49 protein-coding genes (1 of these 49 running past the window's edge) are annotated in these 57,671 nt (G+C 43.1%); 38 read left to right on the top strand and 11 right to left on the bottom strand.

What is annotated here, in order from left to right:
* From ACSX1H_RS12865 to ACSX1H_RS12805, 13 genes are all read left to right on the top strand, one after another.
* Window positions 1–307 carry the end of a sensor histidine kinase gene (locus ACSX1H_RS12865; protein ID WP_439184480.1) on the top strand. 1,364 nt of this gene lie to the left of the window's left edge, so the window shows 307 of its 1,671 coding nt (coding positions 1,365–1,671); its start codon lies beyond the left edge, outside the window; the stop codon is at window positions 305–307.
* Window positions 308–319: 12 nt separating this feature from the next.
* Window positions 320–1,660, top strand: coding sequence for a sigma-54-dependent transcriptional regulator (locus ACSX1H_RS12860; protein WP_439184479.1), 1,341 nt, complete (start codon window positions 320–322; stop codon window positions 1,658–1,660).
* A gap of 76 nt (window positions 1,661–1,736) precedes the next feature.
* Complete coding sequence (locus tag ACSX1H_RS12855; protein ID WP_439184477.1) at window positions 1,737–2,291, top strand: archaemetzincin family Zn-dependent metalloprotease; 555 nt, start codon at window positions 1,737–1,739, stop codon at window positions 2,289–2,291.
* Between the two features lie 152 nt (window positions 2,292–2,443).
* Window positions 2,444–2,812 carry a hypothetical protein gene (locus ACSX1H_RS12850; RefSeq protein WP_439184475.1) on the top strand — a complete coding sequence of 123 codons (369 nt, stop codon included), beginning with the start codon at window positions 2,444–2,446 and terminating at the stop codon, window positions 2,810–2,812.
* Window positions 2,809–4,056: a M48 family metallopeptidase gene (locus ACSX1H_RS12845; RefSeq protein WP_439184473.1), complete on the top strand. Its 1,248-nt coding sequence runs from the start codon at window positions 2,809–2,811 to the stop codon at window positions 4,054–4,056. The genes ACSX1H_RS12850 and ACSX1H_RS12845 overlap by 4 nt, the downstream gene beginning before the upstream one ends.
* An 8-nt stretch (window positions 4,057–4,064) precedes the next feature.
* Window positions 4,065–5,309: a competence/damage-inducible protein A gene (locus ACSX1H_RS12840; protein ID WP_439184472.1), complete on the top strand. Its 1,245-nt coding sequence runs from the start codon at window positions 4,065–4,067 to the stop codon at window positions 5,307–5,309.
* 168 nt (window positions 5,310–5,477) lie between these two features.
* Window positions 5,478–5,720, top strand: a complete 243-nt coding sequence (gene rpmB, locus ACSX1H_RS12835; RefSeq protein WP_212191071.1) for a 50S ribosomal protein L28 — start codon at window positions 5,478–5,480, stop codon at window positions 5,718–5,720.
* 12 nt (window positions 5,721–5,732) lie between these two features.
* Window positions 5,733–5,921, top strand: coding sequence for a 50S ribosomal protein L33 (rpmG, locus tag ACSX1H_RS12830; RefSeq protein ID WP_200465062.1), 189 nt, complete (start codon window positions 5,733–5,735; stop codon window positions 5,919–5,921).
* 12 nt (window positions 5,922–5,933) lie between these two features.
* A complete protein-coding gene (locus ACSX1H_RS12825) occupies window positions 5,934–6,086 on the top strand; it encodes a DUF4295 domain-containing protein (RefSeq protein ID WP_430810915.1) in 153 nt (50 codons plus the stop codon).
* 149 nt (window positions 6,087–6,235) lie between these two features.
* A complete protein-coding gene (gene ftsY / locus ACSX1H_RS12820; protein ID WP_439184470.1) occupies window positions 6,236–7,186 on the top strand; it encodes a signal recognition particle-docking protein FtsY in 951 nt (316 codons plus the stop codon).
* An 82-nt stretch (window positions 7,187–7,268) separates the two neighbouring features.
* Window positions 7,269–8,582 (top strand): 30S ribosomal protein S12 methylthiotransferase RimO, encoded by a 1,314-nt coding sequence (gene rimO, locus ACSX1H_RS12815; RefSeq protein WP_439184467.1) that lies wholly within the window; start codon window positions 7,269–7,271, stop codon window positions 8,580–8,582.
* A 237-nt stretch (window positions 8,583–8,819) separates the two neighbouring features.
* Window positions 8,820–9,236: a PAS domain S-box protein gene (locus ACSX1H_RS12810; protein WP_439184466.1), complete on the top strand. Its 417-nt coding sequence runs from the start codon at window positions 8,820–8,822 to the stop codon at window positions 9,234–9,236.
* A 259-nt stretch (window positions 9,237–9,495) separates the two neighbouring features.
* The gene (locus tag ACSX1H_RS12805; RefSeq protein WP_439184464.1) at window positions 9,496–10,995 is read left to right on the top strand and encodes a methyl-accepting chemotaxis protein; all 1,500 of its coding nucleotides are present in this window, start codon (window positions 9,496–9,498) and stop codon (window positions 10,993–10,995) included.
* Between the two features lie 65 nt (window positions 10,996–11,060).
* Here the strand turns inward: ACSX1H_RS12805 and ACSX1H_RS12800 are convergent, their stop codons facing one another.
* The 4 genes from ACSX1H_RS12800 to gldB all read right to left on the bottom strand — a co-directional run bounded on the left by ACSX1H_RS12800 (window position 11,061) and on the right by gldB (window position 14,377).
* Complete coding sequence (locus ACSX1H_RS12800) at window positions 11,061–11,825, bottom strand: hypothetical protein (protein WP_439184462.1); 765 nt, start codon at window positions 11,823–11,825, stop codon at window positions 11,061–11,063.
* 215 nt (window positions 11,826–12,040) lie between these two features.
* Window positions 12,041–12,577 carry a 5-formyltetrahydrofolate cyclo-ligase gene (locus ACSX1H_RS12795; RefSeq protein ID WP_439184460.1) on the bottom strand — a complete coding sequence of 179 codons (537 nt, stop codon included), beginning with the start codon at window positions 12,575–12,577 and terminating at the stop codon, window positions 12,041–12,043.
* A complete protein-coding gene (locus tag ACSX1H_RS12790; RefSeq protein ID WP_439184458.1) occupies window positions 12,567–13,361 on the bottom strand; it encodes a nitrilase-related carbon-nitrogen hydrolase in 795 nt (264 codons plus the stop codon). The genes ACSX1H_RS12795 and ACSX1H_RS12790 overlap by 11 nt, the downstream gene beginning before the upstream one ends.
* A gap of 11 nt (window positions 13,362–13,372) precedes the next feature.
* The gene (gene gldB, locus ACSX1H_RS12785) at window positions 13,373–14,377 is read right to left on the bottom strand and encodes a gliding motility lipoprotein GldB (protein WP_439184457.1); all 1,005 of its coding nucleotides are present in this window, start codon (window positions 14,375–14,377) and stop codon (window positions 13,373–13,375) included.
* A gap of 132 nt (window positions 14,378–14,509) precedes the next feature.
* Here gldB and ACSX1H_RS12780 point away from each other — a divergent pair, with 132 nt between their 5' ends.
* From ACSX1H_RS12780 to ACSX1H_RS12770, 3 genes are all read left to right on the top strand, one after another.
* Entirely contained in the window at window positions 14,510–15,151 is a 642-nt protein-coding gene (locus ACSX1H_RS12780; protein WP_439184456.1) for a porin family protein, read from the top strand.
* A gap of 51 nt (window positions 15,152–15,202) precedes the next feature.
* A complete protein-coding gene (locus tag ACSX1H_RS12775) occupies window positions 15,203–16,852 on the top strand; it encodes an NAD+ synthase (RefSeq protein WP_439184454.1) in 1,650 nt (549 codons plus the stop codon).
* A 97-nt stretch (window positions 16,853–16,949) separates the two neighbouring features.
* Window positions 16,950–17,657: a Crp/Fnr family transcriptional regulator gene (locus ACSX1H_RS12770; RefSeq protein WP_439184452.1), complete on the top strand. Its 708-nt coding sequence runs from the start codon at window positions 16,950–16,952 to the stop codon at window positions 17,655–17,657.
* 81 nt (window positions 17,658–17,738) lie between these two features.
* Here the strand turns inward: ACSX1H_RS12770 and fdxA are convergent, their stop codons facing one another.
* From fdxA to ACSX1H_RS12755, 3 genes are all read right to left on the bottom strand, one after another.
* Entirely contained in the window at window positions 17,739–17,906 is a 168-nt protein-coding gene (fdxA, locus tag ACSX1H_RS12765) for a 4Fe-4S ferredoxin (RefSeq protein ID WP_439184450.1), read from the bottom strand.
* 176 nt (window positions 17,907–18,082) lie between these two features.
* The gene (locus ACSX1H_RS12760; protein ID WP_439184448.1) at window positions 18,083–19,267 is read right to left on the bottom strand and encodes a M20 metallopeptidase family protein; all 1,185 of its coding nucleotides are present in this window, start codon (window positions 19,265–19,267) and stop codon (window positions 18,083–18,085) included.
* Window positions 19,268–19,391: 124 nt separating this feature from the next.
* Window positions 19,392–21,710 (bottom strand): family 20 glycosylhydrolase, encoded by a 2,319-nt coding sequence (locus tag ACSX1H_RS12755; RefSeq protein ID WP_439184446.1) that lies wholly within the window; start codon window positions 21,708–21,710, stop codon window positions 19,392–19,394.
* Between the two features lie 208 nt (window positions 21,711–21,918).
* Here ACSX1H_RS12755 and ACSX1H_RS12750 point away from each other — a divergent pair, with 208 nt between their 5' ends.
* From ACSX1H_RS12750 to lpdA, 6 genes are all read left to right on the top strand, one after another.
* Window positions 21,919–22,830 (top strand): cation diffusion facilitator family transporter, encoded by a 912-nt coding sequence (locus tag ACSX1H_RS12750; RefSeq protein WP_439184445.1) that lies wholly within the window; start codon window positions 21,919–21,921, stop codon window positions 22,828–22,830.
* A gap of 182 nt (window positions 22,831–23,012) precedes the next feature.
* Window positions 23,013–24,098, top strand: a complete 1,086-nt coding sequence (locus ACSX1H_RS12745; RefSeq protein WP_439184444.1) for a DUF1573 domain-containing protein — start codon at window positions 23,013–23,015, stop codon at window positions 24,096–24,098.
* Between the two features lie 74 nt (window positions 24,099–24,172).
* Complete coding sequence (gene meaB, locus ACSX1H_RS12740; protein ID WP_439184443.1) at window positions 24,173–25,285, top strand: methylmalonyl Co-A mutase-associated GTPase MeaB; 1,113 nt, start codon at window positions 24,173–24,175, stop codon at window positions 25,283–25,285.
* Between the two features lie 173 nt (window positions 25,286–25,458).
* A complete protein-coding gene (locus ACSX1H_RS12735; protein ID WP_439184442.1) occupies window positions 25,459–26,559 on the top strand; it encodes a redoxin domain-containing protein in 1,101 nt (366 codons plus the stop codon).
* Between the two features lie 153 nt (window positions 26,560–26,712).
* The gene (locus tag ACSX1H_RS12730; RefSeq protein WP_439184440.1) at window positions 26,713–27,810 is read left to right on the top strand and encodes a redoxin domain-containing protein; all 1,098 of its coding nucleotides are present in this window, start codon (window positions 26,713–26,715) and stop codon (window positions 27,808–27,810) included.
* Window positions 27,811–28,003: 193 nt separating this feature from the next.
* The gene (gene lpdA / locus ACSX1H_RS12725; RefSeq protein ID WP_439184439.1) at window positions 28,004–29,395 is read left to right on the top strand and encodes a dihydrolipoyl dehydrogenase; all 1,392 of its coding nucleotides are present in this window, start codon (window positions 28,004–28,006) and stop codon (window positions 29,393–29,395) included.
* 93 nt (window positions 29,396–29,488) lie between these two features.
* Here lpdA and ACSX1H_RS12720 read toward each other — a convergent pair whose 3' ends face one another.
* Entirely contained in the window at window positions 29,489–30,970 is a 1,482-nt protein-coding gene (locus ACSX1H_RS12720; RefSeq protein ID WP_439184438.1) for a sensor histidine kinase, read from the bottom strand.
* 191 nt (window positions 30,971–31,161) lie between these two features.
* On the opposite strand from ACSX1H_RS12720, the gene ACSX1H_RS12715 reads away from it, so the two are divergent.
* The 9 genes from ACSX1H_RS12715 to ACSX1H_RS12675 all read left to right on the top strand — a co-directional run bounded on the left by ACSX1H_RS12715 (window position 31,162) and on the right by ACSX1H_RS12675 (window position 46,168).
* On the top strand, window positions 31,162–32,937 hold the full coding sequence (locus ACSX1H_RS12715) for an alanine/glycine:cation symporter family protein (protein WP_439184437.1): 1,776 nt from the start codon (window positions 31,162–31,164) through the stop codon (window positions 32,935–32,937).
* 5 nt (window positions 32,938–32,942) lie between these two features.
* A complete protein-coding gene (locus ACSX1H_RS12710) occupies window positions 32,943–33,473 on the top strand; it encodes an RNA polymerase sigma-70 factor (RefSeq protein ID WP_439184436.1) in 531 nt (176 codons plus the stop codon).
* Between the two features lie 73 nt (window positions 33,474–33,546).
* Entirely contained in the window at window positions 33,547–34,533 is a 987-nt protein-coding gene (locus tag ACSX1H_RS12705; protein ID WP_439184435.1) for a FecR family protein, read from the top strand.
* Between the two features lie 172 nt (window positions 34,534–34,705).
* A complete protein-coding gene (locus ACSX1H_RS12700) occupies window positions 34,706–38,062 on the top strand; it encodes a TonB-dependent receptor (protein ID WP_439184434.1) in 3,357 nt (1,118 codons plus the stop codon).
* Between the two features lie 19 nt (window positions 38,063–38,081).
* The gene (locus ACSX1H_RS12695) at window positions 38,082–39,671 is read left to right on the top strand and encodes a RagB/SusD family nutrient uptake outer membrane protein (RefSeq protein WP_439184433.1); all 1,590 of its coding nucleotides are present in this window, start codon (window positions 38,082–38,084) and stop codon (window positions 39,669–39,671) included.
* A 94-nt stretch (window positions 39,672–39,765) separates the two neighbouring features.
* Window positions 39,766–40,053 carry a LysO family transporter gene (locus ACSX1H_RS12690; RefSeq protein ID WP_439184432.1) on the top strand — a complete coding sequence of 96 codons (288 nt, stop codon included), beginning with the start codon at window positions 39,766–39,768 and terminating at the stop codon, window positions 40,051–40,053.
* Window positions 40,054–40,055: 2 nt separating this feature from the next.
* A complete protein-coding gene (locus ACSX1H_RS12685) occupies window positions 40,056–40,661 on the top strand; it encodes a LysO family transporter (RefSeq protein ID WP_439184431.1) in 606 nt (201 codons plus the stop codon).
* Between the two features lie 146 nt (window positions 40,662–40,807).
* Window positions 40,808–43,924 (top strand): beta-galactosidase, LacZ type, encoded by a 3,117-nt coding sequence (gene lacZ, locus ACSX1H_RS12680; protein WP_439184430.1) that lies wholly within the window; start codon window positions 40,808–40,810, stop codon window positions 43,922–43,924.
* A gap of 72 nt (window positions 43,925–43,996) precedes the next feature.
* A complete protein-coding gene (locus ACSX1H_RS12675) occupies window positions 43,997–46,168 on the top strand; it encodes an MGH1-like glycoside hydrolase domain-containing protein (protein WP_439184429.1) in 2,172 nt (723 codons plus the stop codon).
* Between the two features lie 162 nt (window positions 46,169–46,330).
* Here the strand turns inward: ACSX1H_RS12675 and ACSX1H_RS12670 are convergent, their stop codons facing one another.
* Entirely contained in the window at window positions 46,331–46,789 is a 459-nt protein-coding gene (locus ACSX1H_RS12670) for an META domain-containing protein (RefSeq protein WP_439184428.1), read from the bottom strand.
* Window positions 46,790–46,871: 82 nt separating this feature from the next.
* On the opposite strand from ACSX1H_RS12670, the gene ACSX1H_RS12665 reads away from it, so the two are divergent.
* The 5 genes from ACSX1H_RS12665 to ACSX1H_RS12645 all read left to right on the top strand — a co-directional run bounded on the left by ACSX1H_RS12665 (window position 46,872) and on the right by ACSX1H_RS12645 (window position 52,555).
* Window positions 46,872–47,411, top strand: a complete 540-nt coding sequence (locus ACSX1H_RS12665; RefSeq protein WP_439184427.1) for a DUF8685 domain-containing protein — start codon at window positions 46,872–46,874, stop codon at window positions 47,409–47,411.
* Window positions 47,412–47,709: 298 nt separating this feature from the next.
* Window positions 47,710–48,813, top strand: coding sequence for a DNA polymerase III subunit gamma/tau (locus ACSX1H_RS12660; RefSeq protein ID WP_439184426.1), 1,104 nt, complete (start codon window positions 47,710–47,712; stop codon window positions 48,811–48,813).
* Window positions 48,814–48,974: 161 nt separating this feature from the next.
* The gene (locus tag ACSX1H_RS12655; protein WP_439184425.1) at window positions 48,975–49,439 is read left to right on the top strand and encodes a DUF8439 domain-containing protein; all 465 of its coding nucleotides are present in this window, start codon (window positions 48,975–48,977) and stop codon (window positions 49,437–49,439) included.
* Window positions 49,440–49,645: 206 nt separating this feature from the next.
* The gene (locus ACSX1H_RS12650; RefSeq protein WP_439184424.1) at window positions 49,646–51,874 is read left to right on the top strand and encodes an NADP-dependent isocitrate dehydrogenase; all 2,229 of its coding nucleotides are present in this window, start codon (window positions 49,646–49,648) and stop codon (window positions 51,872–51,874) included.
* A 210-nt stretch (window positions 51,875–52,084) separates the two neighbouring features.
* Window positions 52,085–52,555, top strand: coding sequence for a DUF4199 domain-containing protein (locus ACSX1H_RS12645; RefSeq protein WP_439184423.1), 471 nt, complete (start codon window positions 52,085–52,087; stop codon window positions 52,553–52,555).
* Between the two features lie 186 nt (window positions 52,556–52,741).
* Here ACSX1H_RS12645 and ACSX1H_RS12640 read toward each other — a convergent pair whose 3' ends face one another.
* Together ACSX1H_RS12640 and ACSX1H_RS12635 are read right to left on the bottom strand one after the other, a co-directional pair.
* On the bottom strand, window positions 52,742–53,149 hold the full coding sequence (locus ACSX1H_RS12640) for a hypothetical protein (protein ID WP_439184421.1): 408 nt from the start codon (window positions 53,147–53,149) through the stop codon (window positions 52,742–52,744).
* 478 nt (window positions 53,150–53,627) lie between these two features.
* A complete protein-coding gene (locus ACSX1H_RS12635) occupies window positions 53,628–54,593 on the bottom strand; it encodes a metallophosphoesterase (RefSeq protein ID WP_439184419.1) in 966 nt (321 codons plus the stop codon).
* A gap of 95 nt (window positions 54,594–54,688) precedes the next feature.
* Between ACSX1H_RS12635 and ACSX1H_RS12630 the strand changes: the two genes are divergently transcribed.
* Both ACSX1H_RS12630 and ACSX1H_RS12625 read left to right on the top strand, forming a co-directional pair.
* Window positions 54,689–55,669, top strand: coding sequence for a glycosylasparaginase (locus ACSX1H_RS12630; RefSeq protein ID WP_439184418.1), 981 nt, complete (start codon window positions 54,689–54,691; stop codon window positions 55,667–55,669).
* A 338-nt stretch (window positions 55,670–56,007) separates the two neighbouring features.
* Window positions 56,008–56,997: a Gfo/Idh/MocA family protein gene (locus ACSX1H_RS12625; RefSeq protein WP_439184416.1), complete on the top strand. Its 990-nt coding sequence runs from the start codon at window positions 56,008–56,010 to the stop codon at window positions 56,995–56,997.
* Window positions 56,998–57,671 lie beyond the last annotated feature (674 nt).

Here is a 57,671-nt window from a genome sequence, read left to right as displayed (position 1 = left end):
TATTGCTGTGTTGGTGAATGCGTCGGAAGCCGTTTCTGAAAATGGGGAAATCATCTTCCGAACCTCTAATCCCAACGATGAAAGCATCCGCATTGAGGTGATTGATAACGGAGTTGGAATTCCGGAGGCGAATATTCAGCGTGTTTTTGAGCCATTTTTCTCAACCAAAGAAAAGACCAGTGGCATTGGTTTGGGGTTGGCCATTGTGCACGGCATCGTTCAAAATCATAACGGTAAAACTGATATTGTTTCAGACAAAGGGAAAGGCACATCTATAATTATAACCTTACCTTTAGCTAACACATAATGACAAATGACTATGGCTACTAAAATATCAATATTAATTGTTGACGATGAAGCATCGGTGAGAGATTCGCTGTATCAATGGTTTATTGAAGACGGGTACCGGGTTGAGTGTGCTGTAAGTGCTAAAGAGGCCTTGGCTAAACTGGAGGCCGAAGTTTTTGATATTGTGTTGGCCGATATCAAAATGCCAGGCATGGATGGGCTGGAAATGCTCCGCCGCATTAAATCAATGGAAACGAGCCCCATCGTTATTGTTATGACTGCTTTTGCTACCGTTGATACGGCTGTTCAGGCGCTTAAAGATGGTGCTTACGACTATATTACCAAACCATTCGATCCGGATGAACTTTCTCATTTAATCAGGAATGCCTGTAAGCAGATTACTTTGGAGGCCGAAAATGAAATGCTTAAAGAAAAGGTGGTTTCGCTGGAAAATGTGGAGGATCTGATTGGCGATAGCGAAGCAATGCGTCAGCTGATGCAGGAAATTGGCAGCGTTGCACAGTCTAATGCTTCAGTGATTATAACGGGCGAAAGTGGTACGGGCAAAGAGCTGATCGCTCGCGCCATTCACGCCAATTCACCGCGTAAATATTTTCCTTTGGTTATCGTCCATTGTGGAGCCCTGACAGAGAGCTTGCTTGAAAGCGAACTGTTTGGGCATGAAAAGGGTGCATTTACCGGGGCCGTGTATAATCGCAAAGGCCGTTTTGAAATGGCCGATTGCGGAACGATTTTTTTAGATGAAATAGCCACCATACCGCCTAAAATGCAAATTGAACTGCTGCGGGTGTTGGAAACCAAGAGCTTCGTTAGGGTAGGAGGTAATAAGGATATTAGTTCAGATTTCAGAGTGATTTGTGCCACCAACAGGGATTTGAAAAGCATGGTGGATAAGGGTTTGTTTCGCGAGGATTTATATTACCGGCTGAATGTGATCAACATTAATGTGCCTCCGTTGCGCGAACGAACAGAGGATATTCCTTTGCTGGTTGATTACTTTATTAAGAAATACTGTCTATCAATGAATAAGCCGCTTATCAGTGTGGAGCCATCTGCACTTAAACGACTGGAAGAGTTTCCTTTCCCCGGGAATATTCGTGAATTGGAAAACATGATTGAGCGGGCCATTGTTATTGGCGACGGAAAAAAAATACGCCTCAAAGACTTGCCTATTGGTAAAGAGTCGGTCAATAGTACATTCGAAAGTCTGGAAGACATCGAAAAGGATCACGTTCTCGCAATTTTGAATAAGTATAACTGGAATATTACAGCTGCCGCCAAAGCCCTGAAGGTAGACAGAGTAACGCTTTATAATAAAATCAAAAAATACCAGTTAAGCCCCGATAAGTAGGCGAACGGCTGACAATAAAGTACTGGTGAGGTTGTTAAAGATTAAGCAGATGCCTCGAATACAAAGCTCCTGAGTAATGAATCCTGACAAAATCATTTTAATAGCTTTTGGACAAATAGAGAAAGGTTTTCTTGAATCGATTGCCAGAGATGTGGAGCAGGAATTTCTGATGGAGGTGGAGTTAACAGACGGCTATTTGGATTTAAGTCATTACTTTGACTCGGCACGGAGGCAGTATAATGCTAATCGCTTAATTGAAACCATTGAAAAGGATTTTGCTTCCGATACCTGTAAAACGATTGGCTTGTTTACAGTAGATTTGTATATCGATATTCTCACATTCATCTACGGACAGGCTTATTTGAACGGTCGCTCTGGCATTGCATCAATGTTTCGCCTGCGTAACGAACGTTATGGGCTGAGCCGTAACGATGAATTGATGTTGCAACGTTTTAGAACAGAAATTATTCATGAGCTCGGACATACCTTTGGCTTAATTCACTGCCATGTTCCGGGCTGTGTGATGCAGGCCAGCACCTATGTGGAGGATATTGATCAAAAAGAACATCAGTTTTGCCATCATTGTAAAAGTCAGTTAGAGCATCGGCTTAAGAGCCGCCTGTCATCCTAAAAATTGCAGACTCCTTTCGATTAAGTCAGTCTTGAACCTTAATTTTGCTCGAATTGCTATTTTTGAGCACAGCAGAACTGATCAGAAAAGGGCGGGAAATAGTTTAACAAAGCTATCTTTGTTTTTATTTTAATGCTTTTATGTAAGCTGCAATGATTACACTCAATAAGAAATCGCTGATACGCTGGAAAATATACATCGATAGAGCCAGGATGTATGTTGGTTATATTCAGTTTCTGATGATTGGGTTCGTATTTCTCGAATCGTACAAGGAAACCAACTGGGGGAGGCTCGTTTTCGAAAATCTAAGCTACTCAATCCCGGTTTTGTTTGGGCTGTTTATTGTGCTGCACCTTGTTTTGGGGCGCGTAGATACGCTTTTGGGCTTGAGAGAAGAGGAGATGAGGAATGCAGCAACCTCCAATCCGGTGATGAGAGAGCTTTTGGCGAAGGTTAATGAACTGAGTAAAGAAGTAAAAGAACTTAATAAAAAACTAAGCGAGGATAACACTACATCATGAATTCAGAACAGATTTTTTACATCATAATTGCCATTGTTAGTGGCCAGTTTATTTTTGAGCAATGGTTAGATTTTCTAAACCATAAACATGTGTCTTCCGTCATACCGAAAGAGCTGGAAGGCATTTACGATGAGCAGCAGTACAAAAAGCAGCAGGATTACAAAAAAGCCAATTATAGTTTTGGTTTGCTGAGCGATTTAATAAGTTTCCTGATAATGTTGGCTATGCTGGCTTTAGGCGGTTTTGACTTGATTCATCAATGGGTAATTGCATTAAGCGGCAGTGTGATTGTTCAGTCGCTGCTATTTTTTGGGATAATTGGATTAGGCTCATCCATCATCAGTTTACCATTTAGTATCTACGGAACTTTTGTGATTGAAGAGCGCTTTGGCTTTAATACCACCACACCCAAAATATTTATCATGGACATGCTTAAGTCCATGTTGCTTTCCGTAATAATTGGCGGACCAATTATGGCATTGGTTATCTGGCTGTACACCATTGCAGGAGGCTATTTTTGGTTGTATGCCTGGCTGGTCATCAGTGGGTTTACCATATTTATGACCATGTTTTACACCTCTGTTATCCTGCCTATGTTCAATAAGCAAACGCCTTTGGAAGAGGGTGATTTACGCTCTGCAATCGAGGCTTTTTCGGATGAGGCGGGTTTTCAGCTGGATAATGTCTATGTGATGGATGGTTCCAAGCGCAGTACTAAAGCCAATGCGTTTTTCAGTGGCTTGGGTAATCGAAAGCGCATTGTGTTGTACGATACCCTGATAAAAGACTTGAGTACCGAAGAGATAGTGGCGGTTTTGGCGCATGAAATTGGTCATTACAAATTAAAGCACACCTTGTGGGGTACCATTATTGGTGTAGTGCAAATGGGTATTATCCTGTTTATTTTTGGTTTGGTAGTTGGGAATCCACTGCTTTCCCAGGCTTTAGGTGTGGCAGAGCCCAGTTTCCATATCGGGCTTTTGGTTTTTGGCATTTTATATTCGCCGGTGTCTTTTGTAACGGGTTTGTTTATGACGGTTTTGTCACGTAAGAATGAATATGCTGCCGATGCATATGCCACCCGTTTTGGTTTGGGTAAAGCACTAATTGGTGGCTTAAAAACTATATCATCCAATGCTTTAAGCAACCTCACGCCACACCCTTTGTATGTCTTTTTTCATTATTCACATCCGCCTCTGTTACAGCGCATCAGAGCCATTAATGCATTTGTAAATAAAAAGTAAATATAACGATGAAGGTTGAGATAATAACCATTGGCAATGAGTTGCTAATAGGGCAGGTGGTGGATACCAATTCGGCCTGGATAGGGCAGCAGCTCAATGAGGCTGGGTTTGATGTTAGTCGTATCACCTCTATTCAGGATACGGCTGATGAAATATCGAATGCGTTAAGTGAATCGGTGTCGCGGGTTGATGTCGTGCTACTCACCGGCGGTTTAGGGCCCACAAAAGATGATATTACAAAAGAAACACTGGCTGCTTTTTTTAACTCAAAGCTGGTGTTTAACCAGGCGGCGTATGATAATGTGGTGCAATTTTTAAAAGGGAGGGTATCGGGAATTAATAAGCTCAACGAAGCTCAAGCTTATGTGCCGGATGGCTGTGAGGTCATTCAAAACCCGGTTGGTACAGCGCCGGTAATGTGGTTCAAACATGGACAAAAAATTATTGTGTCGATGCCGGGCGTGCCTATCGAAATGCAAACCGCAATGACTAATGAAGTGATTCCGCGCCTTAAACAACGCTTTACGACAGGTTATATTATACATAAAACTATTCAGGTGTTTAATATTCCAGAGGCTGTTCTGGCTGAACAGCTGGAACCCTGGGAAGCTTTATTGCCTGATTATATTTCACTGGCATACCTGCCAGCACCAGGGAAAATACGCTTGCGTTTAACAGCCAAAACAGCAGATGAACAACTGGCAAACCGTGAAATCGATGCGCTGGTAACTGAACTGGAAAAAATTGTTGGCAGCAACATTTATGCCTACGAGGATAAGCCTATCTGGGAGCTGCTGGGGGCGGCGCTCAAAGCACGTCAACACTCGGTGGCTACCGCCGAAAGCTGCACAGGAGGTAATATTGGGAAATTACTAACCAGTATACCCGGAAGCTCCGCGTATTTTAAGGGGGGAGTAATTGCTTATGATAATCAGGTTAAATTCAATTTATTGGGAGTAGACCCGCAGACACTGGAAAAAGATGGTGCCGTGAGCCAGGCTGTGGTTGAACAAATGGCGCTTGGGGTGCGCAAGGTGATGCACACGAAATACGCTATTGCAACATCAGGCATTGCAGGTCCCGATGGGGGAACTGAGGATAAGCCGGTCGGAACGGTATGGGTTGCTGTGGCCGGAGATTTTGGAGTTGTTAGTAAGGTCTTCAATTTTGGATCGATACGGGCACGCAATATTCAACGCGCATCAGAGGCTGGTCTAATCATGCTATTAAAGCAATTAAATTCGCCGACCTGATGAACGAAATATGAACACAAAAAGTGGATGTTTTTGGGTGAAAAGCCAAAAACATAGAAAAAAAGAAAAAAATAGGTGAATTTAAAGAGCAAGTATTTGTATAATCCAATAAAAATACCGTATTTTGCGCTCTGTTTGAAAAATGTATCCGAAAAAAACTGTTGAGCGATGTCAAGAGTATGTCAAATAACTGGTAAATCATTCATGGTGGGAAATAATGTTTCTCACTCAAAGAGAAGAACCAAGAGAAGATTCGATATCAATCTTTTCAAAAAGAAATTCTATTTACCTGAAGAAGATCGTTGGGTAAATATCAGAGTATCTGCCGCTGGCTTGCGAATGATCAATAAAGTTGGTTTATTAGCTGCCCTTAAGCAGGCGAAGGAAAAAGGATTTATTGCTAACTATTAATAAGGAGTAGAAATGGCAAAGAAAGCAAAAGGTAATCGCGTTCAGGTGATTTTGGAGTGTACTGAGCACAAAGAAAGCGGACAACCTGGAACAAGCCGATACATTACCGTAAAAAACAGAAAAAATACTCCTGATCGCATGGAGTTGAAAAAGTATAATCCGATTTTGAAGCGTGTTACTTTACACCGCGAAATCAAATAAAACTGATTAACCATGGCAAAGAAAGCAGTAGCATCATTGCAAAAAGGTGAAGGTAAAGGTCACACCAAAGTAATTAAAATGGTAAAATCTCCTAAAACAGGCGCTTATAGCTTCCGTGAAGAGATTGTGACAAACGATATGACAAAAGAATTTTTCAAAAAGTAATTTTTGAATAAAATGATATCTGTAAAGCTCCCTTGTAATAGGGAGCTTTTTTGTTGTGTATAAGTGAAATGCTACGCAAAAAACTAGTGCCTACACCCTGATTACTTACTAACTATTTTATATCTTTAGGCCTTTAAAATTTGAAATTCATGGGGTTATTCGGAAGCTTTACAAAAGCGAAGAAAGAAAGTCTGGATAAAGGACTGGCCAAAACAAAAGAGAGCGTATTAAAGAAGCTGACTCGTGCTGTTGTTGGTAAAACAAAAGTGGACGATGATGTGCTGGATGAATTGGAGGAAGTATTAATTACTTCGGATGTAGGAGTCGATACTACTCTAAAAATTATTGGGCGAATAGAGGAACGTGTTGCAAAAGATAAATTCCTGAGCACTTCAGAGCTGAACTCCATTCTTCGCGAAGAAATTGCTCAATTATTAGCCGAGAACAAAAGTGGCGACATTAGTGAGTTTGAACTGCCTAAAAGCGATCATCCTTATGTGATTATGGTGGTTGGAGTGAACGGTGTTGGCAAAACAACAACAATAGGAAAGCTGGCTAACAAGTTTAAGCAGGCAGGTAAAAAAGTAGTTTTAGGTGCTGCAGATACCTTTCGTGCGGCAGCAATTGATCAGTTGGTAATTTGGGCCGAGCGTGTCGATGTGCCAATTGTAAAGCAAAGCATGGGCTCCGATCCCGCTTCGGTGGCTTTTGATACACTGGAATCGGCTAAGCGGCAGGGAGCAGATGTTGTTATCATCGATACAGCCGGTCGCTTGCATAATAAAGTTAACCTGATGAACGAGCTCACAAAGGTGAAACGCGTGATGCAGAAGATTGTATCTGATGCTCCCAACGAAGTGCTGTTGGTCTTGGACGGTTCTACCGGTCAAAACGCCTTTGAGCAGGCGAAGGAGTTTACCAGGGCAACTGAAGTATCAGCCTTAGCCATTACTAAATTGGATGGTACGGCCAAAGGAGGTGTGGTAATTGGAGTGTCCGATCAATTTAGTGTACCTGTTAAATACATTGGAATTGGGGAAGGAATTGATGATTTGCAGGTCTTTAATCGCGACGAGTTTGTCGATTCATTATTCAAATAGAAAATTATATTTGTTGAAAGCTGTTTGAGAGGACAGCTTTTTTTGAGGATAATTTAAATATTCAAGTACTTAAATTTATAGTATGGCAGTGCCCAAAGGAAAGAAGGTAGATGTTGTAACCCTTGGTTGTTCGAAAAATCTGGTGGATAGCGAATTTTTGATTCGTCAGTTTAAAGCCAATGGGATTGAGGTAGCACATGATGCAGAAACGCCCGAAGGCGAAGTGGCAATCATCAATACCTGTGGTTTTATTGCTGATGCCAAAGAGGAGTCAATAGATACCATATTGGAGTTTGTAGAAGCCAAAAAAAGAGGGGATATTAAGCAGTTGTATGTGATGGGCTGTTTGTCAGAGAGGTATCCAGGCCAGCTAAAAAAAGAACTGCCTGAAGTGGATAAGTTTTATGGTAAGTTCGATTGGAAGGATATTGTGAGTGAAATCGGAGCTACATATCGAAGAGATTTAATGAATGAACGCTCCCTTACAACACCAGCGCATTATGCCTATCTAAAAATTTCAGAAGGATGTAACCGTACTTGTAGCTATTGCGCAATTCCAATTATTACTGGAAAGCATGTGAGTCGTCCTATTGACGATTTACTTGATGAAGCAAAACGACTCAGAGATACAGGAGTAAAGGAATTACAGGTAATTGCTCAGGATTTATCGTTTTATGGATATGATCTTTATAAATCCTATAAGTTGCCTCATCTGGTGGATGAATTAGCTAAAATTGATGGTCTTGAATGGATTCGACTGCATTATGCTTATCCGGCAGGTTTTCCGCTCGACGTACTAAAGGTGATGCACGATAACCCAAAGGTGTGTAATTACCTCGATATTGCCCTGCAGCACATCAGTGATAATATGTTGGAATTGATGCGACGAGGCGTGCGGAAAAATCAAACTTACCGACTGATTGAAGAAATGCGCAAGCAAGTGCCAGATATTCATTTACGCACAACATTTATTACTGGCCATCCCGGCGAAACAGAGCAGGATTTTGCCGAAATGGAGCAGTTTGTTAAAGATGTTCGTTTCGAGCGTCTCGGGGTCTTTCCGTACTCGCATGAGGATGATACCTATGCCCAAAAGAAATACAAGGATGATGTTCCGGATGAAGTGAAGCAGGAACGGGCAGACCGAATTATGGAAATTCAAAATGGTATTGCCAAAGAACAAAACCAGCAAAAAGTTGGAACGCGTTTAAAAGTGATAATCGATCGGGAAGAGGGGGACTACTTTATTGGGCGGACTGAATATGATTCGCCTGAAGTCGATCAGGAAGTGCTTCTTCATAAAGACGAGAACAGCGTTTTGCAGGCAGGTGAGTTTTATAATGTGTTGATTACTGATGCAGAAGACTACGACCTGTTTGGTGTTGCACAGGAGTAAACCATGCAATTAGGATATGTTCAGCCAGTTAAGTTTAAACTTAACTGGCTTTTTTTTACTCACAACTGGCTTGGGGGAATATTATTGAATATATATGTCTAATTATAATTTAAAAAGATTAAACAAAATGCTTTGATAGCTGTTCTTGTGTCTGTACTTTTGCACCTTGCAGGTGACCGGGTTTAGTCACTGCATTGGCAAAGTGTTCATAATTATTAACTGTTTAATTTATATTTCATGGGGAGAATTAATGTTTTAACCACTAAAAAGATTAAGGAAGCAATTGAAGCACAGCCTAACCTGGCGCAGGCTATTATCGATGCAGAAACAGAGTTAGGTATTTGTGTCACCGATGAAAAGGGGGATTATGTGTATGTAAATGAGCGTTACAATCAAATTTATGGCTATGAGGCTGGCGAGCTTCAAGGAACTAGTTTTATGCGTGTTGTGCCGCCGGAAAATCACGATAAATTAAAAACGGCGCACGATATGTTTATTAAAAACGAATATGAGATTGTGCGTTATTGGGAGGTCGTTAAAAAAGGAGGAGTGCGCATTCAGGTACAGGCTGCTGCTGCATTCTTCAATAACATTTTTAATGCCAATGGTAAAGGGCGTAAGGTAACCTTTGTGTATTACAACGAAGAGGCCTAATATGACCAATGTCGATCAGTGTCAATGATTACTTTTGGTAGGTCGGTATTAATTAATCCTAAAACTTAATCTATAAATACATAGTATTAATTTAATAAGCTTTAATAGCACCTAGAATTAGTTTTATTAGCTTCTTTTTGTTAATAATTGTTACCAAGGAGTAGTTGTGTATCGCCCAGTGCAACTTATATAGCTGTATAGCGTAACACCTGCCTAATTTGGTCTGTTAAGGCTGTTCGTTAGATTAATAAAATGTTTTATGAAGTTAAGTTTTAGACGTCGACTGTTCCTTTTGGTGGGTATTTCTGTTGGAGTATTAATGGTTATGATGGTAATTAGTATCAATAGCTTGATGCGTTTGAGTGCTGATTTTCAGACCATGAAAAATACACAAATTACTGGAAATGTGGCAGTACTAAAGATTACGGCTGATATGAATTATATCAGCCGTTTGTCGCGTAATATGATGCTGGGAAGCGATTATAACAGTGACTATCAGAAACTATTGAGCCGAATTAAACAGATTGAGGAAGGTTTTGCTAAACTTGAAATGTCTTTGGCAGGTAAGGCTGAACAAAACCTATTTGCAAATGCTAAAAAAGCAGCATTAGACTTTGTTTACGGGGCAAAGGACATTGCTGCCGGGCTGGAGGCTGTTTCGCCTTCGGAGAGGTATGCCTACTATACTGAATATACCAACAAAACAACTCCGCTGGCTAACGCTTCCCGTAAGTATTTCAATCAGCTGAGTCAACTTAAAGAAGAAAGTTTTGAGGCCGGGATAACTGCTTATGGCAATCGGATATCAGCTATGGAGCGCACACTATTCATTGTTTCGTTGGTGGCCGGTACTTTTTTAATTCTCTTTGGCATATTCTTTTCGCGCTCCATACTTCGCTCTTTGGGCGTCGATCCACAACAATTAACCATTATTGCCCGCATGATTTCCGAAGGAGATGTGAGACAGCAGCATACAGAAAAGGTCGTTGCCAATAGTGTTCATGAGTCCATATTAATAATGCGCAAGCGCCTGCGTGGAGTCATTCAAAAGGTAGTTGAGGCAGCTGCTAGTGTGCATATCGACAGTCAGAATGTTAATGGCTCTTCACAGGCCTTGAATGAGGGAGCTAGCGAGCAGGCCGCCGCTGCCGAGGAAATTTCTTCGGCCATTGAAGAAATGTTGGCCAATATTCAGCAAAATACCGAAAATGCCAAGCTTGTTGAGTCAGCCACAAAAGAAGTTGAGCAAGGTATTTATGAGGTTAAGAAGACGACTCTTAAAACGAATGATGCCAATAGGCTGATTGTTGATAAAATAGGGGTCATTAATAATATTGCGATGCAAACAAATATTTTGGCGCTTAATGCCTCTGTAGAGGCGGCACGAGCAGGTGAGCATGGGAGAGGTTTTGCTGTTGTGGCTGGGGAAGTACGTAAGCTGGCTGAAATAAGCAGGTTATCGGCCGATGAAATCACTCAACTGTGTATTAACAGTGTGGAGCAAGCTGAGCAGGCAGTTGAACAAATTGAGATTATTTTACCAGGTGTAAGCAAAGCAACCAATATGGCCGTGGAGATCGCGGCCGCCAGCAGCGAACAAATGCATGGAGCTAACCAGGTTAGTTCAGCGATTACTCAGCTGAATGCTGTAGCACAGCAGAATGCGGCATCCAGTGAGGAGCTGGCTTCCCATGCAACGAATCTGGCTACACAGTCTGACGAGTTGAATAAAATGGTGGCTCAGTTTGAGATCGAATAATTTTTTATTCACTATTCTGAATAAGTTTGAAGGTGGCTGTATAGGGCCACCTTCTTTATGCAGCATTAGTTGACTGGCTGTTCTTCTGCCATTGGTAAATTAAAGTTCAGGTACTTGAAGCACACTTTGTCTAAATATCCCGCAGCTTCTGGCTGTCGAGCAATTCCCTCCACTAATTTGCCATTGACCATTGCTTTGGATACATCAATGAGTTGGTTGCTATGCATATTGGCATTGTAGGGCAGGATCAATGGCTCAATTGCTTTATCTAAAAGTTCCAGCAGTTCTGGTTGCCGGGCTATTCCTTCAATTAGTCCACTAAGAGCAGATCCACGCGCAACGCCTTCAGTCTGATCATCCTGCATTTGATCAGGGTCGAAAGGTCCAATAAAACGCTCCGCCACCTCTTCTAAAAATGGTGCCATTTCTGGTTGCCGGGCCACAGATGCTATATAGTTTTTAATGACAATGCCCCGCTGGATAACGGTTTCTTTCGAAAGTGGCTGTAATTCAGTATAGTCACTGTATAATAATTCAGATATCTGAATGAGTTCCTCTGCTGCTTCTGGTTGCCTGACAATATTAATCATCAAATAACTGATTTGCTCCATTTTTAGCGCATTAATATCAATAGAGTCGGTTTCATTCATTAGAGCAATCAGGTGGGAGATGGAGTCTAATAGAGCAGCGTGTTGGCTGATCGTTATTTGCAGACTATCCTCCAGGCTTCTGACATCATCCTTTAAATCCGATATTTCTTCCTTTTGGCAACTGATGCTACAGAATCCGAATAAGGCCATAAAAAGCACGGCAGACATTAAGTTTTTCATAAGTTTAGTTTGGTACTAGTTGGAAAATGAATTATGTCTTAAATATAAGAATATTATGTACTTATTAAGGCTGGTAAATGCGATTTTTGTCACTTCTTTTAATTATTGCGTGCAATCAGTTTGCTTTTATTTATAGAGATATGATAAAATAATGAAAGTATTTTTATTCAACGTTATAATGTGAAAATATTATTTATAGTAAAGTTGTATTTATGTTATGGACAAATAACCCAATCCATCTTGATGTCATGATCCTCAACAGGTACTTGTTCCACCATCTGAAATTCAAAGGCCAACCCTATCTTTTGGGCATTGGGCAAGCGGTTTAAAATTCGGTCGTAATAGCCAGCTCCCCGCCCCATGCGGTTGTTAGCCGTATCAAAAGCCACACCGGGAACGATAACCAGTTCAATGTCGGCTTCATTGTCGATGGCTGGCCCGGCAGGCTCGGGAATGCCATACTTATCGCCTTTAACCAATGAGTCTTCGCCCTGGTAGCGGACAATTTTCAGGTCATCTCCGTTAATTACCGGCAGATAAATTGCTTTTTTCTGGTACCATTTATCAATTAAGGTACGAGTAGGAACTTCGTCATCCATGGCCCAATATAAAAGGATGGAATTGGCATTTTTAAAGCTTGAGGCAGCCTCCAGTTTGTTTTGTATCAGCTGACCTTGCAGACTGCGTTCGGCAGCCGTAAAGGTGTTTTTTAGTTGCCGTATTTGTCGGCGTAACTCTTTTTTAATAATCATAAGGGTCTAAGTTTCCGTACACATCGCTGCGCCTGTCATCAAAAACATGGTTCAGCTTTGTTATAAATTTATCACTGGTAATACTTAAATCAACATCCGCTTGTATAAGCTGGCTTTGGTCAGGTGCACCCATAACAATTATGTCACCATTGGGATTGGCTATGAGTGAGCGGCCCGAAAAAGTAAGCTCTTTCTCTGTTCCAATGCGGTTAGCAGTGGCCACATAACATCTGTTGACTAAAGCATAGGAGGGAACCACATTCTGACAATAGGGCAATACGAGGTTAGATGGGTGCGCAATCAGTTGGGCGCCCTGCATAGCCAGTTTGCGCCATGCTTCAGGAAACATCCAGTCAAAACAGATTAGGACGCCAATCTTTCCCCATTCGGTTTCAAAAACAGGCAAGCCTTTGTCGCCGGGTGTAAATATTTTTTTCTCATTGAGAAATAAATGCAGTTTTCGATACAGGCCAATAACTCCTTGCGGACTTACCAATACGGCGCTATTATAGAGCTTGTTGCCATCCCGTTCGCAAAATCCGCTAACGAACAAGGCATTTTTTTCTTTTGCCAGTGCTGATAAGGCATCGATAAACCGGCTGTCGTCAATTGTTTCGGAGGCAGCAAAAGCAGCTTCACGGCTATCAAAGTTATAGCCTGAGTTCGCCAGTTCGGGCAGTACAAAAAGATCGCTTTCGGTGTTTTGCACCAAGCTACTGATGGTTTCAATAGTAGCTTCGTAATTCCCCAGTTGCGGAGCCATTTGAACCAGGCTTATTTTCATTTTATCTAATTTTATGGGCGGTATCTTGATTGCCTTAGAATCTCATGTCCGTCCTGATTGTTTAGTAATTCCGCGAGGCTCATTTCAGGATGGCTATCCATGTAAGCCTCAACTATCTGATAGCCGGTGTAAACGGCCGCTTTCCCGGGCGAGTCCTGGCCAAAATAGTACGTAAAGGGGCTGTCACCAACGTATTTTTGGATAACCATTCGCTCGGTGTTGTACAGGTGTTTTTGTTCGACCATGATGGCCCATATGTCTGCTTCGTGCCTTTCGCACCATTCCATTTGCTGGTCTGAGTAATCAAATAAGAGGGTGTCCTGAATATCAGGGATCATTTTCTTAACAAAATATTGTACTTTGCCCTGAGCAATCATCTGACTTACTACATCTTCGTTTTTCATTTCCAGCGAGAAATTACCAATTACCATGGCTTTCATAACATCAGGTACTATTTTTTCGGGTACCATCTTTCGTCTCAGGTATTTTGGAATAGCCAGCCACTCGTAAAACTGACAATCGGCGCCTAAATATTTTTCAACACTAATGGATATCCAGGATGAATCCATGGCGATGGATTGATTAAAATAGGAGGTGTGCAGGTATATTTCAGGAATAGAGGCATTGGGAAAATAGTACTTGTAATGACGAAATGCTTGGGTTAACTCAGCAGTTAACGCCTCAGGATTACCAAACTGTTTTTTACACGCTTCATACACATCGCGGTTGTCTTCATAGTTCAAAAAGCTGCTTACGAAGTCGGCGTAGTCCGGATGGTCAGGACTACCAATTTTAATGATTTGCTGACTGTAAGCGTCAAGGTAGGTGCCATAGGTATTTGAGAGTGCTTTCAGATCCGCTTCAAGATTCGTTTCATTCACTTCAAACAAATCGACAAAAAACAGCGATGGTTGCACCGTTACATCAATGTGACTTACATCAGGACCTTTCGTTGTCAGCTGACAGGCTGTTACTATTAGGCTTACTGCACTTATAAAAAACAGGATTTTCTTCATAGTTGATATACCGTTTATGCTGTAAAAATACGAAAGCTTCTAAAATATGTAGTTCGAGATAAAAAAAAGTGGATGAAAACCATGTTTTAACTATGTTTGTAGTGAATTTTTCAACCTAAATATCAACACAAGATGAAACATACACCCTTATTGATTTTATTCGGCATACTATTAGCAACAAGCCTTGAAGCACAGAATAATAAACGCACCCGACTTTCTTTTGTAATGAGTCCACAAGTTTCATGGTTGGGGTCTGACAACGCTTCGGTAGATGGAAATGGTAACCTGTTCGGGTATAATTTTGGGGTGGTTATGGATCGATTTTTTGATACCAATTATGCCTTTTCAACAGGTTTAACCGTTAATACAACAGGAGGGAAGTTAACATATCCTGATGGTACGATGGTTGAGATAGGTGGTGAAAGTACAGCCTTACAGGATGTGACTTACCGCTTAAAGTACATCGAAGTGCCATTTGCTCTTAAATTGATAACCAATGAATTCCGCCGTTCTCGCTATTATGGCCAGTTTGGTTTGTATACGCAATACAACATCAAAACCAACGATGGCAATGGCAAGTCGATGAATAAAGAAGTTAACTTTTTTGATATGGGTTATCAATTGGGCGGTGGCATGGAATATTCGTTGGGTGGCAGTACTTATCTGATGCTGGGATTGATATATAATGGCGGTTTTATGGATGTAACAGATAATGCCGTTGACGATAAAGCAACCCTTAACCGCATTACCTTTCAATTTGGTATCATATTTTAACAGGGTGACTAATAGATTAATAATACTACACGAAGAAACACAGATATAGCAATGAAGGTTGTATTGGCGCAATTAAATTATCACATTGGCAATTTTGAGCTCAATGCTGATAAAATGAAAAAGAGTATCGAACAGGCGAAGCTTGATGGAGCAGATTTAGTGGTTTTTTCCGAATTGGCAGTGTGTGGCTATCCACCCTACGATCTGTTGGAGCGTAAAGAGTTTATTCAACGATGCATCAACACAATTGAACTAATAGCCAAGGAGTGCTCAGGAATTGCGGCTATTGTTGGTGGACCCGAAATAAATCCTGAGCCACAGGGGAAAAACCTTTTTAATGCGGCTTATTTTCTGAATGAAGGTAGGGTAGAGCAAGTTGTGCGCAAGACCTTACTGCCCAATTACGATGTGTTTGACGAATATCGCTATTTTCAACCCAATAGCCAGTTTGAACTGATTCACCTCAAAGGGAAAAAGATTGCTTTGACCATCTGTGAGGATATATGGGATGATCAGCCGGTGGCCAATGCTTTTGCCAGAGATAAATTATACACTTTGTCGCCAATGGATGAGCTGATGCAGCAAAAGCCCGATTTTGCGGTTAATATTGCGGCTTCTCCCTTTTCCTATACTCAGGTTGACATACGTCGTGATATTGTTCGAAATAAAGCGCTTCAATACAAAATACCGTTTCTATACGTGAACCAGGTAGGCGCCAATACTGAGCTGATATTTGATGGTAACAGCATGGTGGTTAACAGCCAGGGGGCCATTACACATCATGCCAAAGCCTTTGAAGAGGATACACTGCTGATTGATTTGGAAACACTGCAAGAAGCTCCTCAACTGGCGGCCAAACCAACGCAGCCAATCCAGCTGATTTATGATGCTTTGGTGGCTGGCGTGCGCGATTATTTCGCTAAAATGGGCTTCAGTAAGGCCACGCTTGGCCTTTCGGGTGGCATTGACTCGGCCGTAACCGTGGCCATTGCTGCTGATGCATTGGGAAAAGACAACGTACGGGTATTGTTGTTGCCTTCTCAGTACTCATCCGACCACTCCATAAAAGATGCCGTTGATTTGGCCAATAATCTGGGCATTGAGTACAACATTGTTCCCATTAAAGAAATATTTAACAGTTGTAATTTTTTAATGAGTCCTATTTTTGCAGAAAAAGAGGCGGATGTGACCGAAGAAAATATTCAGGCGCGCATTAGAGGAACATTACTGATGGCACTTTCTAATAAGTTTGGACATATTTTGTTGAACACATCCAATAAGAGTGAGGCCGCAGTGGGTTATGGTACTTTATATGGCGACATGAACGGCGGTCTGTCTGTTTTAGGTGATGTGTATAAAACGGATGTGTTTAAACTGGCCCGCTATATTAATCGCGACCAGGAAATTATACCTGAAAACACCATTGTTAAACCCCCATCGGCAGAGCTGCGCCCCGATCAGAAAGATTCAGATTCATTGCCCGATTACGAAGTGCTCGATGCGATTTTATTCCGCTACATCGAAAAGAACCAATCACCTGCTGAAATTATTGAAGAGGGCTTTGAGGAAGCAATCGTTAATAAGGCAGTGAGGCTGGTAAATATGAATGAGTATAAACGTTTTCAGACTGCGCCAACCTTGCGGGTTTCTTCTAAAGCTTTCGGTAGTGGACGAAGGATGCCATTGGTAGCCAGATATTAACAGAAAGCAGCATGGATTTAAAGGAATAAACCTTAGTTAAGTCAGCTTTTTTTATAAATTTGTATGTTATATAACATAGTTTTATAACACCCTTGCAATGCCTGTAAAAAAGAAAAATAATCTTTCGGAGTTCTCCATTAAAGATATACCAAAGCTTTATAACATCCTTACTGAAGAGGAGAAGGAGTATCTGTTGGACAACCATACGATCATCCATTACAAGAAAAATGATATTATTTACCAGGAAGGTGAAAAGCCTACTGGCCTATTATGTTTGGGTAAAGGGAAAGTGAAAATTTTTAAAGAAGGGGTGAGCCGGCGCGATCAAATCATCAGGATGGCAACGGCTCCTGATTTTATTGGTTATAGAGCTTTGTTTGCTGAGGAAATGCACATCGCCAGTTCAGAGGTGATTGAACCCAGTACTATTTTTCATGTGCCTAAAAAAGTGATCTATAATTTAATGAAGACGAATCCGGCACTTTCCATGGCCTTTATTAAGTCCTTTGCCAGTGAGCTGGGCTTTGCCAGGTACCGGACTGTCACATTAACGCAAAAGCACATTAGAGGCCGTTTGGCAGAGAGTTTATGTGTGCTGAAAGATATTTATGGTTTTGAAGACGATGAGCAAACACTGGCTGTTTACCTTTCGCGCGAAGATTTGGCCAATTTTTCGAATATGACCACTTCAAATGCTATTCGTACGTTAAGTTCATTTGTAAACGAAAAAGTATTAGCCGTTAATGGGCGGGTGATTAAAATACTGGATTCAGAAACGCTACACCGTATATCCAGATTAGGATAGAAGAACTGATTTTTATATAGTCGTATATACCAAAAAAGCCCCATTAAATGGGGCTTAGTTATTTTTTCGCTTCTGCATAGCTTATGCTGGGTGAATCGCCTCAGTAGGGCAAACATCAGCACATGTACCACAATCAGTACAAGCATCAGCATCAATTTTATAGATATCTCCTTCCGAGATAGCTTCTACTGGACATTCGTCAACACAAGTACCACAAGCGATGCAGTCTTCATTAATTACGTAAGCCATTTTATTGTCTTTATTGGTTATTATTACAGAAGCAAAATTATCCGCTTTTTTAATTAAAAAAAAGATTTCCTCTGGAAAGTCTATTATTTTTAACGGATATAAATAAGGCTTAAAGGTCTTTTATTATTCAATGGGCTGTATCTTAGGTTTATTAGAGCTGTTTAGACAGTTTCTATTTAATCTTTTGCCATGAACCTGAAGGCCATATAGGCCATCAAACCGGCCGCCGTTTCCAATGATTCTTCGTTCAAATTAAACTGGGGGGTGTGTAAACTTCCTGTTTCACCCTTGTTTTGTGCTACACCAAAGCGGTAAAAGGTACAGGGATATCTTTGCGAATAGTAACCAAAATCTTCAGCCGTCATGCGGATATCCATCAAGTTGGTCGCTTCATTGCCCAAAAAGTCTTTTGAGAAGGCAATAGCTTGTTCGGTAATCTCCTCATCATTTCGTACCATGGGATAGCCATCTTTAATATCGATTTCGCAATGCGCTCCCATCGACTGGGCGATTCCTCCTGCAACATCACGAATTTTGTTTTTAATAATGCTTCGCCATTCCTCATCCATTGTTCGCAATGTGCCGGCTATCTCAACGGTTTCAGGAATGATGTTTGTTGCTCCGTTAGCAATGACCTTTCCAAATGAAAGCACCGTTGGGATTTGCGCTGGAACAATTCTGCTGACCACCTGCTGTAATGCCACAATAATGTGTGAAGCAATAAGAACATTGTCCGTTAGGGCGTGTGGCATGGCTGCGTGGCCACCTTTGCCTTTAATTGTAATGTACACCTCGTCTCCAGAAGCCATGTACATGCCACTTTTAAAACCTACATGTCCTGTTGGCATATCGGGCAGCACATGCTGACCTAAAATGATTTCCGGTTCATAGCCTTCAAAACAACCTTGTTCCATCATTAACTTAGCACCACCAGGAAACACTTCTTCGGCAGGTTGAAAAATAAGCAGAATAGTTCCTTCCCATTCGGCCTTTAACTCGTTTAGCACCATGGCGGCGCCTAATAATGCGGCTGTGTGGGCATCGTGTCCGCAGGCATGCATCACCCCTTCATTCCTTGAAGTAAATTCAAGCTCATTTTCTTCTGCGATAGGCAGAGCATCCATGTCCGCCCGCAGTGCGATGGTTCTCTTTTCAGGGTTTTGCCCTTTGAGGTAGCCAATAATGCCGGTTTTAACAAAGCCGGTTTTGAAAGGGATATCAAGCTGTTTGAGCTGTTCCTGAATAAATAAGGAGGTTTGCTCTTCCTCAAAAGAAAGTTCGGGGTGTTGATGGATATGCCTTCTGATGTCAACAATTTGTTGATAGTATTGCTTTGTCAGCGCCTTAATTCGAGCTTGCATTTCGTATGGTTTTTTGTAAATAGTAATGGCGAATGTTTGTTAATTTTTTAAACTTTCGTTACAAAGATAACACAACTCACGCGAAGACACCAATCGAGCCTTAACAATCGGCATGTCGCCCGGCTCAGAAATAAAAGTCGCTTGGTTTTAGAGGGTGACTGGTATTATCCGGCAACTTAATATTCAGATCGAATGCACAGTAACCGGTTGTCTGAAAATAATAAATGGTAACCGGATAGAGGCCCTCTCGCAAGGCGATGGCTCCTTTTTCAGTTTTACTGCCATGAATGCCGTCATTGTTAACAACCAGCTCTTTACCAACATACAAGGCACTTCCGTCATCTGAGGTCAGTTCAAACTCATAGATGCCCTTTTGCTCTGATTTAAAATAACCGGTGGCAATGATGCCAAAGCTTTCCGAACAAATAGAATCGGGGATAAAATTATCCAGTATAATGCGTTGCTGGTCTTTGCTGGTATTCTTAATTTCTTTGACCATTTTAAAGCGCCCCTTGTAGACAGAACAACTTAGTCCAGGGCTTAATTTTTTTCTGGCAACTGGTTTTTGAAACTGTAGCTGATTCAGGCTAAAAATTTCTGTTTTACTCTGTTCACCTGTGTGAGTGTTCACCGTAATGGCTTTTATGGTGCCTGATGCATTTACCGGTATTGGTGTGCTGTATAGCTGCGAATGAAGGTCGGGCTCCGACCCATCTAAAGTATACCGGATACTGTATTTATCTGCAATGTGCTTAAAACTTAATGTTGTGGGATGAGTAAAGTTTAATTGCTCCTTATTGGGGATAGGCTTTGGTACTTCGTAAAAATAGTTGACTCCTTTGGCACTGAGGCGCTCCAGGTGGTTTTCTAGTTTGCGCCTGAATTCAGGCCAGTCTTTTTGGCCATCATTGCCCCATGCAATTTCTGAGAACGCACACAACCTTGGGTAAAGCATAAATTCAAACTTATCGGTAGTTGGCATGTATTCGGTCCAGCAATTGGCTTGCAGGCCAATTATGCTTTCTTTTTCGGCCTTGTTCAGGCTTGGGCCAAGAGGTTTATAATGGTACACATCCTTGAGGGGAGTGTAGCCTCCAATGGCCAGCGGGTGATTTTGTGGTGATGCCTGATAGTGATCAAAATAGAGAAAGTTATTGGGAGATTTTATTATTTTATTGTTATTACCAACGGCTTGCTTAAAATTGACATCATCCTGCCATAGAATAATTAGGGCATCTTTAAGGGTGCTATCTTTCATTATTTCATTCCAGCCCACCATTTTTTTATCCAGTTTAGTTAGTGTTTGTTGGACCCGTTTAATGAAATAATGCTCCAGATCGTTTTCATTCTCAAACCCCTTAGACTTGATGCGTGCCTGGCAGTGTTTGCAATTACGCCATCTGGTTTTGGTACAAGCATCGCCGCCAATATGAATATATTGGCCTGGGAAAAGATCAGCTATTTCAGTTAAAATATCGTCAATCATCGCAAATGTTGATTCCTTGCCCGGACACATCACATCGTCGAAAACACCCCAGCGCGTAGCTACTTCATAAGGTCCGCCAGTGCAGCCAAGTTGAGGGTAGGCGGCCAAAGCGGCCAGTGAGTGGCCAGGCAGCTCTATTTCTGGCACTATTTCAATGTGGTGTTCTCGGGCAAAATTTACAATGTCCCTGATTTCATCTTGAGTGTAAAAGCCCGAGTAGGGTGAATCATCGTATTTGAATGGTGGGTTCGCACCATGTCCAATTAGTGTTTTGGAACGATGAGAACCTATACTGGTCAGTTTAGGGTACTTCTTAATTTCAACCCGCCAGCCCTGATCATCAGTCAGGTGCCAGTGTAAAACGTTGATTTTATAAAGGGCGAGTAGTTCAATTTGCTTTTTGATGAACTCAACAGGGAAGTAATGTCGCGCCACATCAATATTAAGGCCTCGGTATTCAAAGTCGGGATAATCACTGAGGCTCACACATGGAATTTCCCAATGTGATTGATTTTGTGAATTGGCTTCAAAGGCAGGGGGCAATAATTGCTTAAAGGTCTGGAGGGCATAAAATAGGCCCTTGCTGCTTTGGGCATTCACCTGAATATGGGTAGGTGCAACCATCAGCTCATAAGCTTCATCATGTGCACTTTCCATCGGATGAACCTGAAAAAGAATGTAATTGGTATCGGGAGCGTCGTCCGTCAGGGTGAGTGTCATTCCACTGTGCTGCTGCAGGTAGGCATTAAACTGGGCAATGGTTTGTAAAACATTTTTATCAAGCCCTTTGTAAACTAACAGTGTTTTAGGCCCAAGTTGAAACGTTTCTTCATGGTAACTTACTGATTTTGGTTGGGGTATTATATTTAACAGGTGATGGGAGGTGTCAGATGTGCGCTGGCAGCTGTATTGTGTCAGCAATAGCGCACAAAGGAGTATTGAAAGGATGTTGTTCATAGTAAAAGGATTTGTGCTTGCTAAGATGTGAATAAAAGTTTAAATAAATAAACAAAACGAAAATATTTGAGTTTATTTCAAAAGCAATAAAAAGGGGCTCGAAAGGTATAAAATGGCTAAGCATCATGTTTAATAACTAATTGGGTCCTCTTTGTAAATGCTCTATTATCTAATGAAATTTATTAACTTTGTTTGTAATTACGTTAATATGGAACAACACCATCATCATCACGATTTAAAAGGAAGAAGCCTGCTATTGACAATCGGCTTAAACATGGCCATCACAATTGTGCAGGTAGCCGGCGCGTTTTTTACGAAAAGCTTGTCGCTATTGACCGATGCCTTGCACAATTTCTCTGATGTAATGGCACTGGTGATAAGCTACATTGCCAATAAACTGTCAAAGCGTGATTACTCTGCACAGAAATCCTACGGCTATAAACGGGCCGAAATTTTAGCCGCCTTTTTAAATGCGGCCACTTTACTGGTAATATCCGGTATTCTGATTTATGAAGCCATTGAACGCTTTTTAGCTGGCAGCACCACAGCTATTGACGGACAGATGGTGGCCTGGCTGGCCGGGTTTAGCATTGTTGCGAATGGACTAAGCGTACTATTGGTAAAGCGACATGCGGCTGATAATATGAATATGCGCTCAGCTTATCTGCATCTTTTTTCCGATATGCTGTCGTCGGTGGCCGTTTTAGCGGGTGGTTTGCTGATGCACTTTTATCAAATTCATTGGATCGATTCATTGCTCTCAGTATTCATTGCTCTTTATCTGATAGTGGCCAGCTGGAAGCTTCTGATAAAAACTTTAGGCGTTTTAATGCAGTTCACACCACCAAGCATCGATATCGAAAAACTGTCGCAGGAAATAGCCAAAATAGAGGGCATAGAAAACATTCATCATGTGCATATCTGGCAGCTTAATGATACCGAGTTACACCTCGAAGCCCATTTGGATTTAACTGAAAACAGGTCGGTTATGAGTGCGAATGAGCTAATGAAAAAAGCCAATGCGCTTATTGCGGAACAATTTGGTATCCACCATTGCACATTTCAGGCCGAATACCGTGTTGGCGACGATAAAAGTCTGGTAGTTAATGAAAGTCGGTAATAGGCGTATTAATGCCTTGTTAAAAAAGAACGTTATGGCACCGTAAGAATATAATTATTTATAGATTTGTGTTGCTTTAGTAAAGGAAATCAAAGATTGTAACGCCTTTACTTATTCTGCGTAAATAAAAAGTATTTTGAATTAAATACGACTTTGTAATCTAATTAAAACTCAACTTTCAGATGAAGAAGTTAATGGTATTTTCTCTGCTGGTAAGCACCTGTTTACTGGTCAGTAAAGCACAGCATGCAAAGCCTAATTTGGTCTTTGAAGAAGTCATTCACAATTTTGGTGAAGTAAAAGAAGATGGGGGTACAAAAACTTATGAGTTTAAATTTAAGAATACAGGTGGCCAGCCACTGGTGGTTCATAATGTAAAAGCGTCGTGTGGTTGCACCACCCCACAATGGACCCGTCAACCAATACCTCCGGGAGGCTCCGGGTATGTTAAAGCGATATTCGATCCACGCAATCGTCCTGGTAACTTCAATAAAACCATTACGGTTTTATCAAATGCCTCTAACGCCACAGTTGTGTTGCGCATCAATGGAAAAGTATTGCCGCGTGAAATGACTACGGAGGACATCTATCCCCGAAATATGGAAGTGATTCGCCTGGAAACATCTCATCTGGCTTTTACAAAAATGACACCAGAGCAGGTGAAAGAAGAAAAGATTAAAATTATCAGTACATCAGATAAACCTGTTAAGCTCGGATTTCTCAATGTGCCTGCACATATTAAAATAAGCTGCGAACCTGAGGTGCTTCAGCCAGGTCAAACTGGGCTTATAAAAGCCAGTTACGATGCCAAGGTTAAAAACGACTGGGGCTTTGTAACCGATAACATCTTTATCATTTTTAATGATGTGCGTAATTATAGCAACCGACTAACGGTAAGTGCATCTATCGAGGAGGATTTTTCTGCCTGGGATGCCAACATGATGAAAAATGCGCCTGTAGCAACATTTACTGAGAAAAGCTGGAACTTTGGTCAAATCAAACAGGGAGATGTGGTGAAACACCAGTTTGTTGTTAAAAACAGCGGTAAGAAAGAGTTGATTATCCGTAAAGTGAAGGCATCGTGTGGTTGCACGGCCATCAAACCGGCTAAAACCATTCTTGCTCCCGGTGAGTCCACCAGCATCGCGGCTGAATTTAATTCACGCGGCAAAAATGGGCGTCAAACCAAAACTGTTCGCATCGTTACCAACGATCCTAAGAATACCACTGTTACATTGATGATTACAGGGAATGTAGCAATTAATTAAATAGTGTACCAACTAAAAACGAAGGAGAGGAGCGCTGCTTTCCTCTCCTTTTGTTTATTAAGATAATGATAGACATGGCAACTAAAGATGATCACCACATAGAAAATGATCCTGCATATAAAGGATTAAAGGTTAATAAAGGGGTGGAGGGTGCTCCATCTATAAATCCTGATATCAGCAAACGCATTATTAAGCGAAAAAGGCAACTGTCTGTTGATGAGTATGTGAATGGTATTTTAGAAGGCAATGTAACGATTTTGAGTCGTGCCGTCACCATGGTTGAAAGCTCACTGCCAGAGCACCAGTTAATTGCTCAACAGATTATAGAACGCTGTTTACCATATGCGGGAAAAAGCATTCGCCTGGGTATTACAGGGGTTCCCGGAGCCGGCAAAAGTACTTTTATTGAGTCCATGGGGATGCACATCATCAAAAACGGCGGCAAACTGGCTGTTTTGGCCATTGACCCATCCAGCGAGCGCTCTAAAGGAAGTATCCTCGGAGATAAAACCCGAATGGAAAAACTCTCTGGAGAGAAGGATGCTTACATTCGCCCTTCGCCTTCGGCAGGTTCACTGGGCGGTGTGGCACGTAAAACAAGGGAAACAATTATTTTATGCGAAGCCGCTGGCTTTGATACCATTTTTATTGAGACAGTTGGCGTAGGCCAGTCAGAGACCGCGGTTCATTCCATGGTCGATTTCTTTTTACTACTTATGCTTGCAGGTGCCGGCGATGAGTTGCAAGGTATTAAGCGAGGCATAATGGAAATGGCCGATGCGATTACGATTAATAAGGCCGATGGACAGAATGTGAGCCGGGCTAAGCTGGCTCAGGCCGAGTACAGAAATGCCCTGCACCTGTTCCCACCCACCAAATCAGGGTGGAAGCCTGAAGTCAAAACTTGTTCATCATTATATCATCAAGACGTTGATAAAATATGGGACATGGTGCTGGAATACGTAAATTTAACCAAAGAGAACGGATATTTCGAAGCTAACCGACGTTCGCAGGCAAAGTATTGGATGTATGAGAGTATTAATGAGCAATTACGAAATAACTTCTATCATCATCCGTTAATTAAAGAAGCCCTCATTGCTAATGAGAATCAAGTGTTAAATGATGAGAAAAGTTCATTTATGGCCGCTAAAGATTTATTGGATGCCTATTTTGAGCAATTACAATAAGCAGTGCTTTTAATTACCTGATAACCGCTTAAGTTAATGGTATCTGGTTATATTTGTAAAGTAAAGAATTAAAATAAACGAGTAAAAACAGGCATGGTGACAATTATAACACGGAAAGATAGTTGTATGATGCGAGTTCCATGTTACTATTTAAAATGAAAAAAAGTAAACGAATGAAAAATGTTTTGTTAGCAATCTTAAGTGTTGCAATGCTGGTTGGATGCCAGTCTAAATCGTATGAAGTAACCGGAACACTTGAAGGTGCTACATCAGAAAGAGTTATTTTAAAAAAGATTAGAAAAGGACAACCCGTAAATATTGATACCACCGAAATGGTTAATGGTGTATTTACTTTTACTGGAAGTGTAAATGCTCCTGAGTTATATTTTGCCGCAGTAGATGGTCAGCAGCAACCCGTAGTGTTTTTTATCTCAAACGATAAAATAAAAATTACAGGTCATGTTGATAAACTAGCTGAAATTGAAGTTAGTGGCTCTGAATTAACCAATCTGTTCACAAAATTCAATGATGAAGTTCCCGGACAAGAGCGTACCAAAGAATTACAGCAGGAATTTCAAATGGCTTACATGAGTCAGGATAAGGATAAGCAAAAACTTATTGAGGAAGAGATGCAATCCATTATGGAAGATCAGCGTGCCTATTTTAAAAAGTTTCTTGATGAGAATACCTCTAATGAGTTTGGGTTGTTTCTGGCTTTAAACATGGCGCCGTCTTTGGATTTGGAGCAATTAAAAGAGCTAATGGCTAAGTTTGAACCAACCATGAGAGAACATCCCTATTTTAAGGAAATTAAAGACCTAATTGCCCCCTTAGAGGAATTTGAGAAAGCACAAGCCGCTACAGAAGTAGGCGCTGAAGCCCCTGAATTTACGCTAAAAAGCGTTGAAGGAGAGGATGTGTCATTAAGTGATTTCAGGGGTAAATATGTTTTGGTTGATTTTTGGGCCAGTTGGTGTCAGCCTTGTCGTCAGGAAAATCCAAACGTAGTGAAGGCCTACAAAGCGTTTAATTCTAAAGGCTTTGAAGTGCTAAGTGTTTCTGTAGATGGAAATCACGAGGCCTGGAAAAAAGCCATCAAAGAAGATGGAATGACCTGGTCACATGTTATTGCCGACGAGGCTTCAGGGGTAGCTCAAATGTATGGTATCCAAAGCATACCAAGCACTTTCCTGTTGGATAAAGAGGGCAAAATTGTAGCTAAAAACCTAAGAGGCGAAGCCTTGGAAAATAAGCTTGCTGAGTTACTTAACTAAGCAGCGATAGATATATTAACTAAAAAAAGCTACCTGTTTCAAGGTAGCTTTTTTAGTAGGTACATTTTGATATGTACCGGCTCGCAATTATATTTGCTTTCAGTAAAAACAACCCAGGCTGTTGAATAATCAATAGTCATAAACATTCATTAAATGAAAAACCTATTATTTGTTGGGGTTACAATCATGGCCATACTTACTTCGTGTGGGCCTAAAACCTCTAGTTTTAAATTAACCGGTAAGCTCGATGGAGCGGCTGATAAGGTAGTTGTTATCAGTGTATATGACCAAAACGGGATTAACGTTAAAGATACAATAGAAATAACAGATGGGGCGGTTAACTATACAACAGAATTGGCCGAGCCTGTTTTTGTAATGATTGGTGAAGCGGGAACCCGCAACACAGTTAACTTTTTTGCCGAGAATGCCGATTTCACAATCAACGGGAGTCTGGAAAATATTAAAGATGCTGAAATAACCGGTGGGGCAGCCTTTAATGTGTACAATTCCGTTAATGATTTATCAAAAGAGATTAACAAAAAGAGTGACGAGCTTAAAAAAGCCTACGGTGAAGCTGGTCAGGCAGGTGATACCACTAAGCAAAAAGCCATTTATGATGAGTATCAGGCCAACCAGAAAAAGTTAGAAGAGGCACAACTGGAAGTTGTTAAAGCTAATCCAACTTCGCCTGCATCTGCTTTCATTATTTCTAACGTATATGGTTATGCTTCGGTTGATGAAATGAAAAAAGGATTGGCAATGCTGGACGAGTCCTTAGCTTCATCAACTTACTATAAATCATTAGACGAGAAAGTTAAAAAACTGGAAGCTGTTGCGGTTGGTCAAATGGCTCCTGATTTCACCATGAATGATCCAGAGGGTAATCCTGTAAAGTTATCTTCATTCAGAGGGAAATACCTGTTGGTGGACTTTTGGGCGAGCTGGTGTGGTCCATGTCGTCGCGAAAATCCTAATGTGGTAAAACTGTATGATGAGTTCAAAGATAAAGGCTTTGATATTTTGGGCGTTTCATTGGATCAGAAGAAAGATGCGTGGTTAAAAGCAATTGAAGATGATAAACTCTCATGGAACCATGTTTCAGACTTAAAAGGTTGGGGTAATGAAGCGGCTAAACTGTATGCTGTTTCAGGAATTCCTCACACCGTTTTACTGGATAAAGAAGGAAAAATCATTGCAAAAAACTTACGCGGTGATGAGCTGCATGCAAAGGTGGCTGAATTGGTGAAATAAGTAATTTGCTAATTATAAGATATTAAGGAGGCTTTTGGCCTCCTTTTTTTGTTTCAATACTTGATATTTATCCTTTTATTTCAAACTCTCGGCTCCTAATTTTGTTAATGTAACTGATGCATCTTTTTGGGGACATCAGAAAATTTATACATTTGTTATTTAAAGTGTGTCTAAATAAGAAAAATACAATACAATGAATTACGATTTAATAGTTATCGGTAGTGGTCCGGGTGGATACGTTGCTGCCATCAGAGCTTCTCAATTGGGTTTAAAAGTGGCGGTTGTGGAACGCTCCGAACTGGGTGGTATTTGTCTCAACTGGGGATGTATTCCCACAAAATCATTGCTAAAAAGTGCCAATGTTTTCGAATACCTGAAGCATGCTGCTGATTATGGCGTCAAAATAGAAGGTGAGACCAGTGCTGATTTTGAGGCGATGGTTAAGCGTAGTCGAGGGGTGGCTGACGGAATGAGTAAAGGCATTCAGTATCTGTTCAAAAAGAATAAAATTGAAATTATTCAGGGAACTGGTAAGCTCCTAGGTAATAAGCAAGTGGAAGTAACCGACGAGAGTGGTGAAAAATCGGTTGTCTCAGCCGAAAGTATTTTATTGGCAACAGGGGCTCGCAGCCGTCAGCTGCCTAACTTACCACAAGATGGTGAAAAGGTCATTGGTTACCGCAAGGCGCTGACTTTGGACAAGCAACCAGAATCGATGATTGTGGTTGGTTCAGGAGCAATAGGCAGTGAATTTGCTTATTTCTATAATACAATAGGAACAAAGGTGACATTGGTTGAATACTTGCCTAATGTAGTTCCGGTAGAAGACGAAGAGGTATCAAAGCAATTGGGACGTTCCTTCAAAAAGGCTGGCATCAAAGTGATGACGGGTGCTGAAGTTACGCAAGTGGATACTTCTGGAGACAAGGTGAAAGTGGTTATCAAAACCAAAAAAGGAGAAGAAAATCACGAAGCAGATATCGTCTTGTCAGCTGTAGGTATCACCCCCAACCTGGAGAACCTTGGTCTGGAGGAAGTTGGCGTGCAGATTGAAAATGGACGTGTGAAAGTGGATGAGTTCTACCAAACAACAGTGCCAGGTATTTATGCCATTGGTGATATTGTTCCAGGTCAGGCTCTGGCGCACGTTGCTTCAGCTGAAGGGATTATCTGTGTGGAGAAAATTGCAGGTCATAGTCCTGAACCACTGGATTACGGAAACATTCCAGGATGTACGTATACATCGCCTGAGGTAGCTTCAGTGGGGATGACAGAAAAAGCGGCTAAAGAAGCTGGTTACGAGCTTAAAGTGGGCAAATTTCCATTTTCTGCATCAGGTAAAGCCAGTGCAGCCGGTCATAAAGATGGCTTTGTAAAGCTGATTTTTGATGCGAAATACGGTGAGTTGTTGGGCGCCCACTTAATTGGGGCCAATGTGACTGAGATGATAGCAGAGCTGGTAACAGCGCGTAAGCTTGAAACAACAGGACACGAAATAATTAAGGCGGTTCACCCGCACCCAACCATGTCTGAAGCTGTTATGGAGGCAGCAGCGGCAGCTTACGATGAAGTAATACATATCTAGTAAAATTACGATCAGATAACAGGGCCATCTCTTTACGGGGTGGCCTTGCTGTTTATGATTGAAAGTTAAACCAGGTGTGCTGCATGCAATTTGTTACTGTTTTTTCGCTGCCAGAACCGGCTCGCAATTCACTTTTGGAAAAACGATTGTAAAAGTACTTCCTTTACCGACTTCGCTTTCAACGCGAATTTCAGCATTGTTTCTATTGGCCAACTCTTTGCATAAGAGCAGCCCCAGGCCGGTACCAGGCTCATTGTTGGTGCCAGGCGTCGATATGTTGTTTTCAATACTGAACAGGCGACTAATTTGTTCTTCAGTCATTCCAATGCCGGTGTCGCTGATTTTAAGCAGGTCATAATGTTCTTCGGCATCCGTATAAATCCGGATTGTTCCCTTACTCGAAGTGTATTTTATGGCATTGGAAATGATGTTTCGTAAGATGGTTTTAATCATGTTACTATCAGCACAAACCGTTGCTTTTGGATTTACATCGTTTATCAGCGTTATACTTTTATGCGCCAGATTATGGCCTAATAATACCTCTGCTTCTTTCACTAAGGCAATCAGTCTTACCGGAATCACCTCCTTCTGAATCAGATTATTTTGCTGCCTTGACCAGTCCAGCAGGTTGCCCAGCAGATCAAGGCCTTGATGGGCCGAGTGCTGAATGGTCTTCAGAATCTCCTTGATGTCTTCCTTTTGGTAGTGCTGGTAATCGGCAAGAATAAGCTCGATGATTGAGGTTTGCGCAGCAAACGGTGATTTGAGGTCGTGTCCGATAATACTAAAAAGTTTATCCTTAGTCATATTTGCCTGCTGCAACGCTTCCTTTTGTTGTTCAATCAGTGCTTTTTGATCGGCCAGCTGTTTGTTAAGGCGCTTTTCCTTTCTGAGCTGAAGAGCGGCTAACTCATTTTTTTGTTTTTCCAGAGCCAGGTTTAACTCCGAGCTTTTGCGCAAGTTAAAGGTGATTAGGTGCTTTTCATTCAGCCGGTTGACCATTCTGGGAATGCTATACAGGAAATAGCCCATCACCAAAAGGTATGCACTTTTATAGATTTGTCCCGCCCAATTGGCCGAAGCTACTTTCTCCAACAAATCTGGCTCAATATGCGGATAGCGAAGTAAATAAATAGTATTAAAGCAGATAACGGTGTAGACCGTGGAGAAGACAACGAGTCTTTTATCATAGCGCAAAACCGAAAGGAGTATCAATAAAGGATATAGAAAGGTAGAAGCAGCCGTTGTAACGGCAATGGGTTTGAATAGAAAAGAATAGTTAAAAATATGAAGCGATAAGATGCTAATATCAATGGTGGCCGAGAGGAAGCGAATCCATGCGGCGCTGCCATACTTTCTTAGCAGAATATTTAAAATAGCATTGTATAAGATGTAAACACTGGCCAGTAAGAGTGAGGTTAAAGCCCTGTCAGTATCCCCGGAGTAGTAGATGTAGCCAATGAAAATAAGGATGACAGCAATCAGAACCCATCTGAATTTGATGACTTCCTGTTCGCCCCAAACGGCATCTTCTTTGAAGAGCTTAACAAATTGTTCAGAGTTAGGTTTTTGCATAGTACGAGGTTAAAAAAACAAAAATAATTTATTTTTTGTGATACCAACACTTAATTACGCCTATTGGCGATACGAGACTATCAGATAAAGGTTTTTGTTGATCGAGGTGCAAAATAAATTTGGTTTTATCAGGCTCAAGATTAATATTTGTTAACGAAAATCTACAAATCTTTAAATAAATCTTAAAATCTATGCAGGCAGTAAATGATTTCTTGCTATTGATTGACTCGTACATCGGTAGCCACTTATGGTTTGTTCTACTTTTATTGGGTACCGGTATTTTTTTCACTATCTATTTAAAATTTCCGCAGATACGATACTTCAGGTATGCCATTCGCATTGTACAGGGCAAATTTGATAAAGACGATGACGAAGGCGACACCTCCCATTTTCAGGCACTAACTACAGCTCTTTCTGGAACTGTTGGAACGGGCAATATTGCAGGTGTGGCATTTGCCGTTCACTTAGGAGGACCTGCTGCCTTGTTTTGGATGCTGGTAACGGCCATGTTTGGTATGACAACAAAATTTGTAGAAGTAACGCTCTCTCATAAGTATCGGGAGAAAGTGCAGGATGGAACCATTGCAGGTGGGCCAATGTATTTTATGCAAAAGCGGCTGAATATAAAAACACCTGGAGGTAAAACCATTAAAACGGGTTATTGGATTGCCGGAATTTTTGCCTTGGCAACAGTGCTTTCATCCTTTGGAACTGGCAGTCTGCCGCAAATTAACAGTATTTCTAACTCCCTATTTGCCACATTTGGTATCCCGCATATGATCACGGGTCTGGTATTGGCCATACTGCTTGGTTTTGTAATCATTGGTGGAATTAAACGGATAGCAATGGTGACTTCGCGCCTGGTTCCCGCCATGGCACTTATCTATTTTCTTGGTGCGATTTCCGTTATTCTGTTTAACTATCAAAACATATGGCCATCGCTGCAGGCTGTTGTGGGTGATGTTTTTACAGGCTCATCCGCCACCGGTGGCTTCTTGGGGGCCAGCATTGCCTTTGCCTTTAACAGAGGTGTTAATCGGGGGTTGTTTTCAAACGAAGCCGGACAAGGGTCTGCCCCAATTGCTCACGCAGCGGCCAAGGCACACGAACCTGTGTCTGAAGGATTGGTAGCTTTGTTGGAGCCTTTTATCGATACCATTATTATCTGCTCATTAACCGGTTTTGTACTTCTTTCATCGGGTGTTTGGAAAGATAAGGTGGACAACCGCTTCCAGGTAGCCGATTTACAGGTTGTTAACACCATTGCGGTTAGCGATCAGACAGACGAAGGGCGCAGACAGCTGGCTCAGCATCTAAACGGAGCAGAGCAGCTGCCTCTGTTTGATGGTACGCTTACGGTTAAAGATGGTCGGGTGAGTTCGCCGGTTCGCTTTATTCATGCCCGTTCGCTGGCCGAAAACGTAAGGGTTAAACAGGGGGCACAGCCCTATAACGGATCGTTGGAGGTTGTTGATGGAAACTTGATTATCAAGGATGGTGAGCAATCATTGCTAGAACGCATCAAAGCCCAGTTTTCACATAAAGGCAGTAATCAAATAGTGATAGAAGGCCGATCGCTGATTCACAGTGCCCCGCTAACAGCCATTGCTTTTACAAAAAGCTGGTTGGGCAATTTTGGTCAATACATTGTTTCCATCGGTCTGTTGCTTTTTGCTTTTTCAACGGCTATTTCCTGGTCGTATTATGGCGATAGGGCAATTACCTATTTATGGGGATCAAAATATGTACTGTGGTATCATTTATTGTATGTTATCGGGTTTTTTATTGCTTCCTTTGTGGATACAACAATTATTTGGACGCTTTCGGGCATTACTATTGCACTAATGACTATCCCAAATTTGTTGGGATTATTAATTTTGCACAAAGAGATGAAAACGGACGTTGGACTATTCTGGAAAGAATATAAAGAGCGTTTTCCAGAGGATAAAAAAGTGCCAAAGGACTAAAAACAATGCAGCAACCCAAGCAACTATCTACAAAAGAAGAATTTGAGCAGTTTTTTATAGCGCACCACAAAAATCTGGTGCGCTATGCATTAAAATTTGTGCATCGGAGCGATGTTGCGGCCGATATTGTGCAGGAGGCATTTGTTAAGCTATGGGAAAACAGAAACCATATACTGGCAACAATATCTTTGAAAGCCTACTTGTACAAGGTGGTTCATAATTTATCACTTAACTACATTGAGCAGCAAAAACTTCATGAGCACCATCACAATTCCATCTATACTGATCTGATGGAAATGGAAATGGATTACTACAAAGAGGAAAAGAGTATGTTGCAGGATGAGCGTATTGAGTCGGTGCAACGAATGGTGCGAGCCCTGCCAAAAGGATGCTATGAAATAATTGATCTGAGTCGTTTTCAGGGGCTGCGAAATAAAGAAATAGCAAAAAAATTAAATCTTCCTTTACGCACAATAGAAACTCGCATCTATCGATGTATGAGTAGGTTACGAGATATGATAAATAGTGCAGTGTAAAAAATTTATTTTTTTTCACATAAAATGACGTAGTTTATAACTTTCATCTGTCGTAGAGTCAGAAGCAAAACAGATGAATGAGTTGAACGACATAGAAACAATTGTAGTTAAAAGTCTGGATCAGACGGCGAGCGAGCAGGAGTTGAAGCAGCTTCATGCATGGCTCAAAGAATCGAAAGATAATCAGACAAGCTACTACCAGTTAAAAGATGTTTTTGACGCAACGTCAGACTATCAGATTCCCCAGACAGCCAAAGCCTGGAGACAACTGGAGCAAAAGACGAAGATAGCTGCAAAAGCACCTTATTGGCTAAAAGAAACCTTAAAAGTAGCTGCAGTGGCTGCGCTGGTATTCGTAGCGAGTTATCTGGCATTCATGCTCCCCAAGCACGATGGCTCCGATGTTGCTACAGCAAAAGTTATTGTTCCCAATGGCTCACAAAGTACGGTTATCCTGGCCGATGGCACAAGCGTACAGCTGAATGCCGGCTCTGAGCTGATTTATCCCTCCCACTTCGGGGGCGATGCACGAAAAGTACAGCTTAAGGGAGAGGCTTATTTCAAAGTACAGCACAATGCCAACCATCCCTTTATCGTATCTGCAGGTGAACTCGATGTTAAAGTTTTAGGAACCGAATTTAATGTTATGGCCTATTCGGAGGCCAGGCGCATCGAAACAACATTAGTTGATGGGAGCGTAGAGCTGACTGTGAGAGGAGCTGAAGTGGCCAAGTCACTCATTCTAAAACCGGGGCAAAAAGCAGTGCTGAAGAATGGTCAGCTAGATGTGTCGCCAGCCAATCTTGAACTGGAAACCACCTGGACCAATCATGGGTTTTACTTCCAGAGTACGGGGTTTGAAGAGCTAATCATGAAGCTGGAGCGCTGGTACGATGTTGACATTGTATTCGACACCAATGATTTCAAAGACATCACTTTCACGGGTAAATTCAAAAATAAAGAAACCATTTGGCAAGTGCTGGATGTGATACAAATGACAACGCCCGTTAAATACCATTCAAAAGATGGAAAAATATATGTAACACTCATAAAACCATAGCCTATGAAGTAGGGCCGCTAATAAACAAAAGCGGCCGGAGCGATGCGGCAACATCTATCCGGCCTGATAAATTTAAAACAAGTTTAAAAGTAAATCATTCAAAAGTATGAAAAAAAATTTGAATGGCATGAGACCCGTCGTGTCATGTCTAAATCCAAAATTTTGGAAGATTATGAAACTAACAGTAGTTTTAATGATTTTCGGAATGGTTCAGCTCTCTGCAACAAGCTATTCGCAGAATGTAAAGCTCAACCTCAAACGTGGTCAGAATACCTTGAAACATGTATTTGATCAAATCGAAAAGCAATCAACTTTTACAATCTTTTATCAGGATGAGCAGGTAAATCTCGATAAGCAGTTAGCAAACACCCTGCAAGGAGGCCAACTCTCCGAAGTGTTAGATAAAGCACTGGAAGGCACTGGTCTGACTTATAAAATTAATGATCAGGTAATCATCATCCTGGAGGAACAGCCGGAAATGGCTTATGAGCAGGATGTGAAACGCACAGTAAAAGGGCGTGTGATTGGTCTGAACGGCGAATCATTGCCTGGTGTTAATGTGTTTATTGAAGGAACCACTACCGGCACCATCACTAATATCGATGGCGAATACGAGTTAGCAGTAGAGGGAAACGACCAAAATATTGTATTTTCTTTTATTGGTTTCGAAACACAAACCATTGCTGTTAGTGGTCGCACACAGATAGATATCACTTTGGTGGAGGAGTCCATTGGACTCGATGAAGTGGTTGCTGTAGGTTATGGTGTACAAAAGAAAAGCGATTTGACAGGAGCGGTAGCGAGCGTTAAAAGCGATGACCTGACAAAGGTGGCGGCCGCCAACCCGGCTGAAGGGCTGCAAGGACGCATTGCGGGTGTGAACATCACCAAAGGTAGCGGAGCTCCTGGCGGTTCAGGCGTAAGCATTAAAATTCGAGGTGTAGGTACACTGGGCGGAAATACGCCGTTGATTGTAGTGGATGGCTTTATTGGAGGTAACCTCAATGATATTAACCCGAATGATATTGAGTCAATGGAGGTGTTAAAAGATGGTGCAGCAGCGGCTATCTATGGCTCCAGAGCGGCTAACGGAGTTATCTTGGTGACTACCAAACGCGGAAAAAAGGGAGAAGTTAAAATTGACATTACATCTAATGTGAGCGTTGTTAACTCCGTAAATAATTTCGATTTACTAAACTCGCAGGAATACATCAACGTACATAAAATGATGTACCAGAATGCAGGTGAAGATTTGCCAGAGTATTTAACAGATGGCTTTGCTCCTAAGGCGGATACTGATTGGCAGGATCAGGTATTCAGAACCGGTATGCTTCAAAATCACAACGTGCGCCTGAGTGGAGGTAGTGAAAATATTACCTACAGCTTGTCGGGAGGAATGGCCGATGAAAAGGGAACGCTGATTGGATCAGATTTCCGACGTAACAACTGGCGGGCACGCATTGGCCTAACAAAAGGGATTCTGGACGTGGATGCTAACTTGTCCTATTCAGGTAAAAATGAGGATACGCCATTTTATAGCATGACTGAAACCTATAAAATTTCTCCACTGATTCCGGTTTATGACGAGAATGCTGAGTGGGGCTATGGAATGACCTACGCCGGTATACCCGATCACCGTAACCCAATTGCCCGTCAAAACTATCGTCAGGGTGGTTATGAGGAAGAATATGTAACAGCCAATATTTCCGGAACTTTAAATTTATTTGAGTGGTTGAAGTATAAAGTAAATGGGGGTTATAAAACATCTTCTGAGTACACAACATTTCATGTTGTTCCGCACCAGGATCGTCAGCAGGACAGAGTTAGTTATACCTCTGTAGAAGAAACACGTGCTAAATACACGGAGTCGTTGATGGAAAACTTACTGATATTTAACAAAAAAATCAACGAGCATAGTTTTGATGCTGTTTTAGGTTACTCGTATCAGGAAGAGAACTATGGTTGGACTGGTGCAACTGCATTAGGCTACATGAATGAGCACAGTGTAGAAGGTGGATCTCTGGTTACCGTGATCAAGCCTGCTGGCTTTCAGGACAAAAACTTTAGTACGATAAACGCCGGAGAAGGAGGGGAGTTTGCAGCCAATGGTAGCAACTGGACCTATACCCGCATCTCAATGTTTGGCCGTGTTAATTATTCATTTGCCAGTAAGTATTTAGTTCAATTTTCTGTTCGACGCGATGGTTCATCAAAATTTGGTTCTAAGAACCAGTATGGTACCTTCCCATCAGCAGCTATTGGGTGGCGCCTTACAGAGGAAGGCTTTTTGAAAGATAACGGATTGATCAGTAATCTGAAGTTACGTGCTTCATGGGGTCAATTAGGAAGCGAAGGTAACCTGCAGCCGTTTATGTGGCAAGCGCTTATCAGCAACTCCAATGCCTATGATTTAGGTTATGTGCGTGGTAATGGTCAAAGCCCTTGGCCAGGGAGCGCCGCTCGTGAGATGGCTAATGCCGGATTGAAGTGGGAAGTAGCAGAATCGTTGAATATGGGATTGGATTATGGGTTTATGAATAACCGTATTACTGGTACTATTAACTACTATATTAATGATACCAAGGACTTATTAATGTATTTCCAACCTCCACTTTCATCAGGCTTCGAAGCTGGCATAATGAATACAGCCGCCATGAGAAACCAGGGACTGGAGCTGGAATTAACCTATCATAGTCCAAAGCGACCATTTACTTATGACATTACCGGTACCCTATCAACATTAAAGAATGAGGTGACCGCTTTAGATAATCCGGATCAGTCGATTTATGGTTCTGGGCTATTCTTAGGTGATTCACATTTCCCTAACCAAACGCGCATTGGTTCGCCTGTAGGTGCTTTTTACCTCTACCAAACAGATGGCTTGTTCCAGAGTCAGGAAGAAGTAGATGCTCACGTAAATGCTGATGGGGTTCCCCTTCAGGCAGCAGCTGCGCCAGGTGATGTTCGCTTTGTAGATACCAATAAGGATGGTTCAATTGGTGAAGACGATAAAGTGTATATGGGAACAGGCCTGCCTAAAGTTGAGTATTCGCTGACCTTTAATGCCAGCTATAAAAACTTTGATTTCTCGATGTTGTGGTATGGCGTAGCCGGCAATAAAATTTATAATGGCATTGGCTACAATTTATCCAATATGTCGGGTGGATCCAACTATTTGAGTTCAACTCTAGATGCCTGGACACCAGACAATACAAATACATCGGTTCCGCGCGCTGTATTAGGCGATCCTAACGGAAATGCTAAAGTGGCTTCCGACCGTTACCTGGAAGACGGAGCTTACCTGAAATTGAAAAACCTGCAAATTGGTTATAGCCTGCCTCAGTCTATTCTCGAGAAGGTATCCATCGATAAGCTGCGTATTTATGTAGGTGCACAGAATTTGCTGACGTTAACCGATTACTCTGGTTTGGATCCTGAAATTTCCCGTGATGTGTTCAATTCTGGGACTGATCGTTCAGTGTATCCACAAACCCGAATGATTACCACTGGTGTGCAGTTAAGTTTCTAACATCTAAAAATTTACAAGAATGAAAAAAATAAGAAATATTGGATCTTTTGTTCTTGCCTGTTTGTTGGTAGGAACAATGGTAGCATGTGATGAAGATAAACTAATTCAGGAGTCGCCTGATGATTTGACCTCTGATAATTTTTACCGCAATTTAGAAGATGCAGAGGGAGCAGTTGCAGCAGCCTATTCGCAGCTCGAGTGTGCAACCAGTTATTGGGCCTTTGCGGAAATAAAGTTTGTAATTGATAACTACCGCAGTGATCTAACTCAATATGGCAAAGATGCGGCTAACTATCCAAACTGGACAGACATAGCCAATTTTACCAATGAGTTTGGTAATACACAGGTAACGGCTTTTTGGGATAAGCACTACAAAGGAATTAATTATGCGAATCAGGTAATTACTTTTGTGGGGGCCATGGGAGATGATAAGATTGACCCGGAAGTAAGAGCTGAACTGGTGGCTGAAGCACGTTTTTTAAGAGGCTTCTATCATCACAAGTTATTATTGAACTTCGAAGAAATTATTGTTCGTTATGAAGTGGCAACCTCCGTTGAGGATGCCGCACAAGGCCTTAGTCCAAGAACTGAAGCATGGGAACATATCATTGCTGATTTTAAGGCGGCCGCTGAAGTGTTGCCAATTAGCCGCAAAGCTGAGAACATTGGCCGTGTAACTAAAGGAGCAGCCATCTCTATGGCAGCAAAATGTTTATTATTCAGAGCAGGCGAAGAACCAAATAATAAGGCAGACTATCTAAATGAAGCTAAATCTTTGTTTCATAGCGTTGTTGAAGGAGCAGATTACAGCTATCAATTGGTTGACAACTTCCCGAGCATGTTTGATGGCACCAATGAAAATAGCTCTGAAAGCTTGTTCGAATTGCAGTTGACGCCTATAACCGCAGGTGGGGCTTTTTATAAATTCCCTTCTCATAGTTGGTTAAAAGTAGGAGACCTTGGCGGATGGGACGAAATCCGTGCGGCAGATAACTTATTTGAGATCATGACTAAAGAGGGAATGACTGCCACTGATGGCGGTTATGATCACCGGGTTGTGGGGTCTTTAATATTTGATCATCCCTATTACAATGATGAGAACAACCCGCCATTCTTTGAGTACACCTGGAATACCTTATGTGGTTGGTATCAGGCTGGCGAGTGGACTAATGAGCAGGTGGCTGGTGTAGATTACAGTGATGTAGCCTTTAGAAAATACCTGCCGGCCAATGGCGAATTTTGGGAGGATGAGTCATCAGTAAATATTCCACTATTGCGCTATGCCGATGTATTGCTCATGTATGCCGAGGTGTTAAATGAGTTAAATGAACCTGAGAATGCACTTACCTGGATTAACAAGGTGAGAGCGGTGCACGGAAAAATGCCTGCAGTTACCGGATTGGACCAGCAAGGTGTGAGAGAGCAGATCGAATTCGAACGAATCATGGAGTTTACCATGGAAGGGATGCGTTTTTACGATTTGCGCCGTTGGGGCAAGCTAGAGGAAGCCATGAATGCAGCTGGAAGAAAATACTTCAGATTAGAGCAGCATGCTTTCTTCCCAATTCCTCAAAAAGAAATTATTTCTAATAGTGCCCTAAGGAAATAAACTAATTTTAGTGTGTGATTTGGATGTATTTTGAATCGGGCCCGTTTCGGCGGGCTCGTTTCACATTAGCTAATAAAAAGCTATTTTTGAAACTATGACTTCATACATTGTTATTGCCCTGTTTGCCATTGGTATTGCCATTGGCTGGCTATTACGCGACAAAGAAAAGACACGCAAAGGTGTTGATACAGCCGTTACCTGGTCGGTGTATCTGCTCTTATTTCTTTTGGGAATATCAGTAGGTATCAACAAAGATATCATCAATAATTTTTCCAGAATTGGCTACCAGGCATTCTGGCTCACTTTTGGAGCCGTAGGTGGCAGTGTATTAATGGCCTGGCTGGTCTATCATTTCTTTTTTAAACCCAAAAACAGAAAGTAATAATGAAAGGAAGTTTAATCATACTGGCTTTTTTTGCAGTGGGCTTATTGGGAGGTATTTATTCCGTGTTTCCGGAGTGGCTGCTAAGTGACGATTTAACAACTTACGCCCTTTTTGTGCTGATGTTTCTGGTTGGTATCAGCATTGGCAGCGATAAAAATGCATTTTACGTATTGCGGAAGTTGAATTTTAAAGTGGTGTTAGTGCCACTAACCGTGATCGTTGGCAGTTTACTGGGTGCAGCTGCAATCTCACTGATGTTGGCCGACATTACTATTAAAGAGGCCACTGCCGTAGGTGCCGGATTTGGGTACTATTCGCTTTCCAGCATATTTATCAGCCAATTGCATAGCGAAGAGCTGGGCGTCATCGCCTTATTATCTAATATCTTCCGGGAAATCATCACACTGTTAGCCGTTCCTGTGCTGGTCAAATATTTCGGAAAACTGGCCGGTATAGCTTCCGGCGGTGCAACCGCCATGGACACAACTTTGCCTATTATTGTTAAGTTCACGGGCAAGGAGTATGGCATTATTGCCATCTTCAGTGGAATTATTCTAACTATTTTAGTGCCAGTACTGGTGACAATGATTCTCGAAGTGTTTTAGTAACGATCGTTGAGACGAGAATTTGTCGCCTGATAAAAACACGACCAATCAACCCTTACTTATTATAAAGAATCGTTAAGATATGCCTGATTAATGGTCGTATAAATGCAAAACCATTGGCCATCAATCAAATCAATTAATGGATTATGAAGAAATTAGCAGCAATAGTATTTGTTTTGCTCGCCATTGTTGGCTGCTCAAAGCAAAAGCAAGGCAAGCATGACTGGGAAAACACAGAAATTTTTTCTGTTAATAAAGAGCCTGCTCATGCCACCTTTACACCGTTCGATAGCGAATCATTAGATCCCTGGCGCGATAAATTCAGCAGCCCTTTTATTCAATCGCTAAATGGTACCTGGAAGTTCAATTTTGTAAAAAAGCCCGCCGATCGGCCGCAGGATTTCTACAAGCCTGATTATGACGTTAGTGGCTGGGATGATATAAAGGTGCCGGCCAACTGGGAAATGGAAGGTTTTGGTACGCCAATTTATACCGATGTTCCTTACCCGTTCCCTGCTAACCCACCTTTTGTGCCTGAGGATTTCAACCCGGTTGGGAGCTATAAGCGCTCTTTTACTATTCCGGCTGAGTGGAATGAGAAAGAAATATTTATACACCTGGGTAGTGTGAAGTCCGCCTTTTATATTTGGGTGAATGGACAGAAAGTAGGATATGGTCAGGGCAGTAAAGTGCCGGCTGAATTCAACATTACCAAGTATTTACAGGCTGGTGAAAACAGTGTGGCGCTCGAAGTGTACCGCTTCAGCGATGGTGCTTATCTTGAGGATCAGGATTACTGGAAGGTGAGCGGACTGGAACGCGATGTGTTTCTGGTGGCACGTCCAAAATTTCACCTCTTCGACTTTTTTGTGAAAGCTGGTTTAGATGAAACTTATACCGATGGTATCTTTGAGCTGACCACCACATTCAGGGGCAGTAATGAGCAGGAAGATCAGATCGAGATTAGTTTGTTTGATGGCACCGAGTGCATCTTTACCGACAAAGGAGTGGCTGGTCAAAAAAACAGCTTTAATACCCAATTGCCCGCAGTGAAACAATGGAATGCCGAACAGCCGAACTTGTATTGGTTGCAAATATCGCACAAAACAAAAAGTGGCGAAATAATTGAAACAACGACCCGTCAGGTGGGCTTCAGAAGTGTGGAGATTAGCGGTGGCCAGTTATTGGTTAATGGAGCGCCCATTCTCATAAAAGGCGTTAACCGCCATGAGCACGATCCCAATAACTGTCGGGTGGTTTCCATGGAGAGCATGGAAAAGGACATTGAGCTGATGAAACAGTTCAATATTAACGCGGTGCGCACCAGCCATTATCCTAACCGCGAGGAATGGTATGATCTATGTGATAAATACGGATTATATCTGGTTGGAGAAGCCAATATTGAATCGCATGGAATGGGCTATGCGCCCGATAAGGCCACAGCCAATCAACCCATGTGGCTCAACGCCTATCTGGATAGGGTAGAGCGCATGGTGCAGCGCGACAAAAACCATGCTTCCATCATTATTTGGTCCATGGGTAATGAGTCAGGCGACGGACCTAACTGGCAGGCTTGTTACGATTTGATGAAATCGATTGACGATACGCGTCCCATTCAGTCAGAAGATGCTGGCGATGCACCTTATACAGATATTATTTGTCCGATGTATGCGCGTCCGTGGCATCTAAAACGCCATACTAACCGTTTGCAAACACGCCCATTAATTCTTTGTGAGTATGCGCATGCAATGGGTAACAGTGTGGGTAACCTTCAGGATTACTGGGATTTAATATACAAGCATCACCAATTGCAGGGTGGCTTTATCTGGGACTGGGTGGACCAGACCTTTGCCATCGAAGATGATAAAGGCAACGATATATGGGCCTATGGCGGCGATATGGGCTTTGTGGGTGTGGTAAACGACAGTAACTTCTGTGCCAATGGATTGGTAGCGGCCGATCGTTCGCTCAACCCGCACATATGGGAAGTGAAAAAGGTTTACCAGAACTTCCATTTTGAAGCCGTACCAATGGCAGGCAATCAAATAAAAATTACCAATCGCTTTGATTTCCAAAACTCCGGCAACTACTCTTTCACTTACCAGTTGCTCGAAGATGGACGGGTTATTCAAAAGGGATACCTTGATGTGCCGGTTCTGCAGGCAGGTCAGTCAGAGCTGGTAACGGTCCCACTAAAACAAACGGCGGTAAAAGGGGGAGCTATCTATTTGCTTAATCTGGAGGCGCATACGAAGGTGGCGAAGCCCAAAGTGCCCGCCGGTCATTTAGTAGCAGCAGAGCAAGTGGTTTTACCTTGGCATAAAAGCAGACCCACTAAAAAAGTGGGAGGAAAACTGCAGCTGGAGGATTCGCCGGGTGAATTGACAGTAACAGCAGGCAAGGTGGCCATAAGCTTTGATAAGAAAAAGGGAACGCTTACCAACTATTCCATTGATAAGCTACCACTCATTCAATCTGAATTGCGCCCTATGTTTTGGCGGGCTTTAACCGATAATGATTTAGGTAATAATGCGACAGCAAGGTTGGCGCAATGGAAAAAGGCGGGTGAGCGCATGAAGTGTGTCGATTTTACTGTTGAAGAGACAGGTACTGACTTCATTATCAGCACCCAGCTACATGATGAGGAGACCAAAGCACTTGTGAACATTGTATACCGCATTTTACCTAACGGTGCCATTAAAGTGGACTACCAGCTGAAGGCCGACAAGCAATTGCCTGAGCTGCCACGCGTGGGATTGTATGCGCTGGTCAATAAGCAGCTCACTGAGCTGGAGTGGTTGGGGCGTGGACCGCACGAAAACTACGCTGATCGCAAAACATCTGCTTTTATCGGGCATTACACGGGGGCAGTTCTCGACCAGTATTTTCCTTATGTGCGGCCTCAGGAAACAGGTTACAAAACGGATGTACGCTGGTTAAGCCTGAATAACAACGATGGTTATGGACTGCTTATCCAGGGCGATCAGCCCATTTGTGCCAACGCGTTGCCTTTCGAATATAAAGAGTTGTATCACAAAACAAAAGATGAACCACTTAAGCATGGTGGCTCGCTGCAGGAAGGGGCGTATTACTCTTTATTTATCGATTTAGCTCAAACAGGAGTGGCCGGCGATAACAGCTGGGGAGCCCGGGTGCATCCCGAATACTGCTTACCATCCGGACATTACAGCTATTCATTTACAATTATACCATTGACTAAAGGTGTTAACAAATTTGAGATGGGACGATTAGAACTCAAATAGTTAACCGGGTCCACCGTTACAGGTTTTCTGGCGGTGGACCTATATGTATCATTTCACCTTAAGTAAGTAATTATGAAGAAACAGTATATACTCATGGTGCTCACAGCACTTGTGATGGGCTGCTCTCCTCCCGATAAAGGGTTTAGGGCAGACCAGGATGAGTCATTGGCTAATCTGCTTAACATCCAATTTAACCCGGAGAGCCCGCTGCCGGGTGGCAACCATTTTAACACTGGATTTGCTGATAAGGGAGCCTGGTTTGGTTATTTCTTGCCGGCAGACAGTTCCTGCTATGGCGGCTTTACCGGTCCCTATATTATTGCGGGTGAGTACCCCGTACATCTGTCGAGGATGTTAGCTCAGCTGCAAATTTTTAAGAAAGAAGGGAGTGACTGGAAATCATGTCCGTATGTGGCCCTGGAAGCTCAAAGTTATTATCCGGGAAGGTTGGAGCAGCATGTAAAAACCAGTGAGTTCGATGTGCACATATGCCTGAGTTATGCAGATGCTAAAAGTGCCTTACTAACTTATACCATCACCAATACATCGGCTCAGGAGCATGAAGTACAGTTGAAATGGGCGGGCAGTCTGCTGCCCTATAAAAATGATATGCAGCTCCATTTTCACAATAAAGGGATCAGCATTGCTTTTAAGGGAATTAAAGAAACCTGGAACTACCTGACCCATGCGGGCAATCATTTTTCGTTGAATTTTGAGCAAGCTGTTAAGGCCGAGCAGGAGGGAACCGATTATGTGGTAGCTGAGCAGGCGTCGCGTCGGGTGGCAGCCGACGAATCGATTACCGTTTCGATGGTGCAGAGCTATACTTTTACTAAAGAGGAGCAACTGCAGGTGGCCGCCAATGCCGAGAGCACAATAAAACGTGCTGCCGACATCCATGCCGATAATACACAGCGGTGGCAGCAGCTTATCCATAAAGTAGAGCAGCGGGTTGGAAGCAATAAGCGTGCTTTACAAACAGGCACAAAAGCGCTTATGACACTTAATACCAATCGGCGCGCGCCAGGCGGTAAAATTTTGACGGAAGGCGTCGTGCCAAGTACTTTTTACAAGTGGTTCAACGGCGTATGGGCCTGGGACTCATGGAAGCATAGTGCCGGATTGGCGCCTTACCTGCCGGAAGTGGCAAAAAATAATATCCGCAGCATGTTTGATTACCAGATAGCTGATGACGACAGTGATCGTCCGTGGGATGCTGGTATGATTGTCGATTGCATCTTTTATTATGACGATAAAGAGGGGTCTGGCAACTGGAACGAGCGAAACTCAAAACCGCCATTAGCGGCCTGGGCTGTATGGAATGTTTTTGAACACTCAAACGACACCAGTTTTGTTGTGGAGATGTATCCGGCTCTGGTGCGTTACCATAACTGGTGGTACCGTAACCGCGACCACGATCAGAATGGCATCTGTGAGTTTGGCGCCACCATTCATCCCTACAACGTGCAGGCACACGATAAAGATGGCACGGTGCATGACCACCGCATTGAAGCAGCTGCCTGGGAAGGCGGGGGCGATAACTTTATTCGCTTTGATGAAGACCTGGGCGTTATCATGCGCGAAAACTATTACAATGGTCGTCTGGTGGGGTATAGCATGAATCAGGAGAATGCTGATCTGAATGCTTTTCTGGTAGCCGAAAAAAGATACCTGGCACAGATGGCTCATCTATTAAATAAGCCGGCAGAGGCTGAAAAATATGAACAGGAAGCTAAAGTAGTGGCAGATTTCATTCGCAATAACATGTTTGATGAGGCCACCGGCTTTTTTTACGACGTGGACATCGACACCAAGCAAGTATTGGCGGCTCGTGGCAAAGGACCGGAAGGCTGGATCGTATTATGGGCCAATGTGGCCACCCCCGGGCAGGCAGCAGCGGTTAAAGCCAGTCTCATGGATACAGCACAGTTCAATACGAAAGTGCCTTTCCCAACGGCAGCTAAAGATAACCCGCGTTTCGATCCAAAAGGCTATTGGAGAGGACCTGTTTGGATGAGCCCTGTGTGGTTCGGACTGAAAGGGTTGCGTAATTACGGCTTTGATACCGAGGCCGCCCTGTTGGCACAAAAGGTACTGACCAATGCGGAGGGATTGAGCGAGAAAGGCTCGCCAATCCGCGAAAATTATCACCCATTGACAGGTGAAGGTTTGAGCTGTTATAATTTCAGCTGGTCATCGGCACATACGCTGATGATTCTGAATGAATTTAAACAAGCCGATTAACAAGGCTATAGAAAGAATAATCCGACTCGGGGCATCGCCCGGAGTCGGATTAATTTTAATATTCGAATCATTAGCTGCGCACGGCACCATCATCTGCTAATGATTGTTGAATCATTCCATGCTTCACCGGAATTATCAATTCAATAATTAAAGAGCAAATAGTTACTCTTCGCTTGCTTGTTTTAGCTTAAACACCATAAGGGTAACTCCTTCTTTCTCAAATTGTAAAACATCACCCTTAAGCGTGTATTTTAAAGGTTGCTGAAGCAGTTGAAAGAATTCGTGCTCAGGCACACCGTCACAATACATTTTTGTAGAAAAAACTTTGTCAAAAGTAACGGTATCGCCCTCAATAATAACCTCACCTCCAAAGGAGTTACAGCCGCTGTTGCCACCAACCTTTTGTTCAGCCATATTGATGATCATGAGTGGCAGTTTGCGCTTGAATCCGGCTTCTTCAGGCGTTTGTCCCTGAAAGGCTGTTAATTCCCACTGGTTTGTCTCAATAAAAAGCTCACTGGCACCTTTCTGCTTTGCAGTTGTGTTCTGACTGGTACTCTGAGTGCTTTTGCAGCTCACCATCAATGCGACTGCCATCATAGCAAGAAATACTTTCTTCATCGTATGTTGTTTTTATTTTGTTTGGCTAAATTAGGCAATAAAAATCATGCCAATTTAGTTGTGGCTTCTTAAAAGATCCAAAATGAATACAATAGATGTAAAAGTAGGAACACGCGTGGAGCACCCCCGATATGGAGAGGGTATTATTGCCAAAATAACTCTGGGAGCCTACATTGTTTATTTTGAGGATGGGGGCAAGATGGAAATTCCTAAAACCAGTACCAACCTGAGTATTATTGAGAGTCCGGATGAAGGGCGCCCTGAAACGATTACCGCCAGAGATTTAAGGCTGGCCATTGCCTCTGTTCTGGACGAATACGGCAGTTTGCCAGCCGAGGTGGAGATGGGCCAGAAATGGACCGGTGGCAAGCTGGTGTTGCAGCCCGGAAACGACTCGCTGCAAGCCAAAGAAATTCCCATCGATATGTTTTTCAAGAAAATTGTAATGGTGCGCGACCGCCTACGCGTATTGGAGCAAAACATCAACTCATCGGGCTCACTGAGTGATGAGGAAAAAGTACACATCCAGCAATACATCACCCGGGCCTATGGCAGCCTCACCACCTTTAATGTGCTATTTGCCGATAAGGAGGACTATTTTGTAGGCAGCAGTAAGAAATAAGGTGATGGAATAGAACTAAGCAGGCGTTCTTTAATACAAGTTGATAGGCATTGGTCGATGTCTATCAACTTCATAAGGCTATCAGAGCCATTTAACTACGGAGCTCCTTAGTTATTGCACCCATAGAAAGCCAAAGGCAGTCCATTTCCCGATTGTTAATAACTTCCGTTTTTCAAAGCTTTCGCAAAACGACAGAAATTGTATATTTGTCATCGCATAAAAGCACACGGTTCAGTCACGGTTAAGAGCAAGTGGATTTACAACTTGAGCTAGTGCACTGGACTACTGACAGATAATCATGGAATACGTTGTTTCAGCAAGAAAATACAGACCAGCGACCTTTCGTTCGGTAGTGGGGCAAGGCAATATTACCACTACGCTAAAGAATGCCATTAAGAGCAATCATTTAGCGCATGCGTATTTGTTTTGTGGCTCTCGCGGAGTGGGCAAAACCACTTGTGCGCGTATTTTTGCTAAAACAATAAACTGTTCCAATATCTCCGAAGATTTTGAAGCTTGTAACACCTGTGAGTCGTGTCAGTCATTCAACGATAACCGGTCGTACAACATTCATGAGCTGGATGCGGCCAGTAATAACTCAGTGGATGACATCCGCAGCCTGATTGACAAGGTGCGCGTGCCCCCTCAACTAGGGAGCTATTCGGTTTACATCATCGACGAGGTGCACATGCTTTCGCAAGCCGCGTTTAATGCTTTTCTGAAAACATTGGAAGAGCCACCCCGGCATGCCATCTTTATTTTAGCTACCACCGAAAAGCATAAGATTCTGCCTACCATTCTATCCCGTTGTCAGATATTTGACTTTAACCGGATCACCATCAATGATGCGGTTGGTCACCTCAAATATGTGGCCGAAAGTGAAGAGGTGAAGGTGGAAGAAGAAGGATTGGCGGTGATTGCACAAAAGGCGGACGGCGCCATGCGCGATGCGCTTTCCATCTTTGACCAGATAGTGGCTTTTTCTGGAAAAGAAATCACTTATCAGCAGGTGATTGAAAACCTGAATGTGCTGGATTACGATTATTATTTTAAGCTAACCGATGCCTTTCTGGCAGAGGATTATAAGACAGGACTTCTTACGTTTAACGAAATTCTGCTTAAAGGCTTTGATGCCCAGCATTTCATGGCTGGCTTAAACAGTCATATGCGCGATCTGTTAATGTGTCGCGATGCCTCAACAGCACATCTGTTAGAAGTGGGCCAGGCCACCAAAGAAAAATACATTGAGCAGGCAGCTAAATGTACGGTGGATTTCCTGTATGAAGCCTTAAAAGTGATTAACGACAGTGAGCAGCAGTACCGTGCTGCCAAAAATAAGCGCTTGCACATTGAGTTTGCGCTAATACGTTTGGCGCGTATTCTTACCGAAAAAAAAAAGTAGATACGTCGGATGATATCCCCATCATCACCGTAGGTAAGGTTGCGCCCGCCCCCAGGACGAATACGTCTTCCCAACAACAAACAGCAAAAAAAAGTAGTTCAAAACCGCTTCCGGCCACCCCGCCAAGGAGTAACGGGCATAGTGGATTAAAATCCGTTTCCTTGAAGAGTCTGGCGCAAAAGGTGCAGCAACCTAAGAGCGACCGGGCACCCCAGCAGGCCAGGAAACAAGAGGATGTTCCTATCGATCCAACATGGAATGAGCCCTTTGACAGTGAAAAACTGAGCGAAGTGTGGCGACATTTTACGCGACAGCACGAGGCCCATCCACGGATTCATACGATCTATAAAAATCATCCGCCGCGGGTGGTGCAAGGAACATCTTTGTGCATCAGCTTGCTCAATAAAACGCAGGAGCATGAACTCAATCAGCAGCGAAGCAGCATTGTTGCTTACCTGAAGCGGGCGCTGAGAAATGCCGGTATTGATATTACTTTTGAAATCTCCCAGGAAGAGGATAAAAATGCTCCAAGAGCATTTACTGTAGCCGATAAATACAAGGTGATGGCCGAAAAGAACCCGGCTCTGGCTTTGTTCAGGAAACAGTTCAACCTCGATTTAGAATAAGAGAGAAGGCGCTGTTTACACATCTGCCGGCTGATAAAATCAACTGATCCATGAGATAAGTCAGTTGCTAGTTTGTCAAAACCTGTAGATTTGTGTTAGCAATAAACCTTTATAAACCAGTGACGTTGTTTCCTTTAGGCAAGTGCTAAACACTATAGAGGATGAAACGTTACTATAGGCATGTATTCATTTAAGAACGATTTGAAATGAGAACACAAACCCCTACGATTATTTACACCAAAACGGATGAGGCACCAGCCCTGGCCACTTATTCGTTATTACCAGTCATTGAAGCGTATACCAAAACCGCAGGTATTGAAGTTGAAACCAGAGATATTTCATTAGCCGGACGTATCATTGCTAATTTTTCGGACTATCTGAAAGAGGAGCAGCGCATTTCTGATGCTTTAACGGAATTGGGCGAATTGGCGAAAACGCCGGAGGCAAATATCATCAAATTACCCAATATCAGTGCGTCCATCCCTCAAATGCAGGCAGCCATCAAAGAGCTGCAAAGTAAAGGCTATGCACTGCCCGATTATCCTGAAGACCCGAAGACACCGGAAGAAGAAGCCATACGGGCACGTTACGACCGGGTGAAAGGCAGTGCGGTGAATCCGGTATTGCGCGAAGGGAATTCCGATCGAAGAGCACCCCGGGCGGTCAAAAATTACGTTCGAAAAAACCCTCATTCCATGGGAGCCTGGAGCGCCGACTCCAAATCCAATGTGCTGAGCATGAGTGAAGGCGATTTCTTTGGCAGCGAACAATCGGTGACCGTGGATAAAGCCAGTATGGTACGCATTGAATTAACGGCCGATAATGGTGAGGTGAGCCTGTTAAAGCCAGAACTGGCTTTGCTGAAAGGAGAAATCATCGATGCGGCTGTGATGCGTAAGAAAGCCTTGCGTAGCTTTTTAGAAGAGGCTATTGCGCGTGCGAAGAATGACGATGTTCTTTTCTCGGTGCACCTGAAAGCGACCATGATGAAAGTATCTGACCCAATTATTTTTGGTCAGGTGGTAGAAGTGTTCTTTAAAGAGGTGTTTGAAAAATATGGCGCTGTTTTCCAGCAATTGGGCATATCGGCCAATAACGGATTGGGAGATTTATATGCCAAACTGGCAAAGTTACCAACAGCGCAGAAAGAGGAAATTGAAGCAGCCATAGATGCGTGCTATGCCAAACAACCGGCTTTGGCCATGGTGAATTCCGATAAAGGCATTACGAATCTGCACGTGCCCAGCGACGTCATTATTGATGCGTCCATGCCGGCAGCCATACGTACTTCGGGACGCATGTGGGGCCCCGACGGACAAGCTAAAGATACCTTATTTACTATTCCTGATCGCTCTTATTCAGGCGTTTATCAGGCCACCATTGATTTCTGTAAGCAGCATGGAGCATTTGATCCCGCAACAATGGGAAGTGTGTCCAATGTTGGGCTGATGGCGCAGAAAGCCGAAGAGTACGGCTCGCATGATAAAACATTCCAGATACCGGTTGATGGCGTGGTACGTGTGATCGATCAGGATGGCACAACATTGCTCGAGCATGCCGTTGAAGCAGGCGATATCTGGCGCATGTGTCAGGTGAAGGATGCACCTATTCAGGATTGGGTGAAGCTGGCAGTCAACCGCGCCCGCGCCACAGGTAACCCGGCTGTTTTCTGGCTCGATGAGGCGCGTGCCCACGACAGAGAGCTGATCAAAAAAGTGAATGCCTACCTGCCTGAGCACGATACCAATGGACTGGAGATCCATATTATGCCGCCTGTGGAAGCCACTGTATTCTCATTGGAGCGCATCAGAAAAGGAGAGGATACTATTTCAGTAACCGGCAATGTATTGCGCGACTACCTTACCGATCTATTCCCTATTCTCGAAGTTGGTACCAGTGCCAAAATGCTTTCTATCGTTCCTTTAATGAACGGAGGCGGCTTATTTGAGACCGGTGCAGGCGGCTCAGCACCCAAGCATGTGCAGCAGTTTGAGCAGGAAGGGCACCTGCGCTGGGATTCTTTAGGTGAGTTTTTGGCCCTGGCAGTTTCGCTGGAGCACCTGGGTAATACGAGCGATAATTCAAAGGCAAAAGTACTGGCTGAAACATTGGATGAGGCGACCGGCATTCTGCTGGACAATCGCAAATCGCCATCGCGCAAGGTGAACGAACTGGATAACCGGGGCAGTCACTTCTACCTGGCTATGTATTGGGCTCAGGCACTGGCGGCGCAAGATAAAGACGCTGATTTAAAGCAAATTTTCGAGCCAATTGCCAAAGAGTTGAGCGCCCATGAGGCGATGATTGTTAATGAGTTAAACGCAGCGCAAGGTCAGGCAGTGAATATTGGCGGTTATTATGCACCCGTTTTTGATTTGGCCACCAGAGCCATGCGTCCGAGTACTACGTTTAACCGCATTATTGAAAAGCTTTAACAGAGCTGATTGAATGATTTACAGGAGGCTAACGATCTGCTTTTTGGTGGGTGGTTGGCCTCTTTTTGTGTATAAGGCCATTTCTTGCCTGCGTCCTTTATTGCTGCCTTTTTGCTGGTTTGAACCAACAGGATGGTTAACTGTTAAAAACAGGTGAATAATCATGAACAAAGGCAAAAGCTTTGCCTGTTGAACCAAAAAACGATGCCGATGAGAAAAATTACACTTGAACTTAAATGGGGCCTTCTCTTTTTTGCGGCCATAGTCGGGTGGACCATCTTCGAAAAAGCCATTGGCCTGCATAGCGAGCGCATTGACAGGCACCATATCCTCACCAATTTTTTTGTGATACCGGCCATCATTATTTATGTACTGGCCTTGTTGGATAAACGCAGGTCTTTGGGAGGTAAAATGAGCTGGTCGCAAGGTTTTCTCAGCGGCTTGATTATCGCCGTTATCGTTTCGCTGCTGAGTCCGATGGGGCAGTTTCTTATTCACCAATACATATCGCCCGAGTATTTCACCAATATCATTGAGTATTCCGTGGGTCAGGGACAAGAACGGGAGCAGGTGGAGGCATTTTTCAACCTGAATACTTACATCAAACAGAGCATGGTTGGAGCAGTGATGATGGGCGCCATCACCTCGGCTGTTGTGGCCTTTTTTACAAAGAAGAAATAGCCTTGTTACAGGCTTTTCCTGTTTCATACAAGTCTGGTGCTTAGCCAGAGCTTTCAACTAAAGAGAAAATGGTTAGAATGGGTAATTGATTGACAAATCCGCACCAGCGTGCGGATTTATAGTCCTGTTGGATACAATTAGGCCACTGTATTTCTTATTTCCAAACGCCTGATTGCCCGTTTGTTTCTAAGCCATATTATCTATCCGCTCATTAGCCCTCATCGCTTCTTCTAGAGCATTTAGGGCCTCTGCCTTGACAGCTGCCAGCTCATTCTTTAAGGCACTATCTGCACCTTCCAGTAAAGCAATCTTCTCTTCCAGAACAAGCAACTTATCGACCATTGCCTCCAATGCGGTTATTAGAGCTGCTATCTGTTCTTTGTTCCCATTTATCCGACCTTCGTGGTCGGTATACAAGGCCATCAATTCATTAATAGATAGCTGAGCGGCCTTAATATCATTCTGATAGCTCGCCTCCAAAGCCTCCACCGAGTTTTCGAGTGCTTCTATTCGCTTCACTAAAGCACTGTCATCATACTTCTCACAGGCGGCTATGAGGAATGCCGTAAAAACTAAAAGTACTATTCTTTGCATCGTATTAAATTTTAGTTAAATATATATAAATTGTATTAGATTAATATTGTAGTTTAAAATAATATTTTACAATCTTAATACTTATTAGAATTAGGTTGAGGACGACCCCTTCAGGCTTCAGTGTCTAAACCTGTTAGTGCTGAAAACAACACTCATGCCTCATGAGCAGATGCTTAAGGCGGGATGGATGAATGGTGAGCACTGAGGGTGCAGGATATGAAAAGAACCGGTATTCACCCGCTTGTCCGCCATTGATTTAACAATAGAGTTGATGGTTGATTTGTTTATCTGTTACAGGTGTGGCACAACATGGCTCAGGCGCCAGTCATTGCCCGTTCCACTTTTTCCTTTTGGAATGACAAGATCGAACGCCACAAGCAGGCCTGGTATTTCGTCCCGGGCTCACTATTGGCGACAACAGGAAAATGGATTGTGGTGTTAATTAGAAACTTAGTTACAGCGTACAGCCAATAACCACTTATGGGCGGTCGCGTTTTACAAAAATAAAATTGGATTCATCCAGTTCATCTTCGCCACTATAACGGTAGGCTGCCAAACGGCCAGAACCGGTTACGCAGGCATCCACGCAACAGATGTTAGCGGCAGCCAGTAGGGGACCTTTGCCCATACAGTAATGGCCGATAAACACAGCCGGCCCTTGTGGTGTATAAACTTCATATTCTTCGATGATTTCGGACGGAATGGTGTAGTCGGGCAGTTCAAACTTATTGCCATAACTTAAGCTTTTGAATGTTTTCCCGTGGGGATCCATCCACCATTTAACCCGGAAATTATCACGTTTAATGTCTTGAGAATCCTTAATAATTAAATCCCTGGGCATGTCCAGTTCAATGCCTTTAATGGTTTCAAAAAAGGCTCTTGATAGGGGGTGTGTCATATCCGCCAGCTGTTTAAGCGTGCCCTTTTTAAGTTTCCCATTGCTGTAGAGGCTGTTCAGATGACTGATGTAGGCATCGTTCCAGTAGGCATGCACCACTCTGATGCCATTCAGCTTCAGGTAGAGCGGGAGTGTTCGCAACCATTTTATATCCTGTTTGAGCGCTTCTTTGTTCCCATTGTATTCACGGCCCAGTTTATAGAGAAGCTTACTGTTGCTGTTACCGGGAATCTTCAGTGGAGCTCCATCATCGCCCTTACTAAAATACAAGATGGCGTTTACCTCATGGTTGCCCAGTATGGCCAAAGCCGAATCGGCCTTTACCATGTCCTTAATAATTTGGATGACTCCCCGGCTGTTTGGACCCCGACTGATAAAGTCACCCACAAACACCGCTTTTCGGTAGGCGTGGGCCCAAACCCCGTTAACAAGGCTGTAACCCAGCTTCAGCAGCAGCTTCTGTAAAAGGATGTGGTGTCCATGAACGTCACCGATTATGTCGTAAAAATGTTCATCTTGGTGTGCTACAAAGCGTGTGGGGGCCATTCTTAACCTATTTTCCTTACATTTGGTTTTATCGATTCAAAAATAGGAATTTTTAAAATTCATTGATCGCATATTGTTAAAACAAACTATTAAATATGAGTTCTCGACGCAGATTTATCAAACAAAGTGGACTGGCTTCACTGGGTTTAATTGCTGCCGGACAGTCAAGTCAGGCAACACCGAAAAAACACAAATCTAAAAAAGTGACCCGACCCTTGGCGATTGCCACGTGGAAAAATGGCGTGCAGGCCAATGTGGCCGCCTGGGATGTGCTCAGCAAAGGTGGGCGTGCACTGGATGCCGTTGAACAGGGCGTTAAAGTGGTGGAAGCGGACCCCAACGATATGACCGTAGGCTATGGCGGTCGTCCCGACAGAGATGGTATTGTAACCTTGGATGCCTGTATCATGGATGAGACGGGTAATGCCGGTTCTGTATGTGCCTTGGAAAATATCAAACACCCGATCTCGGTGGCGCGCCGTGTGATGGAAAAAACACCGCATGTGATGCTGGCCGGCGATGGAGCGCTTCAGTTTGCTAAAGAGGAAGGCTTTGCAGAAGAAAATCTGCTGACCGATAAAGCGAAGAAGGAATTTCAGGAATGGCGCAAAACATCGGACTACAAGCCCTTGATTAATATTGAGAATCACGATACCATTGGGATGCTGGCGCTCGATGCACAGGGAAATATTTCAGGTGCCTGCACCACCAGCGGTCTGGCCTACAAAATGCATGGTCGGGTAGGGGACAGCCCCATTATTGGTGCCGGCATGTATTGCGACAATGAAGTGGGAGGCGCAGTGGCCACCGGAATGGGTGAGTTGGTGATGAAAACCTTGGGTTCGTATCTGGTAGTGGAGTTGATGAACCAGGGAATGAGTCCGCAAAAAGCCGTTGAAGAAGCCATTGCCCGTATTGTTAAAAAGATTCCTGGCTATCAGGATTTCCAGATTGGTTACCTGGCCATTAACAAAGCCGGAGAGGTGGGAGCCTACAGCCTGCATAAAGGCTTTAACTATGCCCTCTATGCCAATGGCGAAAACCAGTTGATTGATTCAAGCTATTACCTGAAATAAGGTTCAAGATTCAGGGATCGTCACCTGATGGCATCCATCCTAATCAGGCGGCGGTCCTTTTCTGTCTTCATCCATTACCAGCTTGCTGAGGCATTAACGCTCTCCGCGGTTCCATACTTATAGCTTCTCAGTGACTGAACGAGCTTCCCTTTGTCATTCACCCGGTTTGGTTCCTGTTTGGACGAGGGCCAATCAGCACTTTAAAAAGAGCAGTGCCTCAATACTATTCAAAAGGAGTCAGGCTTAGCGATGCATTCAGGTGCTGCATTATTCTTCAGAAAGTTTTATCTTCACCCTACAGGAAGAGTTAATCCGTGTTATCACATAAACCAGAAGTCATGCTAAAACGAATCAATTGGGGAATTATTGGATGTGGAAATGTAACGGAAGTAAAAAGCGGGCCGGCTTTCAATAAGGTGTCGGGCAGTGCTTTAAAAATGGTGATGCGCCGGGATCGCGAGAAGGCTGCGTCCTATGCGGAGCGCCACCAGGTGCCTCAATGGACCAATAAGGCCGATGAGCTCATTCAGCATCCCGACATTAACGCCATCTACATTGCCACGCCACCGGGGTCGCACGCTGAGTATGCCATCCGGGCGATGGAAGCCGGTAAAGCGGTGTATGTGGAAAAGCCGATGGCGGCCACGTACAAGCAGGCGCAGCGCATGCTGGAAGTGAGTAAAGCCACTCAGGTTCCTTTATTTGTGGCCTATTACCGGCGGACCTTGCCTGGTTTTCTGAAAGTAAAAGAGTTGATTGACAACGGAACGATCGGTCAAACCCTCTATGTTAATATGCGCCTGATACGAGCGGCCCGCTCCTACGAGAAGGAGGCCGGAGCTGATATCTGGCGTCTGCAACCCGAACATTCAGGTGGGGGCATCTTCTACGACCTGGCTTCCCACCAGCTTGATTTTCTGGACTATCTGTTTGGACCCGTCAAAACGGTTTTTGGCGTGGCAGCCAACAGGGGCGGCTATTACGAGGTGGAAGATACGGTGAGTGCCTCTATGCAGTTTAAAAACGGGGTGGTTGGCAATGGTCTCTGGTCGTTTGTGAGTCATAAAAATGCCGAAGAAGACGTCATAGAAATTGTAGGGACACAGGGAAAAATTAAATTTTCCGGATTCGAGCATACCCCCATTGTACTCTACAAAGATGGGGAAGTGATGGAGTATCCCTACCTGAACCCCGAAAACATCCAATACAACCTGATTAAGCAAGTGGTGGAGTCGCTGCAGGGCATCGGTCAGTGTGTGAGCACGGGAGAGAGTGCCATTCGTACCAATAAAGTGATGCAGAAAATTGTGCAGGATTTTTATGGGTAGTGCACTGTGCTTAGTGCCGAGTCAATCCCCCTCAATCCGCTGGCTGCAGCACTCATTCTCATACTATCCATATAATAATGCGAATCAAGAGTTGGAACTTAATTTGCAATCAAAAGGGATTTCATCCCTAAAACCCTGACTTCCTTTTCTTTTCTTGATAAAAGAAAGGAAGCAAAGAAAATCAAGACTGCGCCTGCTTCGCTATAAAAACTACTTTTCTTTTGACTAAATCGCTAAAACTCGGCTACTCCTTACGTCGCCACCTCAAACAACCGCGATTTTACGTCAAACGAAACTTGTTTTTATACTCACCAGACGAGGTCCGGACTGAAACAAGAAGGTAAGACGGATATTAATCGCATTTCAACTATTGATTGGCATTAATAACACTATTTCCTCCTTGGTGAAGGGGGGGGATTATCGCTTTGTTTTTGAAGGAGCGGAGGCCCGTCACACAGTTCGGCCGGCGTGGGGGTGAATGGCGCTGTTCGTTGTTCTTCTTAAAAGGAGCTTGCTTTTGTCTTCGATAGAAAACTTTACTTTTAATAGAAGTGCCGAACAGCGGCAGAGCGAGGGGAAACTTTGTCTGACTTGATTCTTTTGTTTCGTTTTCTTATCAAGAAGAAAATGAAATTACTACTCTCCATGTAAGGCTTTGTCCTCAAGCCGGAGGG

The organism is Carboxylicivirga taeanensis (assembly GCF_051851475.1).
In the GTDB taxonomy this organism is placed as follows: Bacteria; Bacteroidota; Bacteroidia; order Bacteroidales; family Marinilabiliaceae; genus Carboxylicivirga; species Carboxylicivirga taeanensis.
Note: the sequence above shows the minus strand (reverse complement) of the source record. Positions and strands in the feature narration are given on the sequence as shown.

Excerpts from the sequence above, each read along its gene's own strand:
- ACSX1H_RS12860 (WP_439184479.1), top strand. The coding sequence starts at position 320 with ATGGCTACTAAAATATCAATATTAATTGTTGACGATGAAGCATCGGTG.
- ACSX1H_RS12855 (WP_439184477.1), top strand. The coding sequence starts at position 1,737 with ATGAATCCTGACAAAATCATTTTAATAGCTTTTGGACAAATAGAGAAA.
- ACSX1H_RS12850 (WP_439184475.1), top strand. The coding sequence starts at position 2,444 with ATGATTACACTCAATAAGAAATCGCTGATACGCTGGAAAATATACATC.
- ACSX1H_RS12845 (WP_439184473.1), top strand. The coding sequence starts at position 2,809 with ATGAATTCAGAACAGATTTTTTACATCATAATTGCCATTGTTAGTGGC.
- ACSX1H_RS12840 (WP_439184472.1), top strand. The coding sequence starts at position 4,065 with ATGAAGGTTGAGATAATAACCATTGGCAATGAGTTGCTAATAGGGCAG.
- rpmB (WP_212191071.1), top strand. The coding sequence starts at position 5,478 with ATGTCAAGAGTATGTCAAATAACTGGTAAATCATTCATGGTGGGAAAT.
- rpmG (WP_200465062.1), top strand. The coding sequence starts at position 5,733 with ATGGCAAAGAAAGCAAAAGGTAATCGCGTTCAGGTGATTTTGGAGTGT.
- ACSX1H_RS12825 (WP_430810915.1), top strand. The coding sequence starts at position 5,934 with ATGGCAAAGAAAGCAGTAGCATCATTGCAAAAAGGTGAAGGTAAAGGT.
- ftsY (WP_439184470.1), top strand. The coding sequence starts at position 6,236 with ATGGGGTTATTCGGAAGCTTTACAAAAGCGAAGAAAGAAAGTCTGGAT.
- rimO (WP_439184467.1), top strand. The coding sequence starts at position 7,269 with ATGGCAGTGCCCAAAGGAAAGAAGGTAGATGTTGTAACCCTTGGTTGT.
- ACSX1H_RS12810 (WP_439184466.1), top strand. The coding sequence starts at position 8,820 with ATGGGGAGAATTAATGTTTTAACCACTAAAAAGATTAAGGAAGCAATT.
- ACSX1H_RS12805 (WP_439184464.1), top strand. The coding sequence starts at position 9,496 with ATGAAGTTAAGTTTTAGACGTCGACTGTTCCTTTTGGTGGGTATTTCT.
- ACSX1H_RS12800 (WP_439184462.1), bottom strand. The coding sequence starts at position 11,825 with ATGAAAAACTTAATGTCTGCCGTGCTTTTTATGGCCTTATTCGGATTC.
- ACSX1H_RS12795 (WP_439184460.1), bottom strand. The coding sequence starts at position 12,577 with ATGATTATTAAAAAAGAGTTACGCCGACAAATACGGCAACTAAAAAAC.
- ACSX1H_RS12790 (WP_439184458.1), bottom strand. The coding sequence starts at position 13,361 with ATGAAAATAAGCCTGGTTCAAATGGCTCCGCAACTGGGGAATTACGAA.
- gldB (WP_439184457.1), bottom strand. The coding sequence starts at position 14,377 with ATGAAGAAAATCCTGTTTTTTATAAGTGCAGTAAGCCTAATAGTAACA.
- ACSX1H_RS12780 (WP_439184456.1), top strand. The coding sequence starts at position 14,510 with ATGAAACATACACCCTTATTGATTTTATTCGGCATACTATTAGCAACA.
- ACSX1H_RS12775 (WP_439184454.1), top strand. The coding sequence starts at position 15,203 with ATGAAGGTTGTATTGGCGCAATTAAATTATCACATTGGCAATTTTGAG.
- ACSX1H_RS12770 (WP_439184452.1), top strand. The coding sequence starts at position 16,950 with ATGCCTGTAAAAAAGAAAAATAATCTTTCGGAGTTCTCCATTAAAGAT.
- fdxA (WP_439184450.1), bottom strand. The coding sequence starts at position 17,906 with ATGGCTTACGTAATTAATGAAGACTGCATCGCTTGTGGTACTTGTGTT.
- ACSX1H_RS12760 (WP_439184448.1), bottom strand. The coding sequence starts at position 19,267 with ATGCAAGCTCGAATTAAGGCGCTGACAAAGCAATACTATCAACAAATT.
- ACSX1H_RS12755 (WP_439184446.1), bottom strand. The coding sequence starts at position 21,710 with ATGAACAACATCCTTTCAATACTCCTTTGTGCGCTATTGCTGACACAA.
- ACSX1H_RS12750 (WP_439184445.1), top strand. The coding sequence starts at position 21,919 with ATGGAACAACACCATCATCATCACGATTTAAAAGGAAGAAGCCTGCTA.
- ACSX1H_RS12745 (WP_439184444.1), top strand. The coding sequence starts at position 23,013 with ATGAAGAAGTTAATGGTATTTTCTCTGCTGGTAAGCACCTGTTTACTG.
- meaB (WP_439184443.1), top strand. The coding sequence starts at position 24,173 with ATGGCAACTAAAGATGATCACCACATAGAAAATGATCCTGCATATAAA.
- ACSX1H_RS12735 (WP_439184442.1), top strand. The coding sequence starts at position 25,459 with ATGAAAAATGTTTTGTTAGCAATCTTAAGTGTTGCAATGCTGGTTGGA.
- ACSX1H_RS12730 (WP_439184440.1), top strand. The coding sequence starts at position 26,713 with ATGAAAAACCTATTATTTGTTGGGGTTACAATCATGGCCATACTTACT.
- lpdA (WP_439184439.1), top strand. The coding sequence starts at position 28,004 with ATGAATTACGATTTAATAGTTATCGGTAGTGGTCCGGGTGGATACGTT.
- ACSX1H_RS12720 (WP_439184438.1), bottom strand. The coding sequence starts at position 30,970 with ATGCAAAAACCTAACTCTGAACAATTTGTTAAGCTCTTCAAAGAAGAT.
- ACSX1H_RS12715 (WP_439184437.1), top strand. The coding sequence starts at position 31,162 with ATGCAGGCAGTAAATGATTTCTTGCTATTGATTGACTCGTACATCGGT.
- ACSX1H_RS12710 (WP_439184436.1), top strand. The coding sequence starts at position 32,943 with ATGCAGCAACCCAAGCAACTATCTACAAAAGAAGAATTTGAGCAGTTT.
- ACSX1H_RS12705 (WP_439184435.1), top strand. The coding sequence starts at position 33,547 with ATGAATGAGTTGAACGACATAGAAACAATTGTAGTTAAAAGTCTGGAT.
- ACSX1H_RS12700 (WP_439184434.1), top strand. The coding sequence starts at position 34,706 with ATGAAACTAACAGTAGTTTTAATGATTTTCGGAATGGTTCAGCTCTCT.
- ACSX1H_RS12695 (WP_439184433.1), top strand. The coding sequence starts at position 38,082 with ATGAAAAAAATAAGAAATATTGGATCTTTTGTTCTTGCCTGTTTGTTG.
- ACSX1H_RS12690 (WP_439184432.1), top strand. The coding sequence starts at position 39,766 with ATGACTTCATACATTGTTATTGCCCTGTTTGCCATTGGTATTGCCATT.
- ACSX1H_RS12685 (WP_439184431.1), top strand. The coding sequence starts at position 40,056 with ATGAAAGGAAGTTTAATCATACTGGCTTTTTTTGCAGTGGGCTTATTG.
- lacZ (WP_439184430.1), top strand. The coding sequence starts at position 40,808 with ATGAAGAAATTAGCAGCAATAGTATTTGTTTTGCTCGCCATTGTTGGC.
- ACSX1H_RS12675 (WP_439184429.1), top strand. The coding sequence starts at position 43,997 with ATGAAGAAACAGTATATACTCATGGTGCTCACAGCACTTGTGATGGGC.
- ACSX1H_RS12670 (WP_439184428.1), bottom strand. The coding sequence starts at position 46,789 with ATGAAGAAAGTATTTCTTGCTATGATGGCAGTCGCATTGATGGTGAGC.
- ACSX1H_RS12665 (WP_439184427.1), top strand. The coding sequence starts at position 46,872 with ATGAATACAATAGATGTAAAAGTAGGAACACGCGTGGAGCACCCCCGA.
- ACSX1H_RS12660 (WP_439184426.1), top strand. The coding sequence starts at position 47,710 with ATGGAATACGTTGTTTCAGCAAGAAAATACAGACCAGCGACCTTTCGT.
- ACSX1H_RS12650 (WP_439184424.1), top strand. The coding sequence starts at position 49,646 with ATGAGAACACAAACCCCTACGATTATTTACACCAAAACGGATGAGGCA.
- ACSX1H_RS12645 (WP_439184423.1), top strand. The coding sequence starts at position 52,085 with ATGAGAAAAATTACACTTGAACTTAAATGGGGCCTTCTCTTTTTTGCG.
- ACSX1H_RS12640 (WP_439184421.1), bottom strand. The coding sequence starts at position 53,149 with ATGCAAAGAATAGTACTTTTAGTTTTTACGGCATTCCTCATAGCCGCC.
- ACSX1H_RS12635 (WP_439184419.1), bottom strand. The coding sequence starts at position 54,593 with ATGGCCCCCACACGCTTTGTAGCACACCAAGATGAACATTTTTACGAC.
- ACSX1H_RS12630 (WP_439184418.1), top strand. The coding sequence starts at position 54,689 with ATGAGTTCTCGACGCAGATTTATCAAACAAAGTGGACTGGCTTCACTG.
- ACSX1H_RS12625 (WP_439184416.1), top strand. The coding sequence starts at position 56,008 with ATGCTAAAACGAATCAATTGGGGAATTATTGGATGTGGAAATGTAACG.